Raw genomic sequence first — 55,333 nt, forward strand, 5'->3', positions numbered from 1 at the left:
GTCAAATCCCACCGCCTCCGCACAGGTCGTGCGTCACCAGGGGCGCCCCCGATCGAGGGGGCGCCCCTGGTGCGTCCTACGGACGGTGTCCCGTCATCCGGGCCGCCGAGGCGATCGTCGCGCGGGCCTCGTGTTCGGGGAGGCCGGTGTGGCGGGCGGCTTCGGCGAGGGGGGTGGCGAGGGTGGGGCCGAGGCCGTTCTCGTAGGCGCGGCAGGCGGCCCAGAAGAGGCGGGTGTTGCGCTGGCCCTCGTGCGCGGTCAGGACGAAGTGGACGAGGCCGCGGCCGTGGTCGCCGTGTCCGGCCGCGGGATCGCGGGAGGTGCCCGTCGGTGGCAGCAGCAGGCGCAGCAGGGCCGGCGGGCAGGCGGCCGGCGGCCGGCGGGCGGTGCCCGGCAGGGTGCCGTAGACGCCGTGGTCGGTGCGGGAGCCGGGGCCCACGAGGTAGCCGCCGGCGCCGCGGATGTCGATGCCGGGGGCGAGCCGGCTCGCGGAGTTCGGCACGGCGACGTCCGGGGGCCCGGTCAGCCACAGGTGGCGGCCGCCGCTCGGGGTGAGCACGACGACCGTCTCCGGGATCGTGAACAGATGGCGCAGGCCCAGCTCGCGCAGGGCGGCCGGGGCGTCCGTACCGGACTTGGTGTCCAGGTCGACGCCGATCAGGTGGTACGGCGGCAGCCCGCACGCGATGCCGTAGCCGGTGGCCCAGGGCGCGGCGGCGAACATCTCGCGGATGCGCGCCGGATCGGCCGAGGCGTCGTACACCCCGTGGCCGAGGCGGCCGCACTCGCCGTGGCAGGCGGGGCCGGGGTCGCCGTGATGGGGGGAACGCAGGGCCGGGAGCTTGGCGCGGGACAGGGGGAGGACGGCCAGGCCGCGTTCGGCGGCGGACAGGGCATGGGCGAGAGCCAGCGTCGTGGCCTGCCGGTCGATGGTGGCCATACCTCTATGTTCGTACGTGCGTTCGAAAAAGGAAAGGGGTTCATTCGCCGGTGACCACGCTCGCGTGCGAAGGGCGGCTCGTGGAGGGGTTCGCCGGAGATCGCCGGGCAGCTCTTCCCCCGTGACGATCGCCATGGCGGGCGCGCGCGCCGCCCCCCGATGCGCCCCGGTGGACGGCCCGAAGGGGTCTGCTCCGGGGGCGCTGATCGCCGGAGGGGCCTGCTCTGGGGACGCGGAACGCGGGACGCGGGACGTCGGCGCGGCGGTGCTTCGGTGCCGCCGCGCCGACGTGTGTCCGGCGGGGCTTTCCCCGGGCGCCGGGCGGACCTCCTCCTTGACAGCACCGCCATAACTGACGAGCGGTCAGAATTGCGCGGGGAGGCCGGAGATGGAGATGCGCACGGATGACACGCAGGCGCGGCTCAAGGCGTACGAGTCGTCGCCACCGACTGCGAGCAGGGGTACCTGCGCCCCCTGCGGCCGGGCGACACGATCACCTTCGACACGGTGATCGAATCGGTGTCCGGGCGGAAGACCACCAGGCTGGGCACCGGCTACTTCGTCACCACCCGCACCGACGTCCGCGGGGACGGCGACCTCGCGGGCACCCACCGCTTCCGCATCCTCAAGTACGCCCCCGCCCGCAGGCCGCCGAGGGCCAAGCGCCCCCGCCCCGTCGTCAACCGCGACAACGCCGGCTTCTGGCGGGGCGTCGCCGAGCACCGGCTGCTCGTCCAGCGCTGCACCGGCTGCGGCACCCTGCGCTTGCCCCTGAACACCCACGGGGGCCGGCTCGGGGAGGCGTACCTGCACGGCATGAACGGGATCGCCGAGGCGGTCCGCCGGCTGCGCGGCACCGCCGTGAACCAGGTCCCCGGGGCGGCCCGGACCCTGGTGACCGCCGGCACCGGGGTGCCGACATCCGGCCTGGTCCTGACGGCGGACCGGTGAGGTTCTCGGGGTCGGACCCGCAGACGGGTGTACCCCTGCTCCACCTTCAGGAGGTGGAGCCGTCCCCACCCCTACAACCTGAGGGGGACCCCGCTTCGGCACCTCCGGCCGATCCGGGGGTGCGGAGCCCGCTCATAGCGTGGAGCCATGACCACACCCGTCTGCACCAGCGCCTCGGCAGCGGCCCCTCCGTACCCCTCGTTCACGTCGTACGTGCGCGCTCGCCGGCCCCTCCTGCTGCGCACCGCGCGCTCGCTGACCGCGAACCCCAGCGACGCCGAGGACCTGCTGCAGACCGCGCTGGCCAAGACCTACGCCGCCTGGGAGCGGATCGAGAACCAGCGGGCGCTCGACGGCTATGTGCGCCGCGCGCTGCTGAACACGCGGACCTCCCAGTGGCGCAAGCGCCGGGTGGACGAGTTCGCCTGCGACGAGCTGCCCGAGCCGGAGCCGCTGCCCGACGACGACCCGGCCGAGCGGCAGGCGCTGCACGACGCGATGTGGCGGGCGATCATGAAGCTGCCCGCGCGGCAGCGGGCGATGGTCGTCCTCAGGTACTACGAGGACCTCAGCGAGGCCCAGACCGCGGAGGTGCTGGGGGTCTCGGTGGGCACGGTGAAGTCGGCGGTCTCCCGGGCGCTCGGCAAGCTTCGGGAGGATCCGGAGCTGGTACTGGTGCGATAGGCGGTGGTTTCGCCCGATATCTTCCGCACGCCAGTGACATTCCACCTAGTGACATACCACGCGGTATGTGCGCAGAATCAGCGCACCCCCCTACTACCGCGTAGGCACCGTCGCCGGGAGGACTCCGTGCTGAGCACCATGCAGGACGTACCGCTGCTGATCTCCAGGATCCTGACCCATGGGTCGACGGTCCACGGGGCCTCGCAGGTGATCACCTGGACCGGCGAGCCCGAGCCGCAGCGGCGCTCCTACGCCGAGGTCGGCAGCCGCTCGGCCCAGCTGGCCCACGCCCTGCGCGACGCCCTCGGGGTCACCGGCGACCAGCGCGTGGCCACCCTGATGTGGAACAACGCCGAACACGTCGAGGCGTACTTCGCGGTGCCCTCGATGGGCGCGGTACTGCACACCCTCAACCTGAGGCTGCCCGCCGAGCAGCTGGCGTGGGTCGTCAACCACGCCGCCGACCGCGTGATCATCGTCAACGGCTCCCTGATCCCGATGCTCGCCCCACTGCTGCCGCAGCTGAGCACCGTCGAGCACATCGTCGTCACCGGCCCCGGCGACCGCGCCCCGCTGGCCGGCGCCACCGCGCAGGTGCACGAGTACGAGGACCTGATCGCGGACCGGCCGACCAGCTACGACTGGCCCGAGCTGGACGAACGCCAGGCCGCCGCCATGTGCTACACCTCCGGCACCACCGGCGACCCCAAGGGCGTGGTGTACAGCCACCGTTCTATCTACCTGCACTCCATGCAGGTGCAGATGACCCAGTCGATGGGCCTGACCGACCGGGACACCTCGCTCGTCGTCGTCCCCCAGTTCCACGTCAACGCCTGGGGCCTGCCGCACGCCGTCTTCATGACCGGCGTCAACCTGCTGATGCCGGACCGCTTCCTGCAGCCCGCGCCGCTCGCCGAGATGATCGAGCAGGAGCGGCCGACCCACGCGGCGGCCGTGCCCACCATCTGGCAGGGTCTGCTCAAGGAACTGCTGGCCCGTCCTCGTGACGTCGCCTCCCTCACCCATGTCACCATCGGCGGCTCGGCCTGCCCGCCCGGCCTGATGCGGGCCTTCGACGAGCTGGGCATGCCGGTCGTGCACGCCTGGGGCATGACGGAGACCTCCCCGCTCGGCACCGTGGCCCGCCCGCCGGCCTCCGCCCTCGGCACCGACGAGGAGTTCGGCTACCGCCTCACCCAGGGCCGCTTCCCGGCCTCCGTCGAGGCCCGCCTCACCGGCCCCGACGGCGAACGCCTGCCCTGGGACGGCGAGTCGGCCGGCGAACTGGAGGTGCGCGGCGTCTGGATCGCGGGCGCCTACTACAACGGCCCCGACGCCGAACCGCTGCGCCCCGCCGACAAGTTCAGCGCGGACGGCTGGCTGAAGACCGGCGACGTCGGCGTCATCTCCCCCGACGGCTTCCTCACCCTCACCGACCGTGCCAAGGACGTCATCAAGTCCGGCGGCGAGTGGATCTCCTCCGTCGAGCTGGAGAACGCGCTGATGTCCCACCCGGCCGTCGCCGAGGCCGCGGTGGTCGCCGTACCGGACGAGAAGTGGGGCGAGCGCCCGCTGGCCACCGTCGTCCTCCGGGAGGGCGCGAACGCCGACTTCGAGACCCTGCGCGCCTTCCTCGCCGAGGAGGCCCACATCGCCCGCTGGCAGCTGCCCGAGCGCTGGACGATCGTGGAGTCGGTGCCGAAGACGAGCGTGGGCAAGTTCGACAAGAAGGTGCTGCGCAGGCAGTACGCGGACGGGGACCTGGACGTCACCCGGCTGTGAAGAAGGGGGGGCCGGGCGACTGCCCGGCCCCCCCTTTCCGTTCGCGTGCTAGTTGGTGCCGATCCGCGCCAGCAGATCCACGATCCGGGACTGCACCTCGGTGCTGGTGGACCGCTCCGCGAGGAAGAGCACCGTCTCGCCCGAGGCCAGCCGCGGCAGGTCGGCATGGTCCACGGCGGCCGTGTAGACGACCAGCGGGGTGCGGTTGAGCTGCCCGTTCGCGCGCAGCCAGTCCACGATCCCGGCCCGTCGGCGGTGCACCTGCATCAGGTCCATCACCACGAGGTTGGGCCGGAACCGGCCCGCCAGCGCCACCGCGTCGCTGTCGCTCGCGGCCCGCGCCACCTGCATCCCGCGCCGCTCCAGCGTGGCGGTCAGCGCCACCGCGATCTCCTCGTGCTCCTCGATCAGCAGCACCCGCGACGGATGCTGCTCGCTGTCGCGCGGCGCGAGCGCCTTCAGCAGCACCGCGGGGTCGGCGCCGTACGCCGCCTCGCGCGTCGCCTGCCCGAGCCCGGCCGTGACCAGCACCGGCACCTCGGCGGCCACGGCGGCCTGGCGCAGCGACTGCAGGGCGGTACGGGTGATCGGCCCGGTCAGCGGGTCCACGAACAGGGCGGCGGGGAAGGCCGCGATCTGCGCGTCGACCTCCTCGCGCGAGTGCACGATCACCGGCCGGTAACCGCGCTCGCTCAGCGCCGCCTGCGTGGTCACGTCCGGCGCGGGCCACACCAGCAGCCGGCGCGGATTGTCCAGCGGCTCCGGCGGCAGCTCGTCGTCCATCGGCTGCGGCCGCGGGGTGTCCGCCACCTCGACGGCCCCGCCGGGACCGTCCAGCGGCTCGGGCCCCTCGGCCGCGTTCGCGTCCGGCGCGCCGATGGCGTACGACCGTCCGCCGCCCTCGGTCCCCGGCGCGAGCCGCGACGCTCCGGGCAACGCCCCCTGCGCGGGCACCGCCTGGGACGACGGGTCCTGGCGCGCGGCCGGGTCGGGCGGCGTCCCCAGCTTCCGCCGCCGCCCGGAACCACCGGGCGTGTGCGGGGGCGGCGTGGCCTGCGTGACCTGCCGCGCGAACGGCACCCCCTGTCCGAGCGTACGGACGCTGATGGCCCGGCCCTCGGTGGAGTCGGGGTCGTACGCGCTCCCGGCCTCCGCGGGCAGCGGCAGCGGCTGCGCGGCACGCCGCTCGGCGGGCAGCGGGGTGCCGCCCGCGGGCGTCGGCTGGGGCACGGGGGTCCCGGCGGCCGGGGTGGTGGCCCGCGGCGGTACGGGGGTCCCGGCGGCCGGGGTCGACTGCGGTACGGGGGTGCCGGGCGCCGGGGTGGCCGTCGGCTGGGGCGCCGACGCGACGGGGGACGGCGGGACGGTCGCGGGCCCCTGGGCCGTCGCGCCGCTCCGCGCGGCACCGGCGCCGGTCTCGGCGGGCAGCGGCAGCGGTTGCGGCTGCGGCTGCGCGGCGGGGGTCCCGGCGGCCGGGGTGGCGTGGACCGGAGTGCCGTGGGCGGGGGTGCCGGGCCCGACCGCGGGCGGCCGCGGGGCCGGAGCGACGGGCTGCGCGACGTCGGGGCGGCCCGGAAGCGGCGGTACGGCCTGGGGCGCGTTCGGGGCGACGGGAGGGACGGGCGTCGCGGCGGCCGGCGGAGTGCCGGTGGCCACCGGAGCGGACGCCTGCACCGCGACCGCGGGCCCGGCCTGGAGGGCGATGCCCTGGCCGTTGGTCGCCTGTGCCTGCGCGGGGATGCCGCGACCGTTCGTCCCCCGCGTCTGCGCCGCGATGCCCTGGCCGTTGGTCGCCTGTGCCTGCGCGGGGATGCCCGGGGTGCCCGCGCCGGGCACCGGGGCCCCCGGGGTCGTACCGGCGGCCTCGGCCTGCGCGGGAGGTGCCACGGCGCGGCGGCGCCGGCCGGTCGGCGCGGTCGTGGGATGCGGCTGCGGCGGAGTGTGGTCCTCGGCCTGGCTCGGCGGTACGGCGTCGTGCCGCCCCTCCTCGCCCGGTACGCGTTCGGCGACCGGCGGCACCGGCTCGGTCCCGGCCCGCGGCGCCGGGGCCTCCGCCTGCGGGGCGCGGTCGGCCGCGGCGGGCGGCAGCGCGAAGACCGTACGCGCCCCCGACTCCTGCGCGGCGGCCCGCTCGGCGGCGGCGGCCAGCGCACGGCGGCGGCGCCCGGTGGGCCGACCCGGGTCCTCGGCGTCCTCGGCACCCGGCGCGTCCTCGCCCCCGGCCGCCGGAAGGGCGGCGGGCAGCGCGGCCTGCGGTGCCACGGGCACGCCCTGCGGCGCCGCGGGGACGCCCTGCGGCGGCACGGCACCCCCGAGCCCCGTACCGGCGGCGGCGGCGCCCGCGGCGTGCTCGGCCGCGGTCACCACGGCACCCTCGGCCACCCCGCCGGTGCCGGGGCGGGCGGGATCGATCTCGGCGGGCCGCCCGCGGCGCCGCCCGGTCCCACCGGACCCGCCCTGCGTGGCCTCGGCCGGAACCGCGGCCACCTCGTCGGCGGGTGCGGTCGCGTGCCTGCGCCGGCGCCCGGTGGGCGCGTGCGCGCCACCGGCCGGCGTACCCGAACCGGTCACATCGCTGTCGAGGAAGGCGTCCGTGGACCCGCGCCGGGCCCGCCGCCGGCCGCCACCGGACGTCTCCTCCGCCTCGGCGGGCACGGCGGGCTCCACCGGCGCCGACGACGCCGCGACGGCCCCCGCGCCGCCCCCGAGCGGCACTTCGGCCGACGCCGCGACGGCCCCCGCGCCGCCCCCGAGCGGTACTTCCAGGACGTACGCGCTGCCGCTCATGCCCGGCACGTCGTGCGTCTGGAGCACCCCGCCGTGGGCGCGCACGATCCCGCGCACGATCGGCTCGTGCACCGGGTCCCCGCCGGCGTACGGCCCGCGCACCTCGATGCGCGCGACCGAACCGCGCTGCGCCGCCGCGACGACCACGGTGTTGTCGAGGTAACCGCCCGTGGAGACGGGCGCGTTGCCGGTCGCGTCGACGCCGGCGACGTCCGCCACCAGATGCGCGAGCGCGGTGGCGAGCCGCTGCGGGTCGACCTCGGCCTCGATGGGCGGCGCGTGCACGGCGAACTGCACCCGTCCGGGCCCGATCAGTTCCACCGCGCCGTCCATGCCCGCGGCGACGACGGCGTCCAGCATCACCTTCGTACGGGTGATGTGCTCGCCGCCCGTGTCGATCCGCTGGTAGGCGAGGACGTTGTCGATGAGGGTGGTGATCCGGGAGTACCCGGCGGAGAGGTGGTGCAGCACCTGGTTGGCCTCGGGCCACAGCTGCCCGGCGTCGTCGGAGGCCAGGGCGCCCAGTTCGCGCCGCAGTTCGTCCAGGGGGCCGCGCAGCGAGCGCCCGAGCAGGGTGAGCAGCTGTTCGTGCCGCCCGGCCAGCGCCTCGTACCGGTCCTTCTCCCGCTCGCCGAGCGCGGCGTACCGCTCCTCGCCCGCCGCCAGCTCCTCCGCGTGCTTCTCGCGCAGCTCGGCCAGCTCGGTGTCGTACTTCTCGTGCAGCTCCTCGACCTCGGTGGCGTGCTGCTGGCGCAGCGCGGTGAGGTCGGAGGCGTGCTCCTCGGCGAGCTTCTCCAGGCGCTCGGCGTGCGCCTGCTCCAGCGTGGTCTTCTCGTCCACCAGGGAGTCGAAGGGCCGCCGGTCGGTGAAGGTCATCACGGCGCCGACGAGCTGGTCCCCGTCGCGCACCGGCGCCGTGGTCAGGTCGACCGGCACCGGATGGTCGCCCTTGGCCCACAGCACCTGCCCGCGCACCCGGTGCTTGCGCCCGGAGCGCAGGGTGTCGGCGAGCGGCGACTCGGCGTACGGGAAGGGGGAGCCGTCGGAGCGCGAGTGCAGGACGAGGTTGTGCAGCTCCTTGCCGCCCAGCTCGCCCGCGCGGTAGCCGAGGATCTGCGCGGCGGCCGGGTTGACGAGCACGATCCGCCCGTCGGTGTCGGTGCCGACGACGCCCTCGGACGCGGCCCGCAGGATCATCTCGGTCTGCCGCTGTGAGCGGGCCAGCTCGGCCTCGGTGTCGACGGTCCCGGACAGATCCCGGACGACGATCATCAGCAGCTCGTCGCCCGTGTAGCCGTGACCGTCGTACGCCTGCTGCCCGTTCTCCAGGTTCGCGCTGGTGACCTCGACCGGGAACTCGGCCCCGTCGGTGCGCCGGGCGACCATCCGCGCGGGCTTGGTCCGGCCCTGCGGGTCCCGCCGGCCGGGGCGCCGCATGGAGCCGGGGATGAGCCGCGAGTCGAACTCGGGCAGCAGATCGAGCAGCCCGCGCCCGACGAGCGCGGTGCCGGGGGCCTCGAAGGCCTCCAGCGCGATGGTGTTGGCGTTGACGACGGTTCCGTTGGCGTTGACCAGGACCAACGCGTCCGGCAGAGCGTCGAGTATGGCTGCGAGGCGAGCAGCGCCTCGGGATGGCCTGCTGCTCACGAGACGCTTCCTCCCTGTTACCGCACCTTGCCGACCGCTCGGGCCATCTTGCCAACCGGCCCGCGACGTGTCACGCGAGGGAGTCTATGCGCACGTGTTGCGCCGGGGGTGTCGGATGAGAGGGAGGTCCCACGAGGAAGTGACGCCGATGCGGTGACGACCGGACCTTTGCACCGGGCCTACCCGATCTTCGGCAGCAGCGGCACCATCCGGTCCCAGCGCGCGATCTCGCACCCGTCGTGGCGGTCGTACGAGGCGTCGACCGGCCGTCCCGCCCAGGTACCGGTGACCCGCGCGGTGGCCGGCCCGCCGGAGATCATGCTGCAGACACTCCCGGGCGGTACCGGCGCGAAGAGGTCCCGTCCCCACTGTGTCTGCGCGTCAAGCTTCCGGCAGGCCCCCTCCACATCCGGGTGACGCCCGCCGCCGGGATGACAGAACAGCTCGTACGTCCCGTCCCGCCCGGCCCCGGCGTGCCGTACGACGACGGTGAGGTGATCACTGCCGCGTTCGTACCCCTGCCCGAAGGCGGCGGGGGCGGCGATCAGGGGTGCGACGACGGCTACGGCGACGGCGGAGACGACACGACCGGTGCGGCGGGGGCGACTGGCGCGGCCCGGGAGAACAGAACCCATGCCCTCCTCAACGCCCGACTTCCGAGGACGTTGCGCCACGTTCCCCCGGAAAACGCCACCCCGCCGGAGAAGCCCTTTGCCCTGCGGCCCGACTGCCTAGTACCGTGGGGGGCGATTGGTGACGCCGCACTTGGCTGTGTCATCATCTGCACGCACCACTCGCGCGCTCGTGCGAGCGGTTGTGCTGGAGGCGTCGCCTAGTCCGGTCTATGGCGCCGCACTGCTAATGCGGTTTGGGCCTTAAAGCCCATCGAGGGTTCAAATCCCTCCGCCTCCGCCCCAACCGAAGCCCCGGTCCCCATGACCGGGGCTTCGTCGTTCCTTCCCCCGGCTCCGCCCCCACCCCCCTCCTTGGCGTTTCCGCAGGTCAGAAGGGGTGTGCCAATCGGATTTCACATGACGGCGGCAGTCATGTAATGTTCTTCCTGTCGCCGGGACGGGCCGAAAGGAACGGAAACGGAGACAAGAACAAAAGAACAAGCACTCGTAGCTTAACGGATAGAGCATCTGACTACGGATCAGAAGGTTGCAGGTTCGAATCCTGCCGAGTGCACAGAGACGAGAGGCCCCGGAGAGATCCGGGGCCTCTCGCGTTTCGGGGGTCGTATATCGCCGGCCCCGTCCGCGCGCCTCGATGGTCCGGATCAAGGGACCTCACCCGAATCACCGGACCTTGAGCGCCAGGGCTGAGGCGGGCGGCGCCGACCGAGGGGGGCGCACTCCACCAGGCGAGCCGGCAACGGGCGCGGACAACGGCCCGGCGGTAGGGGAGTTGCGGCGAGGGAGTCGCGAGCCGCCGGCCCCGGCCTACTGCCGCTCGGGTGGATTCGGATCCCACCCGGCCGCGAACGACCAGGTCAGGCCGGGCCCCGAAGTGAAGCGCAGCGAGCCGCTGGAGCGGTTCTCGGGCATGCCGATCTCGTTCAGCGCGGGCAGCACCTCGCCCTTTTCGCACAGCAGCCGGAAGGAGACGTCGGTCGGCTGCACCCGGACGGTGAGACGGCCCGCACCTTGGCAGTTGACGGCGACCGCCAGGGTCTCGCCCGCCTTGATCCCACCCGGAATCGGATAGACGACGTCGCCCTTGACCGCGGTGTCGCCGACCAGTGGCGTCATGCCGTCCGCGCCGATGGCCGGGGCCCTGTCCACGGAAGGGCCGCGAGGATCGGGGGTCGCACCGGCCGACGGCGGGGGCGACGGCGGCGCGGTGCCTCGGGCGGGGCGGGTCGCGGAGGCGCTGCCGTGCTGGCCGGGGCTGCAACCGGCCGCTGCCAGAGCGGCGGCGAACACGCACGTGACCAGGCGGACGGACCGCCGTGTGACTGCCATCAGACGCTCGGCTCCCGGATGTGCCGGCCGACGTGACGAGGGTGCGGTCGTCACCGTACCTTCCGGCTGCCTGCGGATGCGGAGGAGACCCCGACGACGCCGGCACCTGCCGCCGGGGGCGGGATGAGTAGCCGTACTCATGCGGCCGCCCTGCCCGCGTGGGCAGGGTGCCGGTATGGACCTGCCCGCCGCTCCGCCGGCCTTCGACGCGACCACCGGGTCGGGGCGCCGCCCCCGTGCCGACCCGGGCGCCGACATCGGGGCCGGGTGCGGTCTGCTGTTCCTGGAGTCGTCGGCCCTGGTGGTCGTCCTCGGGCTCTGGTGCCTGTCCGGGTTCGACCTCGACCCGGCCGGGGCCGTCACGGCCGATCCGTTGTGGAAGTACCTGGCCGCCGTCGGCGGTGTCGGGGTCCTCGCCGTCGTGGCGGCCGTGATCGCCGCGCGGGCCGGGGCCGTCGTGACGGTGGTCACGCAGACCGTCATGGCCGTTCTGACCTGCGTCGTCATCTTCGGCGGGGCGGCGGTGCAGTCGCACCAGGAGCAGCTGTGCCGTGACCTGCCGGCGGCGTCGGGCTGCGCGGGCGGCGACTGAAGGTGTGGATGTCCCCGGTCGTGCGGAGCGCGCCACGAGGCCGGATCAGGAGATCGCCCGTGCCGCCTCGGGTGCCCGTGCGAGCGCCGACAGACAGGCGCCGCCGGCGAGGAGGCAGCCGCCCGCGGCGCACGCCAGCAGGGTCGGGGCGTGCTGGGGGCGGAGGAAGAGGCCCACGGAGAAGCTCAGGAACAGGGCGGCGTTCAGGAGCCAGTTGAAGGCGGCCCAGGCGTCGGGCTGGCCCTCGGACGGGACGCCGGACCAGATGACGCGGGTGAGGAGGAGGTTGAAGACGCCGTTGCCGATGCCGCCCAGGGTGAAGGTGACGGCGGCGGACCAGAAGGGGAGGCCGAGGCTCGGCAGGCCGATCGCGAGGGCCACCAGGACGTTGGACACGGGAAGGAGCGCGCGGATGCCGGTGACACGCTTCGGGGTCGCCGCCGCCGCGATCATGGACGCCACGGCCCAGCAGGCCATCACCACGCCGAGCCCGTCCGCGTCGTAACCGGGTGTCCGGGCCAGCATGAAGGGGCCCGAGACGCCCTCCAGACTGGTGGTGAGCAGCATGACGGTCAGGCAGAGCAGCCCGAGCGCGCCGAACGCCCGGGGTGCCACCAGCCGGCGGAATCCGGCGGTGGCGCGACGACGCGTCGCCCCGCCGTCCTCCGGGGTCCGCGGCGACCAGGCCACGGCCAGCACCAGCAGGAACGTGAGAGCGTTCAGCGCGAAGGCCGACCCCGCGCCGGAGGCGGCCACCACCACCCCCGCCAGCACCATGCCCGCGGCACCGGCCCCCGCCTTCGACACGCTCCACCACCTGGCCAGTTCGGCCTGCCGTCCGCCGCTTTGCGCGTGCAGGAGCGACCGGGAGAACGGCATCGTCAGGGCTTCACAGGACGCGGCGACGAGGACGGCGGCCAGGACGACGGCCCGGTGGTCGGCCAGCACGGCCGCGGCCGCGAACGCCACCACCTGCCCGGTAAGGCCGGCCCGCCACGCCGTCCGCGACCGGATCCATCCCCGGGAACCGACGAGCGGCGTCAGCACCAGGACCGGGACGGTCTGCGCGGCCAGCACGGCGGCCAGGAACGTCGTCGATCCGGCCCGCACCGCGATCAGGGCGTACGCCACCTGCACCAGCCTGTCCCCGAACTCCGAGGCGGACAGGGCGAGAAGAAGCCTGACGAGCCCCCTGGGGCAGGCGTCGGAACGGCCTGGCAACGCCGGCTCCTCCCACACTCGCGGAGATGACAGGGGAGGTTATCCCGCGCCCCGCCGGCAGCGCCCGGGGATTTCCGGCCCCGAGAGGGCCGGGGTCAGCACTCCCTCGTGGCACCGTCGGGGTCGAGCTTCTCCAGGTACTCGTGGGCGAGGGCCGTCGAGCGTGTGAACCAGTCGGTGATGACGGCCAGTTGGTCCGGCGTGTGGTCGGTGAGCAGGGCCGCGAGGCGCCGGTGGTGGCCCGCGTACATCGCCTGGACGCGGTCGACCGCCCCGGGTACGGCGGCCACGCGCACCCGGCGGCGGTCCGTGGGGTCGGGACGGCGGGTGACGTACCCGGCGCGTTCGAGGCGGTTGAGGACGCCGGTCACCGCGCCGGTGGTGACATGGGCGCGGGCCGCGAGGTCGCCGGCCCGTGAGCAGGCCCTCGCCCGCTCGCCGGACGAGGGTGAAGCAGACCGGATCGGCGACGGTCAGACCCAGCCGCCGGCCAGCTCCTGCCGGCCGATCAGGTGGGCGGCGACGAGGTGGTCCATCGCCGCCGGGGCCTCGGCGGGGGTGGCCGACGGGTGGGGCGTGCCCTGTATCTGTTCAATTCCCCTTGGAACGTCAGACGTTCGAAGCGTGGATGCCTTGACCGGTGAGGGAATCTCGTCGGTCTCGTTCCTGGAGGCGGCCCCATGAGTCTGTACGACGAGGGCCACACGATCGCCGGCTGGACCGGCCTCGGGATCGCGGCGGTGGGCGGCTGCGCGGTCGGCCTCGGGATCTGCGCGGACTCGCTCCCGTTGATCGTCGGCGGCCTGGCCCTGGCCGCGGTGAGCGTCCCGGTGACCTGGGTCCTGCATCTGTCCGGCTGGGGCGAGCCGCCGGGTGTCCGGCCCAGGGAGCAGTGGCCCCTGCGCGTCCGTGACGCACAGGCCCGCGAGGGGCACGCCGCGTGCGTCGGCCGCCGGCCGGCGGGGCGGGAGCGGAGGGCGGCCGAGACGGCCGCGCCCGTCGCGCCGAAGGGCGCCGGAGTCCCCCCTTTGTCCCCGGCCGAGTGAACGTTGCCTCCATGCGCGTCAGCTGATGCGCGCGGTGGCGGCCCGCCCTGCTCCGGCGCCCGTGCGCGGGCCCGTGCCCGCCGTACCCCCGCACCGGCTCCCGGGGGCGTTGTCAGACCCACCCCCTACCCTCATGCGTGATGGCACAGACGTGGAGATGCTCCGGGCTTCGCTGGTCCGCCGACGGTCCCCTCCTGGAGTGGGACGGCGGGCGGGGCAGCGCGCTCACCTGGGGGAAGAGGATCTCCTTCGCGGTGCCGGAAGGGGACCGGCGGACGTGCGCGGGGGCACGGGGGCACGCCTGTCCGGGGCAGGTGGTGGTGGCCGGGCGGAGCACGGGGGCCCGGTGCGAGGAGTGCGCGCGGCTCGACCGGGCGCACTCCGTGGCCGCCGACACGATCGCCGACGACCCCCGGCCGTACCGGGTGTACCTCGCCTGGTTCGGGCCCGGCATGGTCAAGGTCGGGATCACGGCCGTGGAGCGGGGGACGGCGCGGCTGCTGGAGCAGGGGGCGGTCTGTTTCAGCTGGCTCGGGACCGGGCCCCTGATGGCGGCCCGGCGTACGGAGGAGATGCTGCGGGCCGCGCTGGGGGTGCCGGACCGGATTCCGTACGCCGTAAAACGGGCGCTGCGGGCGCGACTGCCGCGGACGGAGGGGGAGCGGGCGGCCGAGGTCAGGGAGCTGCACCGGCGGGCCGTCGCGCTCGCCCGGTGGCCGGAGTCCCTGCGGGCCGCCCCCTGCGAAGTCGTCGATCACGTACGGGTCTTCGGGCTCGGGGGAACACCGGCCGCCCGCGGTGAGGTGGCCGAGCTCGTCCCCGGCGGTGCCGTGAGCGGGGAACTGGTCGCGGCGGCCGGGCCCGATCTCCATCTGGCGGTCGGCGGGCGGGGGGTCGTCGTGCTCGACACCCGGCTGATGCGGGGATGGGGGCTCGTGCCCTCGCCGGGGGAAGGGGACCGACTCACCGTCCCCGTGAGGGAGTTCGTCCGGGAGCAGGAAGGGCTGTTCTGAGGAGCCACCCAGGCGTTGTCTGAGTGGTGGCTGTGTGTTTCTCAGGAAAAACCAAGACTGGTGAAACACTCTTCTCAGAGGGCCCCGACAGGGTGACCGCCATGACCACGACCTCGCCCCAGGGGCGCACCGAACTGCTGAGGCCGGACGGAAGCCCCGTCCGCGTGCTGGTGGTCGACGACGAGACGTCGATCACGGAACTGCTGAGCATGGCCCTTCGCTACGAGGGCTGGCAGATCAGAAGCGCGACGGACGGCCAGGGAGCCCTGCAGACGGCCCGCGAGTTCCGGCCCGACGCCGTCGTCCTCGACATGATGCTGCCGGACATGGACGGGCTCGCCGTGCTCGGCCGACTGCGCCGCGAACTGCCGGACGTGCCCGTGCTGTTCCTGACCGCCAAGGACGCGGTGGAGGACCGTATCGCCGGGCTCACCGCGGGCGGCGACGACTACGTCACCAAGCCGTTCAGCCTGGAGGAGGTCGTCGCCCGGCTGCGCGGGCTGATCCGCAGGTCCGGGGCGACCGACCGGCGCTCCGAGTCCGTGCTCGTCGTGGGCGACCTCACCCTGGACGAGGACAGCCACGAGGTCACCCGGGGCGGTGACTCCATCCACCTCACCGCCACGGAGTTCGAGCTGCTGCGCTTCCTCATGCGCAACCCGCGGCGCGTGCTCAGCAAGGCGCAGATCCTGGACCGTGTCTGGTCGTACGACTTCGGCGGGCAGGCCAACGTGGTCGAGCTGTACATCTCCTACCTGCGCCGGAAGATCGACGCCGGTCGCGACCCCATGATCCACACCCGGCGCGGCGCCGGATACCTGATCAAGCCCGCCGTGTGATGACCGGTCCCCTCCGGCCGTCCCGCTCCGCCCGCTCGCCCCGCACCCTGCGCACCCGCCTCGTCGTCGTCTCCGTCGTGCTCATCGCCGTCGTCTGCGCGGTGATCGGCACCGTGACCACCCTGGCCCTGCGCTCGCATCTGTACGACCAGCTCGACGGTCGGCTGGACGAGGTCGGCAAGCGTGCCTCCGGCGCCTTCGCCCCGCCGGGGCAGGACGAGAGGCCCGGCGCGCCCGGCGGCGCACAGGCACCCAGGGGCATCGAGCTGGACCAGTTCGTCGCCCTCGGTCCGCAGCCGCAGTACACGGTCGTGGCCGAGGTGCGCGACGGCACCGCCACCGAGGGCAAGGTGGGCCGCAGGTCGGGGTCCGCGCCGTACCTCAGCGCCCAGGACCTGGACCGGGCCCAGCTCGCCGCCCTCGGCACCGTGCCCGCCGACCACCGCGCGCACACCCTCGGCCTCCCCGGCCTCGGCAGCTACCGCGCCCAGTACGTCACCGGGCCCAACGGCTCCTTCTACGTGGGCATCCCGACCGAGGACACCGACGGCATCATCAACACCCTGATCCTCGTCGAGGTCTGTGTCACCGCCGCCGGACTGCTCGCCGCCTGCCTCGCCGGAACCGTCATCGTCGGCGTGGCCACCCGCCCGCTGCGCAGGGTCGCCGCCACCGCCACCCGCGTCTCCGAACTGCCGCTGCACACCGGCGAGGTGAACCTCAGCGAACGCGTCCCGGACGCCGAGTGCGATCCGCACACCGAGGTCGGGCAGGTCGGCGCCGCGCTGAACCGGATGCTCGACCACGTCCGCGGCGCACTGGAGGCCCGGCAGCAGAGCGAGACGCGGGTACGGCAGTTCGTCGCCGACGCCAGCCATGAACTGCGCACCCCTCTCTCCTCCATCCGCGGCTACGCCGAACTGACCCGGCGCGGCCACGAACAGGTCGGTCCCGACACCCGGCACGCCCTCGGGCGGATCGAGTCCGAGGCCGGACGGATGACCCTGCTGGTGGAGGACCTGCTGCTGCTCGCCCGCCTGGACGCCGGCCGGCCGCTGGAGTTCGCCCCGACCGATCTGGTCCCGCTCGTCGTGGACACCGTCAGCGACGCCCGCGCGGCCGGCCGCGACCACAACTGGCGGCTCGCCCTGCCCGACGAACCCGCCCCGGTCTCCGCGGACGCCGCCCGGCTCCAGCAGGTCCTGGTCAACCTGCTGGCCAACGCCCAGCGCCACACCCCGCCCGGTACGACCGTCACCGCGCGGGTGCGCCGGCAGGGGCCGTGGCTGTGCGTGGACGTCGAGGACGACGGGCCGGGAATCCCGGGCGAGTTGCTCCCGCACGTCTTCGAGCGGTTCGCCCGCGGGGACTCGGCCCGGTCGCGGGCCACCGGATCGACCGGGCTCGGGCTCGCCATCGTGCAGGCCGTCGCGACGGCGCACGACGGCGCGGTGAGCGTGGCGAGCGTCCCCGGACGGACCGTGTTCACCGTGCGCCTGCCCGCACTCGCCCCCGGCCCCGGCCCGGCCCCTCGACCGGCCACCGAGCCGTTCTCCGGCCCCGCCGGTTCCGCCGAGCCGGTCGGCCCCGCCGCCGAGCCCTTCTCCGGCCCGACCGGCCCGACCGGGCCCGCCGCGCCCGCCGCCGAGTCCCCCGCCGTCCCCGCCGCCCCGCACTCACAGCCCTCCCACAGCGCCACCACACCGACGCGACAGGGCGCCTGACCAGAGTCGGTTCCATGCGAACCGACTCTTCCCACGACTCGCCCCCGGGGGCGCTGCCGGCTCGGGAGCACCTGCCGGCCTCGGCCGCCGGTACGGCCGTCCTGGACGTGGTGATCCCCGTCTACAACGAGGAGCAGGATCTCCGGCCGTGCGTCCGCCGGCTGCACGAGCATCTGACGCGCACCTTCCCTTACTCCTTCCGCATCACGATCGCGGACAACGCCTCCACGGACACCACCCCGCTGGTCGCGGCCCGGCTGGCGGCCGAGCTGCCCGGGGTGGGCGTCGTACGCCTGGAGCAGAAGGGTCGCGGTCGTGCGCTGCGGACCGTGTGGTCCGCGTCCGAGGCGCCGGTCCTCGCCTATATGGACGTCGATCTGTCCACCGACCTCAACGCCCTCCTGCCGCTGGTCGCGCCGCTGATCTCCGGCCACTCGGATCTCGCGATCGGTTCCCGGCTGGCCCGCTCCTCCCGGGTCGTGCGCGGCCCCAAGCGCGAGCTGATCAGCCGGGCGTACAACCTGATCCTGCGCGGCTCGCTCAAGGCCCGCTTCTCGGACGCACAGTGCGGGTTCAAGGCCATACGGGGGGATGTGGCCCGGGTGCTGCTGCCGCTGGTGGAGGACACCGGCTGGTTCTTCGACACCGAGATGCTGGTGCTCGCCGAGCGGGCCGGGCTCAGGATCCACGAGGTGCCGGTCGACTGGGTGGACGACCCCGACTCCACCGTGCACATCGTGCGCACCGCGACCGACGACCTCAAGGGCGTGTGGCGGATCGGCCGGGCGCTCGCCACCGGTTCGCTGCCGCTGGACCGGCTCGCCCGGCCCTTCGGCGACGACCCGCGCGACCGCGAACTGGCAGGCGTCCCCGGGGGACTGGCCCGCCAGCTGGTCGGCTTCTGCGTGGTCGGCGTCCTGTCGACCCTCTTCTATCTGCTGCTCTACAGCGGCTTCCGGCAGTTCTGCGGGCCGCAGTTCGCCAACGGCCTCGCGCTGCTGGTCTCGGCCGTCGCCAACACGGCCGCCAACCGCCGGCTGACCTTCGGGGTGCGCGGCCGCGGCGGCGCGGTCCGCCATCAGGCGCAGGGCCTGGTGGTCTTCGCCATCGGACTCGCCCTGACCAGCGGTTCCCTGGCCGCCCTCGGCGCGGTCGGCGGCCACCCCGCGCACTCCACCGAGCTGGCGGTCCTCGTCACCGCCAACCTCGCCGCGACCGTACTGCGGTTCCTGCTCTTCCGCGCCTGGGTGTTCCCGGACCAGCGGGGACCGTACGGCACCGACACCCCGGAAGGGTCCCGATGAGCACCTCCTACGACCGCCCGCTCGACGCGAACGAGGGGCCGGGCGGCACGACCGGATGGGCACCGCCCCCGGCCGCCGCGACCCGGCCGTCCCTCCCGCACCGGCTGTGGCGCGGCCGCCCCGAGGACCCGCGCTGGGCGCGCCCCGCCTTCCTCGGGCTGCTGGCCGCCACCCTGCTGCTCTACCTCTACGACCTCAGCGCCTCCGGCTACGCCAACTCCTTCTACTCGGCGGCCGTCCAGGCGGGCAGCAAGTCCTGGAAGGCGCTCTTCTTCGGGTCGCTGGACGCGGGCAACGCCATCACCGTCGACAAGCCCCCGGCCGCGCTGTGGCCGATGGAGCTGTCGGTGCGGGTCTTCGGCCTGAACTCCTGGGCGATCCTGGCGCCCGAGGCGCTGATGGGCGTGGCGACGGTGGCCGTCGTGTACGCCGCCGTGCGCCGCCGGTCCAGCCCCGCCGCCGGTCTGATCGCGGGCGCGGTGCTCGCGCTCACCCCGGTCGCGGCGCTGATGTTCCGGTTCGACAACCCCGACGCGCTGCTCGCCCTGCTGATGTCCGTGGCCTGCTACCTCGTCGTACGGGCGCTGGAGGACGGCCGGACCAGGTGGCTGGTGTGGGCCGGGGCGGCGATCGGCCTCGCGTTCCTCGCCAAGACGCTCCAGGCGTTCCTGATCCTGCCGGCGCTCGCCGCGGTGTACGCGGTGTGCGCACCGGTGTCGCTGAAGAAGCGCCTCGGCCAACTGGCCGCCGCCACCCTCGCGTTGGTGGTGTCCGGCGGCTGGTGGGTCGCGATCGTCGAGCTGTGGCCGGCCTCGTCCCGCCCCTACATCGGCGGCTCGCAGCACAACAGCTTCCTGGAACTGACCTTCGGCTACAACGGGTTCGGGCGGCTCAGCGGCGACGAGACCGGCAGCGTCGGCGGGGGCGGGGGTCCCGGCGGAGGCCCCGGCGGCGGGATGTGGGGGGCGACCGGCTGGGACCGGATGTTCGGCACCGAGGTCGGCGGCCAGATCTCCTGGCTGCTGCCCACCGCGCTGATCCTGCTGGTCGCGGGTCTGCTGGCGACCCGGAGGCGCGGGCGTACGTCGGTCACCCGCTCCTCGTTCCTGGTCTGGGGCGGGTCCCTGCTGGTGACCATGGCGGTGTTCAGCTACATGGCCGGCATCTTCCACCAGTACTACACCGTGGCCCTCGCCCCCTACATGGCCGCCGTCATCGGCATGGGCGCCGGGCTGCTGTGGGAGCGGCGCCGGGAGGTGTGGGCGGCGCTCGCCCTCGCCGCGTCCGTGGTGGCCGCCGCGGCCTGGGGCTGTGTGCTGCTCGACCGCACGCCCACCTATCTGCCCTGGCTGAAGTGGCTGGTTCTGGTGGGCGGGCTGGTGGCGGCCCTCGGCCTGATCTTCGCCGGGCATGTCACGCGGTCCCTCGCCCTCGCCGCGGCGGCGCTGGCCCTCGTCGCCGCGCTGGCCGGGCCGACGGCCTACACCCTGAGCACGGTGGACTCCGCGCACGAGGGCTCCATCCCGACGGCCGGCCCGGCGGGTGCGGGCATGATGGGCTTCGGCGGCGGCCGGGGGCCGGGCGGCGGACCCGGCGGCGGGGGCATGCCGGGCCAGGGGAGTCGGCAGGGACAGCAGAACCAGCAGGGCGGACCGGGTCAGCAGGGCGGCGGACCGGGTCAGCAGGGCATGCCCGGTCAGCAGAACGTGCCCGGTCAGTGGAACGGCAACGGCTTCCCGGCCGCCGGCGGCGACTTCGGCGGCGGTTTCCCGGGCGGCGCCCCCACCGGCGAGGGCGGCCGCGGTGCCGGCGGCATGGGCGGTCTGCTGGACGGCGCGGACGTCGGCTCGGCCGCCAAGGCGCTGCTGATGAAGGACGCGTCCCGGTACACCTGGGTCGCCGCGTCCATCGGCTCGCAGAACGCGGCGAGCTACCAGCTCGCCACCGGAGACCCGGTGATGGCGATCGGCGGCTTCAACGGAACCGACCCGTCGCCGACGCTCGCGCAGTTCAAGCAGTACGTGGCGCAGGGCCGCGTCCACTACTTCATCGCCGGCGGCATGGGTGGCGGCATGGGTGGCGGCGAGGGCGGCGGAGGCGGCCGTGGCAGCGGCACCGGCTCGCAGATCAGCTCCTGGGTCCAGAGCACCTTCAAGAAGGTGACCGTGGGCTCGGCCACCTTCTACGACCTCACCCGGCGCGCGGACGGCTGAGGGAGAACGGCGGAGCGGGTCCGCGTCTAAGTGCCGGGGGATGTGGGTAACGGCACAGGGATGCGGGCCCGTGCTCCTCATACCGGCCGACCCCTGGCATCGTGGGCAGCGGCCTCGTGCGGCCGGAAACAGAGGAAGGTGCGCCGGTGGCGAAGACGGCGGGGCGGTCGGCGCGGGACAGTGTGTGGCTCCAGGAGGAGCCCCGGCGCGGTGGGCGCGGCGGCCAGCCCTCCGGCCTCGACCGGGAGCGGATCACCGCCGCGTCGGTACGACTCCTCGACGCCGAGGGCCTCGCGAAGTTCTCCATGCGCCGCCTCGCCGCCGAGCTGAACGTCACCGCGATGTCCCTGTACTGGTACGTCGACACCAAGGACGACCTGCTCGAACTCGCCCTGGACGCGGCCTACGGCGAACCGCGCCTGCCGGGCGAGGACGACGACACCGACTGGCGGGAGCGGCTGCGGGCACTGGCCGCCGAGTACCGGGCCCTGCTGGTGCGCCACCCCTGGCTGTCCCGGCTGGCCGGCCAGTACCTGAACATCGGCCCGCACTCGCTGGACTTCTCCCGCAGCGTGCAGCGCGCCCTCGCCCGCTCCGGGCTGCCCCCGCACCGGGTGAGGGGCGCGATCTCGGCCGTCTTCCAGTTCGTGTACGGATTCGGCACGATCGAGGCCCAGTTCATGTGCCGGATCGCGGACTCCGGGCTGACCGCGGACGACTACTACCAGCAGGCCGTGAACCTGGTCCGGGAGGACCCCCACACCGCCGACTTCGTCCAGGAGTCCAGGCAGATCATGGACGCCGGCGGCCGGGGGACCGTCGCCGAGCTGATGGACCGTGACTTCACCTTCGCCCTGGACCTGCTGATCGCGGGGATCGAGGCGATGGTCGAACGGGGCTGACCGGCCCGTCGGGCGCCCTGCCTCGGAGGCTTCTCACTCCTCGCCGACCAGCCGCGCCGGGAAACCGCCGGTCGCCACCGGCCCCCACCGCTCCGGCGTCACCCGGATGATCGACTTGCCCTGCTTGCGCATGGCCGCCCGGTACTCGTCCCAGTCGGGGTGCTCCCCCGCGATGTTGCGGTAGTACTCGACCAGCGGCTCCACCGAGTCGGGGCTGTCGACGACCTCGGCCGTGCCGTCGACCTGCACCCAGGGGCCGTTCCAGTCGTCGCTGAGCACGAGCATGCTCACCCGCGGATCCCGCTTGGCGTTGCGGGTCTTGGCCCGCTCCGGGTAGGTCGAGACCACGATCCGGCCCGAGTCGTCGACCCCGCAGGTCAACGGGGAGGCCTGCGGGGAGCCGTCGGCACGGCGGGTGATCAGCAGTGCGCGGTGGCGGGGGCGTACGAAGTCGAGCAGCTCGTCCAGGGAGACACGGGTGTTCGTCGCGATGTTCGGTGCCATGGCCGCAGCCTAGGGCGCGGACCCCCGATCCAGCCTGACCCTGCTGGGCACAGGCACGGCGCGCCGGGGGTTCGGGCGGGTCCGCGGGCACCGGGCGGAAGGTCACTTCACCGCAATGGAGCAGCTAGAGTTCTGATGTCCTGTGCTCGCAGTCGGGAATGTGCTGCGGAGCTCTCCTGCGCATGGCCGTACGGTCATGTCATCCGAGAGGTTCGTGGTGGCCGCGTCCGACTTTTCCACGCCTGACTTTTCCGCGTACGACTTCTCCGCGTACGACGTCTTCGAGGTGACCCGTTCCCGGGGCGGTCTCGACCTGGCCGAGGCCCTGACGGCGGCGGCCCGCGAGTTGCACGAGAGCGCCTCCCCCGGTGCCACGCTGGACACGGCGGTCCGGCTCGCGGTGCATCTGCTGCCCGGCGCCGAGCACGCCGGGGTCTGCGAGATCGAGCGCGGGGAGTCGCTGCGCACGGTGGCCTGGAGCGATGACCTCGTGCGCGAGGCCGGCACCCCCGACCTGCCGCACTGGGAACGGCTGTGGACCTCGCCGGTGGTGCGGGTCGTGGACAGCGGCGGGACGGACGGCGAACCCCGGGAGCTGCGCTCGGTGCTGTCGATGCGGCTGCGCGCCGACAAGCGCCGGCTGACCGTGCTGACCGCGTACTCCCGTGAGCCCGGCGCCTTCGACGAGACGGCCGCGCGGCTCGGCCGGCTGTTCACCGTGCAGGTGGGCCTCGCCCTGAACTCCGTGACCGTGCGCGAGCAGTTGACGGAGGCCATGCACACCCGGGACCTGATCGGACAGGCCACCGGCATCCTGATGGAGCGCCTGGACATCGGCGCCCAGGCCGCCTTCGAGAGCCTGGTGCGCGCCTCCCAGCGGGAGAACGTCAAGCTCCGCGATCTGGCCCGACGCGTCGTGGGCGCGACGGGCGACGAGCGCACGACATGACAGGAGCCCGCCGACCGGCGTCCGGTCGGCGGGCTCCTCCGTCGGGAGATCAGGCGGCCGGCAGGCTGTCGCCCTGCACCGCCTGGATGTCCAGCTGCACCTTCAGCGTGGTGCCGATGGCGGCGATGCCCGCCTGGAGCACCTGGTTGTAGTTCATCGCGAAGTCCTCGCGGTGCAGCTCCGCCGTGGCGCGGAAGGCGGCGCGGGTGCCGCCCCAGGGGTCGGCACCGGTGCCGAGGTAGGCGAGGTCGAGGTCGACCTGGCGCACCACACCGTGCAGGGACAGCTCGCCGTGCACGGTCCAGCGGTCCGGGCCCGCCTGGGTCAGCCCGGTGGAGCGGTAGGTGATCTCCGGGTGCTTCTCGATGTCGAGGAAGTCACCGGAGCGCAGGTGCGTGTCGCGCATGCCGTTGCCGGTGTCGATGGACCCGGCCTTGATCACCGCCTCCACCCGGGACATGGCGACGTCGTCCGGCGCGATCTCGATGGTGCCGCCGAACTCCGTGAACCGGCCGTGCACGCTGGAGATCCCCAGGTGCTGGGCGACCGCCGCGACCGAGGAATGCGCCGGGTCGATCGTCCAGGGGCCGGGCGGCGGCAGCTCGGTGCCGCCCTGCCGGGCGAGGGTCACGGTGCCGACCTCGACCCGGCCGCTCGCGGTGACGATCGCGCTGGACGCGGCCGGCGCGTACCCGACGGCCGTCACGATCACGGTGTACGCCCCCGGCGCCAGCTCGGTGGCATCCCGTACGGCTCCCTCGGCGTCCGCCTCCGCCCGCAGCACCTGCGTACCGGTCATGTCGGTCACCGTGACGACCGCGTGCGACACGGCCCAACCGTCCCGCGTACGGATCTTCGCGGTCAGTCCCATCCCGTTTTCTCCCTGCAAGGCCTTGCGAATCGGTCGTAGAGAACCGGCCCGTGGCGGGGCAGCTCCGCTCGGAGCGTGCCCCGCCACGGGCCGGGTGGAACTACTCGCCGGGGTGGGCGAGTTCGATGTCGTGGCCGTCGGTACCGGTGCCGGTGACGGTCAGCGCGGTCGCCACCGGCGGGTAGCCGGTCGCGATGACGGTGTACTCACCGCTGTCCAGGTCCGTGAAGACGTACGCGCCGTCCTCGCCGGTGGTGGCGCTGCCGACCACGTTGCCCGCCTGGTCGACCAGGGTCACCCGGGCGTCGGCCAGCGGGCCGTGCGGGGCCCTGACGACGCCCTGGAGACGGGCGCCGGCGTCCAGGTCGACGTCGACGCGGGTGATGCCGGCGGCGGCGACCTCGACGGGCAGCGCGCGCGGCCGGTAGCCGCTCGCGTTGACGGCGACGGTCACCGGACCGGGCACCAGGTCGGTGAAGGCGAAGTCGCCCTGCTCCCCGGTGGCGGCGGTGGCCAGCAGGTCACCGCGCACATCGGTGACGATCACCATGGCGTCCTTGACCGGCAGCGCGCTCCCGGTCGCCCGCACCACACCGGTCAGCCCGCTGGTGCCGCTGAGCAGGATGTCGTACGACAGCGGTTCCTCGCCCACCACGACGGTGGAGGCCTGCGGCTGGTAGCCGTCGGCGGAGGCGATCAGGACGTAGCTGCCGGTGCCGGGGGCGGCCAGCGTGTAGGAGCCGTCGGCCTGGGCGACGGAGCGGCCCAGCTGGCGGCCGGCCAGCGAGATCAGGGTGACCGCGGCCTGCGGGACCGGGGCGCTCTCGGCGCCGCGGACGAAGCCGTGCACCGGGGTGCCCTCCCCGCCCGAGCCGGACTCGGCGACGGTCGCGACGGCCGTCATCGGCGCCGCGGTGGCGGCCGCGGCGACCAGGGCCTCGGCGGCACCGGCCGCCGGAGCGGGCGCGGTCAGGCTGGGCACCTTCTCCTGGACGGGCTCACCCGGCACGTTCTGCATGGCGTCCTCCAGCGTGGTCTCGACGGGCGCGGCGGCCTCGGCCGTCGTCCCGGTCTTCTCCTGCGCGGCCTGGGCCAGCGCGCCGGTCGTCCGCAGCGGGACCTCCTTGATGAACATCACGACGACGAAGGCGACCAGGGCGCAGGGTGCCGCGTAGAGGAAGACGTCGGCGATGCCGTGGCCGTAGGCGCTTTCCAGCCAATGACGGATCGGCAGGGGCAGCCGGTTCATGTCGGGCAGCTCGCCACCGCTCACGGCCTTGGCCGCGGCCATCCGCTCCTTCGGGCTGAGCTCGCCGATGCTGTTCCTGGCGTAGTGGCTGATCCGGTCGGACATGACCGAGCCGAGCACGCCGACGCCGACCGCACCGCCGAGGGAGCGGAAGAAGCTCACCGTGGAGGAGGCGGCGCCCAGGTCCTTCGGGGCGACCTGGTTCTGCGTGGACAGCACCAGGTTCTGCATCATCATGCCGACGCCGACACCGACGAGCGCCATGTAGACGGACAGCTGCCAGTACGGGGTGTCGTAGCGCATCAGGCCGAGCAGAGCCAGGCCCGCCGTGAGGAACAGACCGCCGGCGACCAGCCAGTTCTTCCAGCGCCCGGTGTTGGAGATGATCCGCCCGGAGACCATGGAGGAGAGGAACAGACCGCCGATCATCGGGATGGTCATCACGCCGGACATGGTCGGGGACTTGTCCCGCGCCAGCTGGAAGTACTGCGAGAAGAAGACGGTGCCCGAGTACATGCCGACACCGACGAACAGCGAGGCCAGCGAGGCCAGCGAGATCGTGCGGTTGCGGAACAGGCGCAGCGGGATGATCGGCTCGGAGGCCCTGCTCTCGGTGAGGACGAACAGCAGCGTGAGCACGATGGTGCCGCCCACCATCACGTACGTCTGCCAGGACAGCCAGTCGTACTTGTCGTTGGCGAAGGTCACCCAGATGAGCAGCAGCGAGGCGGCCGCGGTGATGAGGAAGGCGCCGAGCCAGTCGACCTTGACCTCGCGCCTGACGACCGGCAGGTGCAGGGTCTTCTGGAGGACGACCAGCGCGATCAGCGCGAAGGGGATGCCGACGAACAGGCAGTAGCGCCAGCCGAGCCAGCTGGTGTCGGTGATGACACCGCCGAGCAGCGGACCGCCGACGGTGGCCACGGCGAAGGTGGCGCCGGTGTAGCCGGAGTACCGGCCGCGCTCGCGCGGAGAGATCATCGCGGCCAGGATGACCTGCACCAGGGCGGACAGGCCGCCGGCGCCGAGACCCTGCACCACACGGGCGGTGATCAGCATCGCCGGGTTCTGCGCGAGACCGGCGATGACCGAACCGGCCACATAGATGACCAGGGATATCTGGACGAGCGCCTTCTTGCTCACCAGGTCGGCGAGCTTGCCCCACAGCGGCACGGAGGCGGTCATCGCCAGCAGGGCCGCGGTGACGACCCAGGTGTAGGCGGACTGGCCGCCGCCGAGGTCCTTGATGATCGTCGGAAGTGCGTTGGTGACGATCGTCGACGACAGGATGGCGGCGAACAGGCCCAGCAGCAGGCCGGACAGCGCCTCCATGATCTGCCGGTGCGACATCGGGGCGTCGCCCGCCGAGGAGCCTCCCCCGTGCTTGGCGTGAGCCCGCACACCGGCTGGTGTGGTCGTTGCCATGGGCTTCCTTTTCTTACGTGCTTGCGGGTGTACGGGTGGTCTCTTCGATCACGGGAGCGGGTGGCCGGGCCGTGGCGGACCGGCAGTCGCCGAAGGAGGAGCGCAGGCGGGTCATCAGATGGATGAGCTGGTCGACCTCGTCGTCGGTCCAGTCGCCGAGGCGCTCGGCGAGCCGCTGTGAGGTCCGCTGCGACAGCTCGTCGAGTTCCTTCAGGCCCTGGGGCGTCAGGCGCAGGATGCGCGAGCGCTTGTCCGCCGGGTCCGGGTGCCGCTCGATCCAGCCGCGGGCCGCGACGTGCGCCACATGCCGGCTGGTCACCGACAGATCGACGGCGAGCAGCTCGGCGAGCTTGCTCATGCGCATGTCGCCATGGCGGCCGAGCAGGGTCAGCACGGCGGCCGAGCCGCCCGGACAGTCGGGCGGCAGCATCCGCACGAGGTCCCGTTTCACGGCGCCGACGGCGCTGAGCTGACGCGCAAGCTCATCAAACCGCGCATGCTCGGCCATCACACCTCCCGTATTCGTTGCTTAGGGCAACCATAGGCCGCGTTGGTTGCTACAGGCAAATAAATAGGCGGGCGCCCGTGTAAAACCTTGGCAAAGGCAAGCGTTGCGGATGTGAATATGCAGGTGGGCGTGCGGCGACTGTCCCCGTCTGTCCCGGTGGCCCCCCACTTGGGCGCCCCGGCCCGTCTTCGCTAAGGTCTCGGGCCATGGCTAACACCCAGGGCCCCCAGGGCAATTACGACCCTGCCGGCAGCACCCAGATGTTCCGCGCATTCGTCGACGAGGCCCCCCAGGGCCGCCAGCAGCAGCAGCCCGCCGCCTCCGCCGGCTCCGGCCCCCGTGTCGGCGTGATCATCGGCGTCATCGTGGCCCTCGTGGTCGTGGCCGGCGTCGCCTGGCTCGCTCTGAAGTAACCCGCGCACCCGGAGGAGGACCCTCTTCTCCGGCTTCACTTCCACCGGACGGCCACGTCCCGCGTCTCGATGTGCGTGCCCAGCGGCATGCGCCAGGCGTCGAGGCACACCGTCCAGGTGTGGTCCGCGCGCCCCGGGGCCGATCGGCGCCGGCAGTGCCTCGGACGTCCGCACGGTCGACCAGTCGATGCCGAGCGCCCCGGTGACGTGCGTCCCGAACGTCACCGAACCCGAACGCGCGGCCTTGCCACCGTAGTTGCGGAACCCCACGGTCACCTCCGGCACCAGCGCCGGAGGGGCGGGGTGGGTGTCGTACGACCGGCACCCGCGCCCGTGCCCGTGCGCGCGCCGGTGCCCGTGCCGGCCGGGGAGGGCGACCCGGGTGCGCCCCGTCCGGGGCCGTCGGCACGCGTGGCGCCCGGTCCTGGACCCGTGCCGCCCGGCGGGGAGCCGGCGGCGGCCGTGGGAGTCGTACCCCTGTCCCGCGGACCGTCCAGCGGGACCAGCGTCACCGAACTCGCGGGGCTCGCGTCGACCGGGCCTGTACGGCCCGCGCCGCCCACCGCCACATAGCCGCCCCGCCGCCCGGACCGGCACACGCGCCCAGTGCCGCGCCCGGACACACGACGGCCGCCGAGGCTCCCGTGAGGGCGCGCCGGCGGCCGGGTGACCATGTCGTCGTACGAAGCGTCCCGTGACGAAGCATCCGGCCATGCCGGATGACGCCCCGTCAGATGGGAAATCAGTCCGAGATCAGGCCCTCGCGCAGCTGGGCCAGGGTCCGGGTGAGCAGCCGGGAGACGTGCATCTGCGAGATGCCGACCTCCTCGCCGATCTGCGACTGGGTCATGTTGGCGAAGAACCGCAGCATGATGATCCGCCGCTCCCGGGGCGGGAGTTTGGCCAGCAGCGGCTTGAGGGACTCGCGGTACTCCACGCCTTCGAGCGCGGTGTCCTCGTAGCCGAGCCGGTCGGCCAGGGAGCCCTCGCCGCCGTCGTCCTCCGGGGCCGGGGAGTCCAGCGAGGAGGCGGTGTACGCGTTGCCGACCGCGAGGCCGTCGACCACGTCCTCCTCGGAGACGCCCAGCACGGCGGCCAGTTCGGTCACCGTCGGGGAGCGGTCCAGCTTCTGCGACAGCTCGTCGCTGGCCTTGGTGAGGGCCAGGCGCAGCTCCTGGAGGCGGCGCGGGACGCGCACCGACCAGGAGGTGTCGCGGAAGAAGCGCTTGATCTCACCGACCACCGTCGGCATCGCGAACGTGGGGAACTCCACGCCCCGTTCGCAGTCGAAGCGGTCGATCGCCTTGATCAGGCCGATGGTGCCGACCTGGACGATGTCCTCCATCGGCTCGTTGCGCGAGCGGAAGCGCGCCGCCGCGTAGCGGACCAGCGGCAGGTTCAGCTCGATCAGGGTGTCCCGGACGTAGGCGCGCTCGGGGCTGTTCTCGTCCAGCGCGGCGAGCCGCAGGAACAGGGAGCGGGACAGGGTGCGGGTGTCGATGGCCTCGCCCGTGGCGGGGGCGGCCGGGGCAGGCACGGCGTCGAGGGGCGTGACGCCCTCGATGCCGTCGAGGACGTCGAGTGCGTCGAGCTCCTTGGGCGCCGCCTCGCTCTTCGCGGGCGTCAGCACCTTCGAGCTGCCCTGTTCTGCGGACATGCCACCCCCTTCGGGTCGCGGGACGGTCGCGGCCGCGCCGTCGGTCGTGCAACGCAGCCTTCACCTGAATACCGGTGCCAGGGCCCCGGCAAACGCATCTTCCGCAGAATGTCACATGTCGGCAACACGCTGTAGTGACATGTCGACACGAGAGATCCGAATCACCGCTGGAGAAAAGGGGTCTGACGGGCCTTCGGGTCGCGGCCGTCGGCAACAGCCCTGGTGAGCGAATCGCTCGCGGCAGTGAGCGCTCGATCGGGTTTGCGAGGCAGAGCTGTTCGGGTGTGTGCTTCGGTGCGCCCACTGTGCGACCGCCGACGTGACCGGTATGCGCCCCGGGCTCTGTTATACGTCGGCGAATATGCGGCGGCGTCGTTCCGGGCCGTTATGCGTCGATACGGTTGGCCGAGCGCAGCCTCTGGAAGCTGCGCGCGAGCAGCCGCGAGACATGCATCTGGGAGACGCCGAGTTCCGCGCTGATCTGTGACTGGGTGAGATTGCTGTAGTAGCGCAGCAGCAGGATCCGCTGTTCGCGCTCGGGGAGTTGGACGAGGAGGTGGCGGACCAGGTCGCGGTGTTCCACGCCGTCCAGGGCCGGGTCCTCGTAGCCGATGCGGTCCAGCAGTCCGGGCAGCCCGTCGCCCTCCTGCGCGGCCTCCAGGGAGGTGGCGTGGTACGAGCGGCCCGCCTCGATGCAGCTGAGCACCTCCTCCTCGCTGATGCGCAGCCGCTCGGCGATCTCGGCGGTGGAGGGGGAGCGGCCGTGCAGCGTGGTCAGGTCCTCGGTGGCGCTGTTGACCTGCACCCACAGCTCGTGCAGCCGGCGCGGCACGTGCACGGTGCGGACGTTGTCCCGGAAGTACCGCTTGATCTCGCCGACCACGGTCGGCATGGCGAAGGTCGGGAACTGCACGCCCCGGTCCGGGTCGAAGCGGTCGATGGCGTTGATCAGGCCGATGGTGCCGACCTGGATCACGTCCTCCATGGGCTCGTTGCGGGAGCGGAAGCGGGCGGCGGCGTAGCGCACGAGCGGGAGGTTCGCCTCGATCAGCGCTCCCCGCACCCGGTTGTGCTCCGGGGTGCCGGGGGTGAGCTGCTTCAGCTCGGCGAAGAGCACCTGGGTCAGGGCCCGGGTGTCTGCGCCGCGGCGTTTCCCTGGGGGCACAGAGGCGGGGACGGGGGCCTCCTCCTGGGGCGGCGCAGTACTGGCCGGCACGGTCAACGCCACCTCTTCGGTCAATCATCCGTCAAAAGCGGTCATAGCATCACAAGACATGTGCACTGTGTGCAAGCACCTGGTAACGCCGTGTTGTTTTCAAACACTGACGAGTTGGGGCGTGAAACGCGTGAAAGCCCCCCGCCTGCGGGGCGGGGGGCTTTCACGGAGCCGGGGGAGCGCGGGGCCTAGAACTCGTAGTCCGCGATCACCCACGTGGCGAACTCGCGCCACAGGGCGACGCCCGCCTGATGGGCCGGGTGGTCCAGGTAGCGCCGGAGGGCGTCGGTGTCCTCGACCGCCGAGTTGATCGCGAAGTCGTAGGCGATCGGCCGGTCGGTGATGTTCCAGGCGCACTCCCAGAAGCGCAGCTCCTCGATCTGGCCGGGAAGCGCCCGGAAGGCCTCCGCGCCCGCCACGACTCGCGGATCGTCGCGCTCGACGCCCTCGTTGAGCTTGAACAGGACCAGGTGGCGGATCATGCGGAGTACCTCAGTTCTTTCCTCCGTTGGCGGCCCAGGTCATGAAGTCCCCGATGGCCTTGGCCGCGTCCGATATGCCCTCGAAGCCTATCTGGACGTAGCCGGCCGCCTTGGCCGGGTCCGTGATGATCACGTACAGCACGAAGACCACGAGCGCGTACAGAACGATCTTCTTGGCGTTCACCGCCACCGCGGCCCTCCCGTGTGTCCATGACCCATTGGGCCCCTGCTGCCGGCGGCGAGTGTAACGTTCACACCTTTATCGGGGACCAACGGCCCACCGGGCAAAGTCTTTTGGCGGCGGTGCCCGCATGCTCCGCGGACGCGGCCCTCGCATGCGAAAAGGGCCCCGTCGCAAGACGGGGCCCTTTTCGGAAGCGGTAGCGGAGGGATTTGAACCCTCGGTGACTTGCGCCACACTCGCTTTCGAGGCGAGCTCCTTCGGCCGCTCGGACACGCTACCGAGGGAGACCTTACAGCACGGTGGGGCGTGGTTCGAAATCGGTATTCAGCGATCGCGGAAAAACTCGGTGAGGAGCCCGGCGCACTCCGTGGCGAGGACGCCCCCGACGACCTCCGGACGGTGGTTGAGCCGCCGGTCGCGCATCACGTCCCACAGCGAGCCGGCCGCGCCCGCCTTCTCGTCCCGGGCGCCGTAGACCACCCGGTCCACCCGGGACTGCACCAGCGCGCCCGCGCACATGGTGCAGGGCTCCAGGGTGACGACGAGGGTGCAGCCGGTCAGCCGCCATTCGCCGAGGCGCGCGGCGGCCCGCCGGATCGCGAGGACCTCGGCGTGGGCCGTGGGATCGCCGGTGGCCTCGCGCTCGTTGTGCCCGGTGGCGAGAACCGTCGTACCGTCCGGGGACAGCACGACGGCGCCGACGGGGACGTCCCCGCCCCGGACGGCCCGTTCGGCCTCGTCCAGGGCGAGTCGCATCGCGTCCCGCCAGGGGTCGCGCACCGGGTCCGGTGCCGGACGTGTGCGGTCCACCGGGTGTCCCGCGGTCAGCGGACGGTCTCCAGCACCTCCGAGGCGCCCAGGGCCTCGGCGATGGAACCGAGCGCGTCCTCGGCGTCCAGGGAGCGCAGCTCCTTCTCGCTGATGCCGAGGTCGTCGAGGATCTCGCTGTCGCCGACCGGGCTGTGCGGCACCGCGTCACCGGAGCCGCCCTCCTCGTCCCCGTCGTCGTCGGCCCCGGACTCGCCGTCCTCCGTGCCGTCGAGGTCGAGTTCGTCCAGGTCGGGACCGTCGGCGGCGCCGGGCTCCCGGCCCAGCAGCTCATCGGTGAGCAGCAGCTCACCGTAGGCGCTGCGGGCGGCGGCGGCCGCGTCCGAGACGTAGATCCGGGGGTCGTCCTCCCCGTCCACGCGGACGACGCCGAACCAGGCGTCCTCCTGCTCGATCAGGACGAGCACCGTGTCCTCCTCGGGAGAGGCCTCACGGGCGAGGTCGGCCAGATCCGACAGGGTCTCCACGTCGTCGAGCTCTGTGTCGCTCGCTTCCCACCCGTCTTCGGTGCGCGCGAGCAGTGCGGCGAAGTACACCGTGACTCTCCCACTGGTCATAGGCGTGCCGGTTGGGGGTCCCCCCGGCGGAGGTTCTTGGGCGGAGAGAGCTGGGCTCCGAGCCCCACCCACTCGGAATCGTGGCAGAAACAAGGCGTTCAGGGGACGTCTTCGGCTCCCTGTGTCTGGCGGTTTCGAGCGTGTTTCGTCACAGAGTCACCAGCGCTCTCGTTGCTGCCACCTGCGGATCGTACGCGGCTTTGCGAGACGCTCACGCACGCCCACCTCGGAAATGTCGGCGCGGCCGGCGATCTTCCTCACCTTCTTCTTGCCCCCGGGTCCCAGCTCATGGCGTCCGCCGCTACCAGCGGAAGGTCCGCATCCGCATCGCGTGGCGCAGCCGGGCCGCCTTGGCGCGTCGCGGCTGGACCCGGGCGCGCAGGGCACGGGCCTCGGCCAGCTCCCGCAGGAACCGGGCCCTGCGGCGGCGCCGCTCGGCCTCGGTCTCGGGGGCGGGGGTGCCGGGCCCGGGAACGGCGGATTCGCCGCTGGGAGTGTCGGCACCCGTCTTCGGGGTGTCGGGGCCGCCGGGCCCGGCCGTCCCGGTGCCACGCGCCGCCGGTTCGGCCATGCCGGTCCCGGGACCCGGCGTTCCGGTCCCGTTCGCGTCGTCGGGGGTCTCAGGCAGGTCAGACACGTCACACCACCCCAGTCCGTCCCTCTCACTTTCCCCCGTACGGGCGGTTTGACGCCAGTGCCGACCGGTCCGGGGCGCGGGTACCGTTATGGGCATGCGTCTCCATGTCGTCGACCACCCCCTGGTCGCTCACAAGCTCACCACGCTGCGCGACCAGCGCACCGACTCCGCGACCTTCCGCCGGCTCGCCGACGAACTGGTCACCCTGCTCGCCTACGAGGCCACGCGGGACGTGCGCACCGAGGTCGTCGACATCGACACGCCGGTCGCCCGCACCACCGGCGTGAAGCTCGCCCGCCCGCGCCCGCTCGTCGTGCCGATCCTGCGCGCCGGTCTCGGCATGCTCGACGGCATGGTCCGGCTGCTGCCGACCGCCGAGGTGGGCTTCCTGGGCATGCTCCGCAACGAGGAGACGCTCCAGCCCTCCGCGTACGCCACCCGGATGCCGGAAGACCTCTCGGGCCGCCAGGTCTACGTCCTCGACCCGATGCTGGCCACGGGCGGCACCCTGGTCGCCTCCATCCGCGAGCTGATCAAGCGCGGCGCGGACGACGTCACGGCCGTGGTCCTGCTGGCCGCCCCCGAGGGCGTCGAGCTGATGGAACGCGAACTGGCGGGCACCCCGGTCACGGTGGTCACGGCCGCGGTGGACGACCACCTGAACGAGCACGGCTACATCGTCCCGGGCCTCGGCGACGCGGGCGACCGGCTGTACGGCGCGGCGGAGTAACCGAGCCTTTGCACGCCGGGACGAGGCGCCCCGCGAGAGCGCGGCGCCGTCCCGGCACGTGGCTCTGCCGCGCGGGCGCGAACACCCTCCACCGCCCCCGGTGACGGGGTTTCAGCACCCCTTCTTCGCGGAGCCGACGGCGGTCGTGGGCGCAGGCGCGGTCAAGGCGGTCAACGCCCTGTCCGCGTCCGCCGCCTTCACGAGCCCCTTGAACCCGTCCCCGAGGATGAGGTCGAGCGTGGCACCCTTGCGCCCGTCCGGGCGCTGCTCCGCCCCCGTGACCTGCGCGCCGAGCACCGACAAAGACGTGCCGACCGCGGACGCCGGCCCGAGGACCACCCCCGCGCCCTTCACCTTCTTGTCGTAGTCCTTGCCGGCGTTGCCCACGTCACCGATCTTGAACCCGCGCTTCTTCAACTGGTCCGCGGTGTCCTTGGCGAGCCCCGTGCGCGCGGTGGCGTTGTAGACGTTCACGGTGATCCGGCCGGGCGCGGGCAGCGCCTTCGTCCGGTGCGCGTCCGCGGCCTGCGTCCTGGCGGCCTCGGCGCGGCACGCCTTCGCCGCGTCGGCGGTCGACTCGCCCCCGCCGAAGACGTCGATGAGCTGGAGCGTGCCCCAGCCGAGCAGGCCGAGCGTGCACACGGACGCCAGTACGGCCGCGACCAGCCGGCCTCGCCGCCGGGGCCGGCGCATCCGGGGGTACGTCGTCCCCGTGATCCGGTATTTGCCGCCCATGCCGGGGGGAGTCAGCATGCTCATGAACGCAGCGTAGTGCGCCGGAGCGGTGATGCCTATCAGATGATCAGTCGAGGGCGCTCAGTGGAACCCGAAAGGGTCAATGGGTGGGCGCCACAGGGCCGATGGGACACTCGGCCGGCCCCCGCCGTCCAGCCCGCGCGGGCGCGCCGCCGCCGACCGCCCCGCCGTCAGTCGAGCTCAAGCACCCGCGCGTGCAGCACCTGGCGCTGCTGGAGCGCCGCCCGCACCGCGCGGTGCAGGCCGTCCTCCAGGTAGAGATCGCCCTGCCACTTCACGACGTGTGCGAAGAGGTCGCCGTAGAACGTCGAGTCCTCCGCCAACAGGGTCTCCAGGTCCAGCTGCTGCTTGGTGGTCACGAGCTGATCGAGGCGGACCGGGCGCGGCGCGACGTCCGCCCACTGCCGGGTGCTTTCCCGGCCGTGATCGGGGTACGGCCGGCCGTTTCCGATGCGCTTGAAGATCACACGGAAAGCCTACCGGCCCAGACGTTCCGGGCGCAGCCATGGCGCCGGAGTGCGACGCTGGAAAAGGCTCCGCAAACAAGGACAAATGCCTGCCTATCGGCAGCAGGCGCCGGGACGAAGGAACAGGGGGACCGGATGAGCGACAGCGACGCGGCCCCCGAGGCGCCCGCCGGGCTCCCCGACCCGGCCCGGAAGATCGCCGCCGGGTACGCCTTCTCGGGCCCCGCCCTCGACCTCGGCGCCCTCCTGTGGGACGGCGGCTGCCACCCGGACGCCCCGGTGCGCGTCCCCGTCTCGGTGCTCAACCGGCACGGCCTGGTCGCGGGCGCGACCGGCACCGGCAAGACCAAGACCCTCCAGCTGATCGCCGAACAGCTGTCGGCGCAGGGGGTGCCGGTGTTCCTCGCGGACATCAAGGGCGACCTGTCGGGCATCGCGCGCCCCGGCCAGGACGGCGACCGGGTACGGCAGCGGTCCCGCGAGGTCGGCCGGCGGTGGACGCCGGCGGGATTCCCCGCGGAGTTCTACGCGCTCGGCGGCCTCGGCCACGGCATCCCGGTGCGCGCCACGGTGACGAGTTTCGGCCCGGTGCTGCTGTCCAAGGTGCTCGGGCTCAACCGGACCCAGGAGCAGTCGCTCGGCCTGGTCTTCCACTACGCCGACACCAAGGGCCTGGAACTGGTCGACCTCAAGGACCTCCGGGCGGTCGTCGCCTTCCTCACCCCCGACGAGGGCAGACCCGAGCTGAAGGGGATCGGCGGCCTCTCCGCGGCCACCGCCGGGGTGATCCTGCGCTCGCTCACCGCCTTCGAGGCGCAGGGCATGGCGGACTTCTTCGGGGAACCGGAGTTCGACACGGCCGCCTTCCTGCGCACGGCGCACGACGACCGGGGCATCGTCTCGGTCCTCGAACTCCCCGCCGTACAGGACAGACCGCAGCTGTTCTCGACGTTCCTGATGTGGCTGCTGGCCGACCTCTTCCACGACCTGCCGGAGATCGGCGACGCGGACAAGCCCAGGCTGGTGTTCTTCTTCGACGAGGCGCATCTGCTGTTCGACGGCGCGTCCAAGGCGTTCCTGGACTCGATCACGCAGACCGTGCGGCTGATCCGCTCCAAGGGTGTCGGCGTCTTCTTCGTCACCCAGACCCCGAAGGACGTGCCCGCCGACGTCCTCGGCCAGCTCGGCAACCGCGTCCAGCACGCGCTGAGGGCCTTCACCCCGGACGACCAGAAGGCGCTGCGGGCGACCGTGCGGACCTTCCCGAGGTCGTCGTACGACCTGGAGGAGCTGCTGACCGGGCTCGGCACCGGCGAGGCGGTGGTCACCGTGCTCGGCGAGAACGGCGCCCCGACCCGGCTGTGCGCCCCGGAATCCCTGATGGGCCCGCTGGATCCGGCCGAACTGGACGACGCGGTACGGAACTCGCCGCTCCACGACCGTTATGCACAGGCTGTGGACCGCGAGTCGGCGTACGAGAGGCTGAGTGCCGCGCCGGTGGAGCGGCAGGCGCCCGAAGCGCCGCGGGAGCGCCCGGCGAGGGAGGAGCCCTCGCTGGTCGAACAGGTCGTCGGCAGCGGGATGTTCAAGTCCCTGGCCCGCTCGGTCGGCACCCAGCTGGGCCGGGAGATCACGCGTTCGCTGTTCGGGACGGCCCGCCGCGGGCGGTGATCCGGTTCAGACGGTCTGCGGCACCTGCCGCGCCCGGTGCCGGATGCGGAACGCGGTGATGATCTCGGTGATGCCCACCACGACCAGCCAGATGCCGCCGACGAGGGCCAGCACGGCGACCGAGTGGAAGGGCGAGTCGATCAGCACGATCCCGGCGACGAAGGTCAGGACGCCGAGCAGGATCTGCCAGCCGCGCGCGGGCATCCGGGGATCGGAGATCGCGGCCATGGTCTGGGTGACCCCGCGGATCAGCCAGCCGATGCCGATCCACAGCGCGAGCAGCAGGATCGACTGCATGGGCCCGCGGAAGCAGAGCAGACCGAGCAGGATCGACAGCGTGCCGCTGGTGAACGCCAGCACCCGCAGCGAGGTCGCCTGGTGCGTACCGAACGCGGCGATCAGCTGGAAGACACCGCTGACCAGGAGGTAGATGCCGAAGAGGACGCCGGCCACGGCCAGCGAGGGGCCCGGCCACACCAGGACCAGGATGCCGAGGACCAGCGAGGCGATCCCGGTGACCAGGACCACCTGCCAGGCGGCGCGGGCCAGCGCGTGCAGCGGCCCCTCGAAGGGCGGTTCGGGCTCGTGGCGCTCCCGGCGCCCCTGCGGTTCGTGCGGCGCGCCGGGCGGGTGTCCGCCGTGGACGCGCTGGTCGTCGTACTCACGGCCCCACTCCGGGCCCTGATGCGATGCCTCGGTCATGGTCCATGCTCGGAACGGTTCCGCGCGGTCCGCCACTCGGGTGGGCCACCAGGCGTACGCCCCCGCTCACTTCCGGGCCGCCTTCGCCGCCTTGGCCGCGGCCTTCATCTCCTGCTTGTGGGCGCGCACCCTGGTGAGCGAGTCCGGTCCCGTGATGTCGGCGACGGACCGGTAGGACCCCGGTTCGCCGTAGGCGCCGGCGGCCTCGCGCCAGCCCGTCGGCGCGACCCCGAGCTGCTTGCCCAGCAGCGCGAGGAAGATCTGCGCCTTCTGCCGGCCGAACCCGGGCAGGTCCTCCAGCCGCTTCAGCAACTCGGCCCCGCTCCCGACGCCCCTCCAGACGGCTTCGGCGTCCCCGTCGTAGTGCTCGACCAGGTACTGGCACAGCTGCTGGATCCGCTTCGCCATGGAGCCCGGATAGCGGTGCACGGCCGGCTTCTCGGAGAGGAGCGCGGCGAAGGCCTCCGGGTCCTGCGCGGCGATCTCGTGGGCGTCCAGGTCCTCGGCGCCGAGCCGGTCGGCGATGGTGCGGGGTCCCTTGAACGCCCACTCCATCGGGACCTGCTGGTCCAGCAGCATCCCGGTCAGCGCGGCGAGGGGCGAGCGCCCGAGCAGCGCGTCGGCCGCCGGGTCCTGGGCGAGGTGCAGGGTGACGTCCATGGGCCGATGATCCCGCGTCGCGTACGATTCCTCCATCAGAAGGAGATTTAGGTAAGGCTACCCTAAGATTTTGACCCGGACGTCCGCAACACCAAGGCCATCGCCCGCTTCGTCCGCGAGGGCTTCGTGCCCGGCGAGGCGGTGGTGCTCCCCGAGGTGGACCTCCCCGACGTCCGCCTTCCCGAGAAGCACGCCCGACTCGCCTTCCTGGACGTAGCTTTCGGAGGATGACGACTCCGCACGAGCTGATCGCCCACTACGGACTCGAACCGATCCCCCGCGAGGGCGGCCTGTTCCGGCGCACCTGGGCGGGGCCCGAGCGGGCGGACGGCCGCCCCGAGGGCTCCGCCATCGTGGCGCTGCTCACGGCGGACGACTACTCCGCCCTGCACCGCCTGCCCTACGCCGAGATCTGGCACTTCTACCTCGGCGACCCGCTGCACCTCCTGCTCCTCGCCCCCGACGGCACCACCCGCACCGCCGTCCTCGGCCCCGGCCTGCGCGCCGGGCAGCGGCTCCAGCTGACCGTCCCGGCCCGCACCTGGATGGGCGCGCGGGTGGCCCCGGGCGGCGCGTGGACGTTCTTCGGCTGCACGACGGCCCCCGGGTTCACCTACGAGGACTACGAACACGGGGACCCGGCGGACCTCACGGCGCGTTACCCCGCCGAGGCCGCCCGGATCAGGGAACTGTGCCGCCCATGAGCCTCCTCGACGGACAGACCGCCCTGGTGACCGGAGCGGGCGGCGGCATCGGCCGCGCCATCGCCCTGCGTTTCGCCGAGGAGGGCGCGGCGGTCGCCCTCCACTGCCGCACGGCGGTGGAGGAGGCGGGCGAGGTCGCCGACCGCATCCGGGGGTCGGGCGGCGAGGCGGTCGTCCTGCGCGCGGACCTGACGGACGAGGACGCCTGCCACCGCCTGGTCCACGAGACCCTCAAGTGGTCCGGCGGCCGGCTCACGGCGCTGGTCAACAACGCGGCCGTCCAGCCGGTCCAGCCCCTGCCCGGCATGACGGCCGCGGAGTGGCGTGCGGTGGTCGACACCGACCTGACCAGCGTCTTCGCGTGCACCCAGGCCGCCGCGGCCCATCTGCGGGCCCACGGTGGCGGCACCGTGACCCACATCGCCTCCATCGAGGCCGACCGGCCCGCCCCCGGTCACGCCCACTACGGCGCGGCCAAGGCGGGGGTCGTCATGCACGCCCGCGCGGCCGCCCTGGAGTACGGCCCCGACGGCATCCGCGTCAACACGGTCTCCCCGGGCCTGATCGACCGCGAGGGGCTCGCGCGGGCCTGGCCGGACGGCGTCCACCGCTGGCTCACCGCCGCGCCCACCGGCCGCCTGGGCCGCCCCGAGGACGTGGCCGACGCCTGCGTCTTCCTGGCCTCACCCCTCGCCTCCTGGATCACCGGCCACGACCTGGTGGTGGACGGCGGTGTCTCGGCGCGGCCCACCTGGTGAGCCGGGCGCCACCGGTCCGCCGCCCGCGACGGCTGTGCGTCAGGGTGTCGTCGGGCGCGGGTCGTCCGCCGGTCTGTCGTGTGCTGTGCCGGCGGACTCGGTGTGTGAGAGTGCGGCGAGGAGCCGCAGTTTCTCGTCGCTGTCGCTGTCCTTGTCGGGGTAGTAGACGACGAGGATGACGTCGTCGACGGGGAGTTTGTCGCGATGGAGGCGTAGTTCACCGACGAGGGGGTGGTGGACCGTGGTCGTGCCTCCGTCGAGACTGCGGACGTCGTGGCGGGCCCACAGGGTGCGGAACCGCTGACTGGACAGTGCGAGTTCTCCGACGAGCTCGACGAACCGGGGGTTGTCGGTGTCGTCCCCGATGGTGGCGCGAAGGGTGGCGACGAAATCGGCGGTGGCCTTCGTCCAGTCCTGGTGGAAGGCTCGTTCCTCGGGATCGAGGAGGAGGGAACGCAGCCGGTTCTGGCCGGGCCGCAGGCGGGGGGAGAGCGCGACGGCCATGGGGTTGGAGGCCAGGACGTCGAACGCGCGCCCTTCGACGAACGCGGGGATCTGAAGGTGCGCGAGCAGCTCGTGCACCCGCGCCGGTACGTGCTCGGGTCGCTTGCGGCGCGGCGCCCTGGGGCGGGCCGCCGCGAGGCCGAGCAGATAGGTCCGTTCGATGTCGTCGAGCCGCAGGACGCGCGCGAGTGATTCGAGGACCTGCGGTGAGGGGTTCTTGTCACGGCCCCGTTCCAGACGCAGGTAGTAGTCGGGACTGATTCCGGCGAGCAGGGCGACTTCCTCACGGCGCAGGCCGGGCACGCGGCGGTTGCCACCGGCCGGGAGTCCTGCCTGCGCCGGGGAGACCAGCTCACGCCGGGCCCGTAGGTAGCTGCCGAGCCGGTTGCCGGATTCCTCGTCCTTCATGTCGACACCGTAGTGCGGTGCGCGTGTCTCAGCGGGGGCCCTGGCAGGACCAGGGAAGACGGGGGCCCTGCCACGCCCGGCGGATGCCGTCGAGACTGCGACAGCACTGTTTGGAAGAGACAGAGAGCAATCACTGTCTGCGCCGCGGGTCTGCACGCCGACGGCGCCCTGGACTGAAGGGAAGACCCCCGTGGATCTCTCCAACCGCACCGTTCTCATCGTCGGCGGAACCTCGGGTATCGGGCGCGAGCTGGCCCGGCGGTTCGCCGCGGCAGGCAGCACCGTGGCCGTGGGTGGCCGCAGCCCGGACGCACTCTCGGAACTCGCCGAAGAAGGCTTCGGCACGATCGGCATCGACGTCACCGACAGTGCCTCCGTCGCGGCTGCCCGCGACGCCGCGCTCGCCCGGTACCCCGAGCTGGACACCGTGGTGACGATGTCGGGCGTCATGCTCCTGGAGGACCTGCGCGACGCCGCGCACTTCCGGGCGGCAGAAACGACGATCGACACCAACCTGCTCGGCACCATCCGGGTCATCGACGCCTTCACCCCGCACCTGGTCCAGCGGGGTGCCGGCACCTTCGTCACCGTCACCTCGGGCATCGCCTTCCTGCCCTTCCCGCCCATGCCCAGCTACGCCGCCTCCAAGGCCGCGGTGCACGCCTACTCCGAGGCGCTGCGCGCGCAACTCGACGGCACCGGTGTCGACGTCGTCGAGCTCGTCCCCCCGGCCGTCGCCACGGCAGGCCAGGAAAAGGTGAACCCGCACGCGCTGCCGCTCGACGACTTCGCCACCGAGGTCATGCACCTGCTCTCGCAGGACCCCACCCCCCACGAGATCCTCGTGAAGGGCGTCCTCATGCACCGCTGGGCCGAGCGCGACGGCACCTACGACGACCTCGTCGCACAGCGCTCCAAGGCCCTGGCCATGCTCCCCGGCCGCCAAGGCTGACGCCTCCCCCCGATCTCCTCGTCCCGGGCGTCGACGAAGGAGGCGGTCACGGCCGTGCCGGCGAGTCCTGGAACGGCATGACCACGTCCTCCTGCGCCTGGGCCGCGCCCGACAGCGGCGGATCTCGTAGGACACGGTGCTGCTCCAAACAGCCTGCAGGCATGGTCAGTCGGTCACGGTGAGGACGACCTTGCCGCGGGTGCGGCCGGCCTGGACGCGGGCGTGGGCCGTGCCGACCTGTTCCAGCGGGAAGGTCTCCTCCACCTCGACGGCGACCTCACCGCTGTCGATCAGGCCCGCGATCGTGGTCAGCGCGGGACCGTCCGGCTCGACCAGGTACGCAGTGAGGCGCACACCGGCCGCCTCGGCCGCCCGGGCCAGGTCCGGGGAGACACCGGACGGTACGGCGACCAGCAGGCCGCCCGGGCGCAGGACCTTCAGCGAGCGGGTGCTGGTCCGGTCGTGCGCGTCGCCCACCAGGTCGATGACGACGTCGATGTCCTCGACGACGTCCTCGAAGCGGGTGGTGGTGTAGTCGATGGTCTCGTCGGCCCCGAGTTCCTTGAGCCAGGGATGGCGTGCGGCGCTGGCGGTGGCGATCACGTGGGCGCCCAGGTGCCGGGCGAACTGGACCGCGAAGTGGCCCACTCCACCGGCGGCGGCCGTGATCGCACCCGGTTCCGCAGGACACCGACCGTTCCACCTCGGCGACCCGGCAGTGGGCGCTGGACCGGCTGGCCGAGCCGATCACGCTGGAGGACATGGCCCGGCACGCGCACATGAGCGTGCGCACCTTCACCCGGCGGTTCCGCAGCGAGGTGGGCAGCAGCCCACTGAAGTGGCTGGCGCAGCGGCGGCTGGCCCACGCACGCCTGCTGCTGGAGTCCACCGACCTGACCGTCGCACGGATCGCCACCGCCTGCGGCTTCGGCGACCCCGTCGCCCTGCGCAAGCACTTCCACACGTACCTGGGCCTGTCACCACTGGCCTACCGGCGCGCCCACAGCGCACCGGAGCCGACGACGGCACGGTGACCGCCCGGCCGACGGCGGCTGCCGGCCGAGGCCCGGGCCGGCAGGCTGTACGGCGCCGGCACAACGAACGACGAAGGGCCCGACCGCATCACGGTCGGGCCCTTCTTCTGCCTCGCGGCAGGTGCGGAGGATACGAGAGGGGTGCGGGCGGGGGGTCGGTCAGGTCGGGGAAGCGCCGAGGAATCTCAGGACGGCGAGAACGCGCCGGTGGTCGGCGTCGGCTGCGGGCAGGTCGAGTCACTTCGTCGCGCCCGGCCGCGGGACCACCCCCACCGCCCGGTCATGGTGCGCCTGCGGACACGACCGGTTCGCCAGCGGGCAACGACGCGTCCTCGCGCTGATCGCCGATCACACCGCACACCGCACACCGCACACCAAGATCGCCGATGTCCTCTGGGGACCCCCGGGACAACGTCGAAGGGCCCCCTGTTTCCAGGGGGCCCTTCGACATCGTGCCCGGTGAGGCACTGGCGGAGGATACGAGATTCGAACTCGTGAGGGGTTGCCCCCAACACGCTTTCCAAGCGTGCGCCCTAGGCCTCTAGGCGAATCCTCCGGTCGGAACATTACATGACCGAGGAGGGTGCTCGCGAACTCGTTCCCGCAGGCCCGGATCGGGTACTCTCTGCGTAGCCCCTCACGCGGCGCTATCTGACTGAACTCCCCCAGGGCCGGAAGGCAGCAAGGGTAGGTCGGCTCTGGCGGGTGCGTGGGGGGCGTCTGCGTTGCCGGAGGCCGCGGCGGGGCCGGTTGTCGGTGTGCGCCTATAACCTCGTAAGCGTGTCGTCTCTCGCGCTGTACCGCCGCTACCGTCCCGAGACCTTCGCCGAGGTCATCGGGCAGGAGCATGTCACCGACCCGCTGCAGCAGGCGCTGCGGAACAACCGGGTCAATCACGCGTACCTGTTCAGCGGGCCGCGTGGCTGCGGGAAGACGACCAGCGCGCGCATCCTCGCCCGCTGCCTCAACTGTGAGCAAGGTCCCACCCCGACCCCGTGCGGCGAGTGCCAGTCCTGCCGCGACCTCGCGCGGGGCGGGCCGGGTTCGATCGACGTCATCGAGATCGACGCGGCGTCCCACGGTGGCGTGGACGACGCCCGTGAACTGCGCGAGAAGGCCTTCTTCGGCCCCGCGGGCAGCCGGTACAAGATCTACATCATCGACGAGGCCCACATGGTCACGTCGGCGGGCTTCAACGCCCTGCTGAAGGTCGTCGAGGAACCGCCCGAGCACCTCAAGTTCATCTTCGCCACGACCGAGCCCGAGAAGGTCATCGGCACCATCCGTTCGCGGACCCACCACTACCCCTTCCGGCTCGTGCCGCCCGGCACCCTGCGGGACTACCTCGCCGAGGTGTGCCAGAAGGAGGACATCCCGGTCGAGGACGGCGTGCTCCCGCTCGTCGTGCGCGCGGGCGCCGGTTCCGTCCGTGACTCCATGTCCGTGATGGACCAACTCCTCGCGGGCGCGGGCGCGGACGGTGTGACGTACGCCATGGCCACCGCCCTCCTCGGCTACACCGACGGCTCCCTCCTCGACTCCGTCGTCGAGGCCTTCGCCACCGGTGACGGCGCCGCCGCCTTCGAGGTCGTCGACCGCGTCATCGAGGGCGGCAACGACCCCCGCCGCTTCGTCGCCGACCTGCTCGAACGGCTCCGCGACCTGGTGATCCTCGCCGCCGTCCCCGACGCCGTCGACAAGGGGCTCATCGACGCCCCCGCCGACGTCCTGGAGCGCATGCAGGCCCAGGCCTCGACCTTCGGCGCCGCCGAGCTGAGCCGCGCCGCCGACCTCGTCAACGAGGGCCTCACCGAGATGCGCGGCGCCACCTCGCCCCGCCTCCAGCTCGAACTCATCTGCGCCCGCGTCCTGCTCCCCGCCGCCTACGGCGACGAGCGCTCCGTGATGGCCCGCCTCGACCGCATCGAGCGCGGCGTCAACTTCGGCGCGGGCGCCGGCGCCCCCGCCATGGGGTACGTCCCGGGACCGGAGGCCCACGGCGGCGCCCCGGCCGCGATGATGCCGCCCGGCGGCGGTCCCGCGGCGGCACGGGCGGCCGTACGGGTGCCGGGCGGGGCGAGCGGCGGCGGTCCCGGTGGTGCCCCGGGTGCCGGTCCGGGTGTCGGCGGTGCTCCGGGTGCCGGTGGTGCGGCTCCGGCCGCGCCCGCGCCTGCGGTCGCCCCTGCGCCTGCTCCCGCGCCTGCGGTCGCCCCTGCTCCCGCGCCTGCCGTTCCGGTGGAGCCGCCCGCCGCCGCTCCCGCCGAGCCTCCGGCTCCCGCGGCCCCCACCGCCCCCGGCGCCTGGCCCACCGCCGCCCCCGCCGGAAGCGGACGGCGCCCCGGTGGCTGGCCCACGGCCGCCGCGCCGGGCGGCCCGCAGGGCCAGGCCCCCTCGGCCGGCGCCCAGCCGACGGCCCAGCCCGCCCCCGCGGCCGCGCCCTCGGCCCCCCAGCCCGCCGCGACCGCCCCCGCCGGCGGGCTCGACCCCCGCATGCTCTGGCCGAACATCCTGGAGGCGGTCAAGAACCGCCGGCGCTTCACCTGGATCCTGCTCAGCCAGAACGCCCAGGTCACCGGCTTCGACGGCACCACCCTCCAGCTCGGCTTCGTGAACGCCGGAGCCCGTGACAACTTCGCGAGCAGCGGCAGCGAGGACGTGCTGCGGGCCGCGCTGGCCGAGCAGTTCAACGTGCAGTGGAAGATCGAGGCGCTGGTCGACCCGTCCGGCGGCGGCTCCGCGCCCCCCGCCCAGGGCGGCGGTTCCCCCGGCTTCGGCGGGGGCGGTGGCCACGGCGGCGCGGGTGCCCCGGGCGGCGGTCACGGCAACGTCGGCGCGTCCGGCGGCGGTGGCTACGGCGCACCCGCCGCCCGCCCCGGCGCGCCCTCCCGGCCCGCCCCGCAGATGCCCGCCCCGGGCGGCTCGGCGCCGTCGGCACCCCCGGTGTCCGCCGCGCCCCGGCCCACCGCGGCCCCCGAGCCGCCCCCCGTCTCCATCGAGGACGACATCCCCGAGGACGACGACCCCGACCTGGACGAGTCGGCCCTGTCCGGCCACGACCTGATCGTGCGGGAACTGGGCGCCACGGTGGTCGAGGAGTTCATCAACGAGTGAGGCCCGCGCGGCGCGCGGCAAGGGGGCCCGCTGAGGCTGCCCACTGAGGCCCCCCGTGGCTCCTGAGGCCGACGGCGCCGACGGCTCCCCGGGCACGCGCGGGACCCCTCGTACCGAGCCCGGACCTCACCGGAAGCCCGGCCCTTGGAGGAACATACGACTTCCCCGGGCCCCGGCCTTCGGCAACCTTGCCATTAGGCTGGCCCCCGTGAACGTCCTCGTCATCGGCAGCGGCGCCCGCGAACACGCCCTGTGCCGCTCCCTGTCCCTCGATCCCGACGTCACCGCGCTGCACTGCGCCCCCGGCAACGCCGGCATCGCCGAGGTCGCCGAGCTGCACCAGGTCGACGCGCTCGACGGTGCCGCGGTGACCGCGCTGGCGAACCGGCTCGGCGCCGAACTGGTCGTCGTCGGCCCGGAGGCCCCGCTGGTCGCCGGTGTGGCCGACGCCGTGCGCGCGGCGGGCATCGCGGTGTTCGGCCCGTCCGGCGAGGCCGCCCGGCTGGAGGGGTCCAAGGCCTTCGCCAAGGACGTCATGGCCTCGGCCGGGGTGCCGACCGCCCGGTCGTACGTCTGCACCACCGCCGAGGAGACCGCCAGGGCCCTCGACGCCTTCGGTGCCCCCTACGTCGTCAAGGACGACGGACTCGCCGCCGGCAAGGGCGTCGTCGTCACCTCCGACCTGGACGCCGCCAAGGCGCACGCGGCCGCCTGCGAGCGCGTGGTGATCGAGGAGTTCCTCGACGGTCCCGAGGTGTCCCTGTTCGCGGTCACCGACGGCGAGACCGTCGTACCGCTCCAGCCCGCACAGGACTTCAAGCGCGCCCTGGACGGCGACGAGGGCCCCAACACCGGTGGCATGGGCGCCTATTCGCCGCTGCCGTGGGCCGACCCGAAGCTGGTCGACGAGGTGCTGCGCACGGTGCTGCAGCCGACGGTGGACGAACTGCGGCGGCGCGGCACGCCGTTCTCCGGGCTGCTCTACGCCGGTCTGGCGATCACCAGCCGCGGGGTCCGGGTCATCGAGTTCAACGCCCGCTTCGGCGACCCCGAGACCCAGGTCGTGCTGGCCCGCCTGAAGACCCCGCTGGCCGGGCTGCTGATGGCCGCCGCCACCGGCAACCTCGCGGACCTGCCGCCGCTGCGCTGGAGCGAGGACGCGGCCGTCACCGTCGTCATCGCCTCCCACAACTACCCCGGCACCCCGCGCACCGGCGACCCGATCACCGGTCTGGACGAGGTCGCAGCCGAGGACGCCCCGCACGCCTACGTCCTGCACGCGGGCACCCGGCAGGACGGCGACGCGGTCGTCAGCGCGGGTGGGCGGGTCCTGTCCGTCACCGCGACCGGCAAGGACCTGACCGAGGCGCGCGAGCGGGCGTACCGGGCGGTGGACCGGATCGGGCTCGACGGCTCGCAGCACCGCACGGACATCGCGGCGAAGGCGGCGGCCGAGGCGCTCTGAGCCCCGCCGAGCCCCCCCGCACGCCTCCCAGCTCCCGTTTCAACCCCTCAGGCCCCGGATCCGGAATCCGGGGCCTGATCTTTGCTGTCTGTCACCCAGCTCTGACCAAAGCCATTCCATCGAGTGAGCAATCGCCCATCCGGCTGACGTGGGCCGGGGCCGCAACTAGGGTGCCGCGCAAGCGTTCCGGCACCTGGCCCACCGGCATTGCGCACTTGGCCCACCGGCATTGCGTTGTCAGTGACGGATGCCACAGTGGGGGAGTGAGCAGCACCAGGACAGCACGGCATCGGCAGGGGAGGGGGTGAGGTCGGCACGTGACCGGAATCGGTGTGGAAGCGGGCGCGCAGGCCGCGCGCTCCCGGGCCCTCGCGGTGTTGCGGGTCCGGGGCCGGGCCCTGGGCGTGGCCGTGCTGCCCGCAGCCGCCGAGGTGATCCTGCTGGCCGGCGGGGCCACCGGGCATCTGGTCGGTCCCGGTTGGGACGCCGCCCGCTGGGCCGTGGGTGTCCTCGCGGTCCTCGTCCTGCTGGCCACCGCCGGCATCGCCCTGGTCGTCTCCCGGGCCCGCCCCGCCATGAGCCCCACGGTGCCGGTCGCGGAGGAGTCCGCCCCGGACCTGTACCGGATGGTGCGCGACCTCGCCGACCGGCTGGACGTCCCGGCGCCCTCCGCCATAGCCCTCACCCCGGACTGCGACAGCTGGCTGGAGGACCGTGCCCACGCGGCCCACGGCCCGCCCGCCCGGCAGGCGGTCGGCGAGGCGGACGTACCGGGGGAGGGGCGCCGCTCCCCCCGCCGGGTCCCGGTCGCGCCGGTCCTCGTCATCGGCTCCCCTTTCCTGTGGTGGATGCGGGTCGGCGAGCTGCGCGCCGTCATCGCCCCGGTCGTCGCGGGTACGGGCCCCTCGGCGCACCCCGACATAGCCGCCGCCCGCCGTTTCGTGCGCGGCCTCGACGCCACGGTGGCCATAGCCGCCACGCCGAGGCGGGGCCCGCTGGCCCGCGGGGCGTGCGCGGTCCTCGGCCGGGTCGCCCGGCTGCTGCTGGGCGCCTGCGGTGAGCACGCCACGCAGATGGAGCGCGGGGTCGCCGCGGCGGCCGCCGAGCGCGCGCAGACGGTGGACTACGGCCTGCGGATCGTCGCCCAGGAACAGGTCGGCCTCGCCTACGCGGGCTGGGACCGGCTGCTGACCCGCGTGGCACTGCCCGCCTGGCGCATGGGCCGCTGGCCCTCCCGCCTGGACGCGGGCGTGGTGGCGGCGCTCACCGAGCTGTCCCGGCGCGACCGGCTCGCGGAGGGCTTCGCCTCCCGCCTCGGGGAGCGGCCCGCCTGCGATCTGCTGGAGGAGCCCGGCACCGTGGACGAGGCCACCTCGCTGCTCGCCGCGCGCCTCTTCCACGGCGGCCCCACCGGGGCCGGGTCCGACTGGGCGCCGGTGGACTGGCAGTCGTACCCGGAGGAGGTCGTGGACCGCACCTGGCGCGCCGACGCGGCCCGGCTGCACCGCGTCCTGGACTCCCTCGGCACCCGCCCCGCCCGGCACACGGCCGCACCCACCCTGGCCCGCGTCCTGGACCACCTCGCCGAGCCCGCGGGACCCGCGCCTGCCCCGGCGCACGCGGCCCCGGACACCGGCCCGGTCCTCGCGCAGGACGACGAGGACGACGAGGACGACCCCGGCACCGAGCGCAGCACGCTCCTCGCCGCCGGCCTCAGCGCCGAGGTGGCCCGGGAGGAGAACGCCGTGCCCCACGGCGCCACCGCGGCCGGCCAGAGCCCGCCCAGCACCCTCCGGGACGGCGGTGCCCTGCCTCTCGTCCCTCTCCAGCCCCCGCGCACCGCCCGCGAACTCCTGACCGACCACGTCACGGCGATGGTGTGCTGCGCGGCCGTCGACACCGCGGGCGCGGCCCCCGCCCTGGACTGGCTGGACGGCCCGTCCCTGCTGCTGCACGGCGAGCGCGCGGCCGACCTGACCCCCAGGGTGCTGAGCCTGATCGAGGAGGGGGACCCCGGTCCGCTCCGCGACTGGCTGGCCGCCGCGGGCATACGCCCCGAGAAGCCGATACGCCTCGTCTAGAAGGCGATCACGGAGAAGGCGATCACGCCTCGTTCAACGGGAGCCCCAGCTTCCACTTCAGGTCAATTCGCAACGAATAGTGACCGATCCCGTGCTTTATGTGATGTGCTGGAACCACCACGCACCTGGCAAAGGCATGCGACATACGACAGCACGGCCGAGCACCGCGAGCACCACCCACCATGAGGACACGGGGGCTCGGGGAGGGGAGCGACCATGGCCTCGGACCACATCCGCCGCTGGGAGTCCGGAGCACTCGCGCACGCCGTCACGGATCCCTTCGGCCTGGGCCCGGTGCCCTGGCTGCGCGGCAGCGAGACCTACTTCGACGACACCGGCCATGTCGTGCCCTGGTACGTCGACGCCGTCCCCCAGCAGCACACCCGGGGAGACGCGCGCATCCCCGCGCCGCGCACCTCCCCCGGCGGCCCCCGCTCGGCCGACGACGTGCACCGCCAGATCAAGGGCTTCACCGCCACCGGCGCGGTCGCGCCCGGCGAGGCGATCGACTTCCACATCACGGTCGACCCGCCGCAGGAGTTCTCCGTCGACATCTACCGGATCGGCCACTACGCGGGCGACGGCGCCGCCAAGATCACCACCAGCCCCCGCCTGTCCGGGATCGTGCAGCCCCCGCCGCTGGCCGCCGACCGCACGGTCTCCTGCCATCACTGGTGGCTGTCCTGGCGCCTCCAGGTGCCTTCCCACTGGAGCATCGGCGCCTACGTGGCCGTGCTGACCACCGCCGACGGCTACCGCTCCCACGTGCCGTTCACGGTCCGCGACGACCGCCCGGCCGATCTGCTCCTGCTGCTGCCCGACGTGACGTGGCAGGCGTACAACCTGTACCCGGAGGACGGGCACACCGGCGCCAGCCTCTACCACGCCTGGGACGACCGGGGCGCGCTGCTCGGCGAGGCCGACGCGGCCACGACGGTCTCCTTCGACCGGCCGTACGCGGGCGCGGGCCTGCCGCTGCACGTCGGGCACGCCTACGACGTCATCCGCTGGGCCGAGCGCTACGGCTACGACCTCGCCTACGCCGATGCCCGCGATCTGCACGCCGGCCGGGTGGACCCCACCCGCTACCGGGGCCTGATCTTCCCCGGCCACGACGAGTACTGGACGCTGCCCATGCGCCGCGCGGCCGAGCGGGCCCGCGACCACGGCACCTCGCTGGTCTTCCTCTCCGCCAACTCCATGTACTGGCAGGTCGAGTTGGGGCCCTCGCCGTCCGGGACGCCGGACCGGCTGCTGACCTGCCGCAAACGCAAGGGGCCGGGCAAGCCGGTGCTGTGGCGGGAGATCGACCGGCCCGAACAGGAGCTGATCGGCATCCAGTACGCGGGCCGGGTGCCCGAACCGCACCCGCTGATCGTGCGCAACGCGGGCCACTGGCTGTGGGAGGCCACCGGCGCGCACGAGGGCGACGAGATCCCGGGCCTGGTCGCGGGCGAGGCCGACCGGTACTTCCCGCGCACCCCGCTGCCCGCCCACGACGAGCGCATCCTGCTCGCCCACTCCCCGTACCGCGACACGACCGGCGCCCCGCGCCACCAGGAGACCTCGCTGTACCGCGCCCCGTCCGGCGCCTGGGTGTTCGCCTCCGGCACCTTCGCCTGGTCCCCGGCCCTCGACCGCCCCGGCCATGTGGACGCCCGCATCCAGCGCGCCACGGCCAACCTCCTGGACCGCATCTGCAAACGCGACTGAGCCGGAAGCGGGGCCGATCGACCCCTGGCCGAAACCGATCACTCCGCATAAGGGAGAATCGAGGCACTTGGACAGAACCACGGGGAGGAACCGTGTCCGGATTCGTAGAAAAGCCCGAGCCGATCGAGGTTCCGGGCCTGGTGCACCTGCACACCGGAAAGGTGCGCGACCTGTACCGGAACGAGGCGGGCGACCTCGTGATGGTCGCCAGCGACCGTATGTCCGCCTATGACTGGGTGCTGCGCTCGGAAATCCCCGACAAGGGCCGCATCCTCACCCAGCTTTCCCTGTGGTGGTTCGATCAGTTGCGCGACCTGTCACCCCATCACGTGATTTCCGACGAGGTGCCCAAGGGCGCCCCCGCCGACTGGGCCGGCCGGACCCTGATCTGCAAATCGCTGAAGATGGTCCCGGTCGAGTGCGTGGCCCGCGGCTATCTCACCGGCTCGGGCCTGGCGGAGTACGTCGAGTCCCGGACCGTGTGCGGCCTCGCCCTCCCCGAGGGCCTCGTCGACGGCTCCGAGTTGCCCGCCCCGATCTTCACCCCGGCCACCAAGGCCGAGGTCGGCGAGCACGACGAGAACGTCTCCTACGAGGAGGTCGCCCGCCAGGTCGGCGCCGAGACCGCCGCCCAGCTGCGCCAGGCCACGCTCGCCGTCTACGCCCGCGCCCGGGACATCGCGCGCGACCGGGGCATCATCCTGGCCGACACCAAGTTCGAGTTCGGTTTCGACGGCGACACCCTCGTCCTCGCGGACGAGGTCCTCACCCCGGACTCCTCGCGCTTCTGGCCGGCCGACCAGTGGCAGCCGGGCCGTGCCCAGCCGTCGTACGACAAGCAGTTCGTGCGCGACTGGCTGACCTCCGCCGAATCCGGCTGGGACCGGCGCAGCGAGCAGCCCCCGCCCCCGCTGCCCCAGCAGGTCATCGACGCCACCCGCGCCAAGTACGTGGAGGCCTACGAGCGCCTGACCGGCACCAGCTGGTCCTGACCGCACGAAGAAGACCCCGGTCCAGTGGACCGGGGTCTTTTCTCGGAGCGGACGACGAGGCTCGAACTCGCGACCTCAACCTTGGCAAGGTTGCGCTCTACCAACTGAGCTACGTCCGCAGTGCGCCTTGGCGCAGGAGCAACTATACCCAACCTCGCACGTGCGCGGGACACACTTCCGCGGGCCGCTCCCCGGGCCGGGGAAGCGCGGCGGTCCCCACGGCCGGCGTCCCGCCACCCCCGCGAGGCCGGGGCAAGCCTTCCCGGACGCCAACTCCCGCCGACCGCAGGGGTTTCCGGTGTGCCGGCCGACGTGTTCCCGACGCGCCGCCGGGCGCCGACGGACCTGGATGCCCGCCCGCGCCTCCCCGCGAGGACCGGCCGCGGGCGGCCGACGGTGTGGCCGCCTTCACACCGCGCGCGCTTCACGCCCGGCCCGCGGCTTCGCCGCGCGGCATGAATACCGGAGCAGTGGCATGAATACCGGAGCACTTGACGAGAGCACGAAAAAACCCCGATCACGAAGATCGGGGTTTTCCCTTGGAGCGGACGACGAGGCTCGAACTCGCGACCTCAACCTTGGCAAGGTTGCGCTCTACCAACTGAGCTACGTCCGCACTGCTCCCGACCGGCTCCCACCGATCGGTGCGAGCACCAGCCTACCTGATCCACAGGAGTGGTCGGGACGACCGGTGCCAGAGCGGGTGACAGGAATCGCACACTGCGCCTTCCCCCTGGAAGGGGGATGTTCTACTACTGAACTACACCCGCGTGATCCTCGGGGTTTCGGCCTTTCGGCCTCGCCCCTCGGCGTGTCCCAGACATTAGCTGATCAACAGGGGGGTAGCGCAAGTCGGTTCCCCCGGCAGCCGTCCACGCGCCCCCGGACGGACCAGCGCACGGTCTCCAGGGCCCGTCGGCGAGCCCTGGAGCCTTGCCCGTCCGGGGCGGGGCCGGACGCCTCACTGCGCGGCGCTGAACGCCTCGTAGACCTTCTTGGGGATGCGGCCCCGCGCGGGCACGTCCATCTTGTTGGCCTGGGCCCAGGCGCGCACGGCCGCCGGGTCGGGGGCCACCTCGGTCTGCTTGTACGCCTTGCCGGAGCGCGACCGCTTGCGGCCGGCCTCGACGTAGGGCGCGAGCGCCTTGCGCAGTTTCTTGGCGTTGGTTTCGTTCAGGTCGATCTCGTACGACTTGCCGTCGAGTCCGAAGGCGATCGTTTCCGCCGCTTCCGAGCCGTCGATGTCGTCAAAGAGAGTGACCACGACCTTTTGCGCCACGAATATCGGTCCCTTCGTGCGGCACGTCGATACAGCTCACCGCGTTGACGTGCCGAGTATCGGCTATTGCCAATTCATTTGTACAGTGCCCGGCAATGCAAAGTGAAGCCCGACTAAATCCGTCCGCGTGTCCGAACGCAATAGGGGTTGCGGGCGGCCTGTCGAACTTTCCCAGAACTTTTCACGACGGTAGGGCTCCGACACCCGATCGTGATGCGCCTCACGTAGATTCCTCCAACTCTACTCGCGTAGAAATTTTGTGCGGGTAGTCTGAAGGAACCTGCTCAGCACCACACACCGGGAGTGCCAGTGGCACGCGTCGTAGTCGACGTCATGCTCAAGCCGGAGATCCTCGACCCCCAGGGCCAGGCGGTCCAGCGTGCGCTGCCGCGCCTGGGTTTCGAAGGGATCTCGGACGTCCGCCAGGGAAAGCGTTTCGAACTGGAAGTTGACGGGCCGGTCGACGAGGCCGCCCTCGCCCGCATCCATGATCTCGCGGAATCCTTCCTTGCCAACACCGTGATCGAGGACTTCACCGTCAAGGTGGAAGAGGGCGCGGAAGTCGAGGAGGCGGCCAAGTGACCGCTCGTATTGGCGTCGTCACTTTCCCCGGAAGCCTGGACGACCGGGACACCCAGCGCGCGATCCGCCTCGCGGGTGCCGAACCGGTCGCCCTCTGGCACAAGGACAAGGACCTCAAGCAGGTCGACGCCGTGGTCCTGCCCGGCGGTTTCTCCTACGGCGACTATCTGCGCGCCGGCGCCATCTCCCGCTTCTCGCCGGTCATGGACACGGTCATCGAGCAGGCGAAGGCCGGTCTCCCGGTCCTCGGCATCTGCAACGGCTTCCAGGTCCTCACCGAGGCCCACCTCCTCCCGGGCGCGATGCTCGGCAACGACCACCTCCACTTCATCTGCCGCGACCAGAAGCTGCGGGTGGAGAACGCGGAGACGGCCTGGACCGGCGACTACCGCCGGGGCCAGGAGATCCACATCCCGCTGAAGAACATGGACGGCCGGTACGTCGCCGACCCGTACACGCTCGACAAGCTGGAGGCGGAGGGCCGCGTGGTCTTCCGCTACGTCGACTTCAACCCGAACGGCTCGCTCAACGACATCGCCGGGGTCACCAACGAGGCCGGCAACGTGGTCGGTCTGATGCCGCACCCCGAGCACGCCGTCGAGCCGCTGATCGGTTCGGGCCGTACCGACGGCCTCCCCTTCTTCACCTCGATCCTCAAGAAGCTGGTCAACGCATGAGCCGGACGCCTCTGGACACGGTCGAGCACGCGGCCGCGACCCCCGACGTCGAGCTGCCCTGGGCCGAACTCGGCCTGAAGAAGGACGAGTACGAGCGGGTGGTGCAGATCCTCGGCCGCCGCCCGACCGGCGCGGAACTCGCCATGTACTCGGTCATGTGGTCCGAGCACTGCTCGTACAAGTCCTCCAAGGTCCACCTGCGCCAGTTCGGCGAGAAGGCGCCCGAGTCGGACGCGCTGCTCGTCGGCATCGGCGAGAACGCGGGCGTGGTGGACGTCGGCCAGGGTTACGCCGTCACCTTCAAGGTCGAGTCGCACAACCACCCCTCGTACGTGGAGCCCTACCAGGGCGCGGCCACGGGCGTCGGCGGCATCGTCCGCGACATCATCGCGATGGGCGCCCGCCCGGTCGCCGTGGTCGACCCGCTGCGCTTCGGCGCCGCCGACCACCCCGACACCAAGCGCGTCCTGCCGGGCGTGGTCGCGGGCATCGGCGGCTACGGCAACTGCCTGGGCCTGCCCAACATCGGCGGCGAGGTCGTCTTCGACGCCTGCTACCAGGGCAATCCGCTGGTCAACGCCGGTGCCATCGGTGTGATGCGGCACGAGGACATCCATCTCGCCAAGGCCTCCGGCGCGGGCAACCAGGTCATCCTGTACGGCGCCCGGACCGGCGGCGACGGCATCGGCGGCGCGTCGATCCTGGCGTCCGAGACCTTCGACGACGCGAAGCCCTCGAAGCGCCCCGCCGTCCAGGTCGGCGACCCCTTCCAGGAGAAGCTCCTCATCGAGTGCACCCTGGAGGCGTTCCGGGAGAAGCTGGTCGTCGGCATCCAGGACCTGGGCGCGGCCGGCCTCTCCTGCGCGACCAGCGAGCTGGCCTCCAACGGTTCCGGCGGCATGCGCGTGACCCTGGACGACGTACCGCTGCGCGACTCGACTCTGTCTCCCGAGGAGATCCTCATGAGCGAGTCGCAGGAGCGGATGTGCGCGGTCGTG

General features: G+C 72.9%; 50 protein-coding genes, 8 tRNA genes, 1 other RNA gene and 3 pseudogenes (2 of these 62 only partly in view). 32 read left to right on the forward strand and 30 right to left on the reverse strand.

The window, feature by feature from the left end; genetic code table 11:
- Positions 1–20, forward strand: a tRNA-Ser gene (locus ACWDD7_RS02055); it begins 167 nt to the left of the window's first position.
- A gap of 56 nt (positions 21–76) precedes the next feature.
- On the opposite strand, the gene ACWDD7_RS02060 is transcribed toward ACWDD7_RS02055, so the two are convergent.
- Positions 77–940 (reverse strand): bifunctional DNA primase/polymerase, encoded by an 864-nt coding sequence (locus ACWDD7_RS02060; RefSeq protein WP_450455732.1) that lies wholly within the window; start codon positions 938–940, stop codon positions 77–79.
- Positions 941–1,375: 435 nt separating this feature from the next.
- Here ACWDD7_RS02060 and ACWDD7_RS02065 point away from each other — a divergent pair.
- The 3 genes and pseudogenes from ACWDD7_RS02065 to ACWDD7_RS02075 all read left to right on the forward strand — a co-directional run.
- Positions 1,376–1,891, forward strand: a pseudogene (locus ACWDD7_RS02065) (thiolase C-terminal domain-containing protein); the annotation flags it as partial.
- 147 nt (positions 1,892–2,038) lie between these two features.
- A complete protein-coding gene (locus ACWDD7_RS02070; protein WP_450455734.1) occupies positions 2,039–2,575 on the forward strand; it encodes a SigE family RNA polymerase sigma factor in 537 nt (178 codons plus the stop codon).
- Between the two features lie 126 nt (positions 2,576–2,701).
- Positions 2,702–4,357 carry a long-chain fatty acid--CoA ligase gene (locus ACWDD7_RS02075; RefSeq protein ID WP_351875768.1) on the forward strand — a complete coding sequence of 552 codons (1,656 nt, stop codon included), beginning with the start codon at positions 2,702–2,704 and terminating at the stop codon, positions 4,355–4,357.
- Between the two features lie 48 nt (positions 4,358–4,405).
- On the opposite strand, the gene ACWDD7_RS02080 is transcribed toward ACWDD7_RS02075, so the two are convergent.
- Both ACWDD7_RS02080 and ACWDD7_RS02085 read right to left on the reverse strand, forming a co-directional pair.
- The gene (locus tag ACWDD7_RS02080) at positions 4,406–8,791 is read right to left on the reverse strand and encodes a PAS domain-containing protein (protein ID WP_450455736.1); all 4,386 of its coding nucleotides are present in this window, start codon (positions 8,789–8,791) and stop codon (positions 4,406–4,408) included.
- Positions 8,792–8,970: 179 nt separating this feature from the next.
- The gene (locus ACWDD7_RS02085) at positions 8,971–9,426 is read right to left on the reverse strand and encodes an SSI family serine proteinase inhibitor (protein ID WP_450455738.1); all 456 of its coding nucleotides are present in this window, start codon (positions 9,424–9,426) and stop codon (positions 8,971–8,973) included.
- Positions 9,427–9,612: 186 nt separating this feature from the next.
- Here ACWDD7_RS02085 and ACWDD7_RS02090 point away from each other — a divergent pair.
- Both ACWDD7_RS02090 and ACWDD7_RS02095 read left to right on the forward strand, forming a co-directional pair.
- Positions 9,613–9,703 (forward strand) — tRNA-Ser (locus tag ACWDD7_RS02090).
- A 203-nt stretch (positions 9,704–9,906) separates the two neighbouring features.
- A tRNA-Arg gene (locus tag ACWDD7_RS02095) sits at positions 9,907–9,979 on the forward strand.
- Between the two features lie 254 nt (positions 9,980–10,233).
- Here the strand turns inward: ACWDD7_RS02095 and ACWDD7_RS02100 are convergent.
- Positions 10,234–10,755 carry a hypothetical protein gene (locus ACWDD7_RS02100; RefSeq protein WP_450455740.1) on the reverse strand — a complete coding sequence of 174 codons (522 nt, stop codon included), beginning with the start codon at positions 10,753–10,755 and terminating at the stop codon, positions 10,234–10,236.
- A 175-nt stretch (positions 10,756–10,930) separates the two neighbouring features.
- On the opposite strand from ACWDD7_RS02100, the gene ACWDD7_RS02105 reads away from it, so the two are divergent.
- Positions 10,931–11,347: a DUF6234 family protein gene (locus tag ACWDD7_RS02105; RefSeq protein ID WP_450455742.1), complete on the forward strand. Its 417-nt coding sequence runs from the start codon at positions 10,931–10,933 to the stop codon at positions 11,345–11,347.
- 45 nt (positions 11,348–11,392) lie between these two features.
- On the opposite strand, the gene ACWDD7_RS02110 is transcribed toward ACWDD7_RS02105, so the two are convergent.
- Together ACWDD7_RS02110 and ACWDD7_RS02115 are read right to left on the reverse strand one after the other, a co-directional pair.
- A complete protein-coding gene (locus ACWDD7_RS02110; RefSeq protein ID WP_450455743.1) occupies positions 11,393–12,568 on the reverse strand; it encodes a hypothetical protein in 1,176 nt (391 codons plus the stop codon).
- A gap of 95 nt (positions 12,569–12,663) precedes the next feature.
- Positions 12,664–13,032: a MarR family transcriptional regulator gene (locus ACWDD7_RS02115; protein ID WP_450455844.1), complete on the reverse strand. Its 369-nt coding sequence runs from the start codon at positions 13,030–13,032 to the stop codon at positions 12,664–12,666.
- A 216-nt stretch (positions 13,033–13,248) separates the two neighbouring features.
- On the opposite strand from ACWDD7_RS02115, the gene ACWDD7_RS02120 reads away from it, so the two are divergent.
- The 7 genes from ACWDD7_RS02120 to ACWDD7_RS02150 all read left to right on the forward strand — a co-directional run bounded on the left by ACWDD7_RS02120 (position 13,249) and on the right by ACWDD7_RS02150 (position 21,609).
- On the forward strand, positions 13,249–13,614 hold the full coding sequence (locus ACWDD7_RS02120; RefSeq protein WP_450455744.1) for an HGxxPAAW family protein: 366 nt from the start codon (positions 13,249–13,251) through the stop codon (positions 13,612–13,614).
- A 140-nt stretch (positions 13,615–13,754) separates the two neighbouring features.
- A complete protein-coding gene (locus tag ACWDD7_RS02125) occupies positions 13,755–14,627 on the forward strand; it encodes a DUF2797 domain-containing protein (protein WP_450455746.1) in 873 nt (290 codons plus the stop codon).
- Between the two features lie 101 nt (positions 14,628–14,728).
- A complete protein-coding gene (locus tag ACWDD7_RS02130) occupies positions 14,729–15,466 on the forward strand; it encodes a response regulator transcription factor (RefSeq protein ID WP_392212146.1) in 738 nt (245 codons plus the stop codon).
- Complete coding sequence (locus ACWDD7_RS02135; RefSeq protein ID WP_450455748.1) at positions 15,466–17,190, forward strand: HAMP domain-containing sensor histidine kinase; 1,725 nt, start codon at positions 15,466–15,468, stop codon at positions 17,188–17,190. The genes ACWDD7_RS02130 and ACWDD7_RS02135 overlap by 1 nt, the downstream gene beginning before the upstream one ends.
- 14 nt (positions 17,191–17,204) lie before the next feature.
- Positions 17,205–18,494 carry a glycosyltransferase gene (locus ACWDD7_RS02140; protein WP_450455750.1) on the forward strand — a complete coding sequence of 430 codons (1,290 nt, stop codon included), beginning with the start codon at positions 17,205–17,207 and terminating at the stop codon, positions 18,492–18,494.
- Positions 18,491–20,707 carry a glycosyltransferase family 39 protein gene (locus ACWDD7_RS02145; protein ID WP_450455752.1) on the forward strand — a complete coding sequence of 739 codons (2,217 nt, stop codon included), beginning with the start codon at positions 18,491–18,493 and terminating at the stop codon, positions 20,705–20,707. Before ACWDD7_RS02140 ends, ACWDD7_RS02145 begins: the two co-directional genes overlap by 4 nt.
- A gap of 146 nt (positions 20,708–20,853) precedes the next feature.
- On the forward strand, positions 20,854–21,609 hold the full coding sequence (locus ACWDD7_RS02150) for a TetR/AcrR family transcriptional regulator (protein ID WP_351875804.1): 756 nt from the start codon (positions 20,854–20,856) through the stop codon (positions 21,607–21,609).
- A 33-nt stretch (positions 21,610–21,642) separates the two neighbouring features.
- Here the strand turns inward: ACWDD7_RS02150 and ACWDD7_RS02155 are convergent, their stop codons facing one another.
- The gene (locus ACWDD7_RS02155) at positions 21,643–22,113 is read right to left on the reverse strand and encodes a PPOX class F420-dependent oxidoreductase (RefSeq protein WP_351875806.1); all 471 of its coding nucleotides are present in this window, start codon (positions 22,111–22,113) and stop codon (positions 21,643–21,645) included.
- Between the two features lie 196 nt (positions 22,114–22,309).
- Between ACWDD7_RS02155 and ACWDD7_RS02160 the strand changes: the two genes are divergently transcribed.
- On the forward strand, positions 22,310–23,062 hold the full coding sequence (locus ACWDD7_RS02160) for a GAF and ANTAR domain-containing protein (protein WP_450455755.1): 753 nt from the start codon (positions 22,310–22,312) through the stop codon (positions 23,060–23,062).
- Between the two features lie 49 nt (positions 23,063–23,111).
- Here the strand turns inward: ACWDD7_RS02160 and ACWDD7_RS02165 are convergent, their stop codons facing one another.
- The 3 genes from ACWDD7_RS02165 to ACWDD7_RS02175 all read right to left on the reverse strand — a co-directional run bounded on the left by ACWDD7_RS02165 (position 23,112) and on the right by ACWDD7_RS02175 (position 27,115).
- On the reverse strand, positions 23,112–23,933 hold the full coding sequence (locus ACWDD7_RS02165; RefSeq protein WP_351875809.1) for a YceI family protein: 822 nt from the start codon (positions 23,931–23,933) through the stop codon (positions 23,112–23,114).
- A gap of 100 nt (positions 23,934–24,033) precedes the next feature.
- Positions 24,034–26,607, reverse strand: a complete 2,574-nt coding sequence (locus ACWDD7_RS02170; protein ID WP_450455757.1) for an MFS transporter — start codon at positions 26,605–26,607, stop codon at positions 24,034–24,036.
- Between the two features lie 13 nt (positions 26,608–26,620).
- Positions 26,621–27,115, reverse strand: a complete 495-nt coding sequence (locus tag ACWDD7_RS02175) for a MarR family winged helix-turn-helix transcriptional regulator (RefSeq protein ID WP_351875815.1) — start codon at positions 27,113–27,115, stop codon at positions 26,621–26,623.
- 206 nt (positions 27,116–27,321) lie between these two features.
- Here ACWDD7_RS02175 and ACWDD7_RS02180 point away from each other — a divergent pair, with 206 nt between their 5' ends.
- Positions 27,322–27,528, forward strand: coding sequence for a hypothetical protein (locus ACWDD7_RS02180; protein WP_351875818.1), 207 nt, complete (start codon positions 27,322–27,324; stop codon positions 27,526–27,528).
- Between the two features lie 742 nt (positions 27,529–28,270).
- Here the strand turns inward: ACWDD7_RS02180 and ACWDD7_RS02185 are convergent.
- From ACWDD7_RS02185 to ACWDD7_RS02220, 8 genes are all read right to left on the reverse strand, one after another.
- Positions 28,271–29,185 carry an RNA polymerase sigma factor SigF gene (locus ACWDD7_RS02185; RefSeq protein ID WP_351875820.1) on the reverse strand — a complete coding sequence of 305 codons (915 nt, stop codon included), beginning with the start codon at positions 29,183–29,185 and terminating at the stop codon, positions 28,271–28,273.
- A 385-nt stretch (positions 29,186–29,570) separates the two neighbouring features.
- Entirely contained in the window at positions 29,571–30,425 is an 855-nt protein-coding gene (locus tag ACWDD7_RS02190; RefSeq protein WP_285556418.1) for an RNA polymerase sigma factor SigF, read from the reverse strand.
- 164 nt (positions 30,426–30,589) lie between these two features.
- A complete protein-coding gene (locus ACWDD7_RS02195) occupies positions 30,590–30,883 on the reverse strand; it encodes a Dabb family protein (RefSeq protein WP_351880213.1) in 294 nt (97 codons plus the stop codon).
- A 10-nt stretch (positions 30,884–30,893) separates the two neighbouring features.
- Positions 30,894–31,073: a hypothetical protein gene (locus tag ACWDD7_RS02200; protein ID WP_285556414.1), complete on the reverse strand. Its 180-nt coding sequence runs from the start codon at positions 31,071–31,073 to the stop codon at positions 30,894–30,896.
- Positions 31,074–31,261: 188 nt separating this feature from the next.
- Positions 31,262–31,346, reverse strand: a tRNA-Ser gene (locus tag ACWDD7_RS02205).
- 45 nt (positions 31,347–31,391) lie between these two features.
- A complete protein-coding gene (gene tadA / locus ACWDD7_RS02210; RefSeq protein ID WP_351878563.1) occupies positions 31,392–31,823 on the reverse strand; it encodes a tRNA adenosine(34) deaminase TadA in 432 nt (143 codons plus the stop codon).
- A 68-nt stretch (positions 31,824–31,891) separates the two neighbouring features.
- Complete coding sequence (locus tag ACWDD7_RS02215) at positions 31,892–32,431, reverse strand: tRNA adenosine deaminase-associated protein (protein ID WP_285557069.1); 540 nt, start codon at positions 32,429–32,431, stop codon at positions 31,892–31,894.
- A gap of 322 nt (positions 32,432–32,753) precedes the next feature.
- Positions 32,754–33,023 (reverse strand): hypothetical protein, encoded by a 270-nt coding sequence (locus tag ACWDD7_RS02220; RefSeq protein WP_450455845.1) that lies wholly within the window; start codon positions 33,021–33,023, stop codon positions 32,754–32,756.
- A 160-nt stretch (positions 33,024–33,183) separates the two neighbouring features.
- On the opposite strand from ACWDD7_RS02220, the gene upp reads away from it, so the two are divergent.
- Entirely contained in the window at positions 33,184–33,819 is a 636-nt protein-coding gene (upp, locus tag ACWDD7_RS02225; RefSeq protein WP_285556412.1) for a uracil phosphoribosyltransferase, read from the forward strand.
- Between the two features lie 111 nt (positions 33,820–33,930).
- Here upp and ACWDD7_RS02230 read toward each other — a convergent pair whose 3' ends face one another.
- Complete coding sequence (locus ACWDD7_RS02230) at positions 33,931–34,578, reverse strand: LytR C-terminal domain-containing protein (protein ID WP_351878533.1); 648 nt, start codon at positions 34,576–34,578, stop codon at positions 33,931–33,933.
- Between the two features lie 167 nt (positions 34,579–34,745).
- Entirely contained in the window at positions 34,746–35,042 is a 297-nt protein-coding gene (locus ACWDD7_RS02235) for a type II toxin-antitoxin system VapB family antitoxin (RefSeq protein WP_004943146.1), read from the reverse strand.
- A gap of 135 nt (positions 35,043–35,177) precedes the next feature.
- Between ACWDD7_RS02235 and ACWDD7_RS02240 the strand changes: the two genes are divergently transcribed.
- Positions 35,178–36,713: a helicase HerA-like domain-containing protein gene (locus ACWDD7_RS02240; RefSeq protein WP_450455760.1), complete on the forward strand. Its 1,536-nt coding sequence runs from the start codon at positions 35,178–35,180 to the stop codon at positions 36,711–36,713.
- Between the two features lie 6 nt (positions 36,714–36,719).
- On the opposite strand, the gene ACWDD7_RS02245 is transcribed toward ACWDD7_RS02240, so the two are convergent.
- Together ACWDD7_RS02245 and ACWDD7_RS02250 are read right to left on the reverse strand one after the other, a co-directional pair.
- Positions 36,720–37,415 (reverse strand): HdeD family acid-resistance protein, encoded by a 696-nt coding sequence (locus ACWDD7_RS02245; RefSeq protein ID WP_450455762.1) that lies wholly within the window; start codon positions 37,413–37,415, stop codon positions 36,720–36,722.
- Positions 37,416–37,481: 66 nt separating this feature from the next.
- On the reverse strand, positions 37,482–38,075 hold the full coding sequence (locus ACWDD7_RS02250; RefSeq protein WP_351878542.1) for an HhH-GPD-type base excision DNA repair protein: 594 nt from the start codon (positions 38,073–38,075) through the stop codon (positions 37,482–37,484).
- Between the two features lie 72 nt (positions 38,076–38,147).
- Between ACWDD7_RS02250 and ACWDD7_RS02255 the strand changes: the two are divergent.
- From ACWDD7_RS02255 to ACWDD7_RS02265, 3 genes and pseudogenes are all read left to right on the forward strand, one after another.
- Positions 38,148–38,306: pseudogene (locus ACWDD7_RS02255) on the forward strand (GNAT family N-acetyltransferase); the annotation flags it as partial.
- The gene (locus ACWDD7_RS02260; RefSeq protein WP_351878545.1) at positions 38,303–38,779 is read left to right on the forward strand and encodes a cupin domain-containing protein; all 477 of its coding nucleotides are present in this window, start codon (positions 38,303–38,305) and stop codon (positions 38,777–38,779) included. The pseudogene ACWDD7_RS02255 and the gene ACWDD7_RS02260, both read left to right, overlap by 4 nt.
- The gene (locus tag ACWDD7_RS02265; protein ID WP_450455764.1) at positions 38,776–39,537 is read left to right on the forward strand and encodes an SDR family NAD(P)-dependent oxidoreductase; all 762 of its coding nucleotides are present in this window, start codon (positions 38,776–38,778) and stop codon (positions 39,535–39,537) included. Before ACWDD7_RS02260 ends, ACWDD7_RS02265 begins: the two co-directional genes overlap by 4 nt.
- A gap of 39 nt (positions 39,538–39,576) precedes the next feature.
- Here ACWDD7_RS02265 and ACWDD7_RS02270 read toward each other — a convergent pair whose 3' ends face one another.
- The gene (locus ACWDD7_RS02270; RefSeq protein WP_450455766.1) at positions 39,577–40,449 is read right to left on the reverse strand and encodes a helix-turn-helix transcriptional regulator; all 873 of its coding nucleotides are present in this window, start codon (positions 40,447–40,449) and stop codon (positions 39,577–39,579) included.
- 190 nt (positions 40,450–40,639) lie between these two features.
- Between ACWDD7_RS02270 and ACWDD7_RS02275 the strand changes: the two genes are divergently transcribed.
- Entirely contained in the window at positions 40,640–41,401 is a 762-nt protein-coding gene (locus tag ACWDD7_RS02275; RefSeq protein ID WP_450455767.1) for an SDR family oxidoreductase, read from the forward strand.
- Between the two features lie 165 nt (positions 41,402–41,566).
- Here ACWDD7_RS02275 and ACWDD7_RS02280 read toward each other — a convergent pair whose 3' ends face one another.
- Positions 41,567–42,049 (reverse strand): zinc-binding dehydrogenase, encoded by a 483-nt coding sequence (locus ACWDD7_RS02280; protein ID WP_450455769.1) that lies wholly within the window; start codon positions 42,047–42,049, stop codon positions 41,567–41,569.
- An 86-nt stretch (positions 42,050–42,135) separates the two neighbouring features.
- Between ACWDD7_RS02280 and ACWDD7_RS02285 the strand changes: the two genes are divergently transcribed.
- Positions 42,136–42,435 carry a helix-turn-helix domain-containing protein gene (locus ACWDD7_RS02285; protein WP_450455847.1) on the forward strand — a complete coding sequence of 100 codons (300 nt, stop codon included), beginning with the start codon at positions 42,136–42,138 and terminating at the stop codon, positions 42,433–42,435.
- 159 nt (positions 42,436–42,594) lie between these two features.
- Here the strand turns inward: ACWDD7_RS02285 and ACWDD7_RS02290 are convergent.
- Positions 42,595–42,672: pseudogene (locus ACWDD7_RS02290) on the reverse strand (DNA-binding response regulator); the annotation flags it as partial.
- 231 nt (positions 42,673–42,903) lie between these two features.
- A tRNA-Ser gene (locus tag ACWDD7_RS02295) sits at positions 42,904–42,991 on the reverse strand.
- A 73-nt stretch (positions 42,992–43,064) separates the two neighbouring features.
- Here ACWDD7_RS02295 and ffs point away from each other — a divergent pair.
- From ffs to ACWDD7_RS02325, 6 genes are all read left to right on the forward strand, one after another.
- Positions 43,065–43,159, forward strand: an RNA gene (gene ffs / locus ACWDD7_RS02300) — signal recognition particle sRNA small type.
- A gap of 56 nt (positions 43,160–43,215) precedes the next feature.
- Entirely contained in the window at positions 43,216–45,546 is a 2,331-nt protein-coding gene (locus tag ACWDD7_RS02305) for a DNA polymerase III subunit gamma and tau (protein ID WP_450455771.1), read from the forward strand.
- 208 nt (positions 45,547–45,754) lie between these two features.
- Positions 45,755–47,011: a phosphoribosylamine--glycine ligase gene (gene purD, locus ACWDD7_RS02310; protein WP_450455772.1), complete on the forward strand. Its 1,257-nt coding sequence runs from the start codon at positions 45,755–45,757 to the stop codon at positions 47,009–47,011.
- A gap of 317 nt (positions 47,012–47,328) precedes the next feature.
- A complete protein-coding gene (locus ACWDD7_RS02315; RefSeq protein WP_450455773.1) occupies positions 47,329–49,092 on the forward strand; it encodes a hypothetical protein in 1,764 nt (587 codons plus the stop codon).
- 216 nt (positions 49,093–49,308) lie between these two features.
- Positions 49,309–50,805: a N,N-dimethylformamidase beta subunit family domain-containing protein gene (locus tag ACWDD7_RS02320; RefSeq protein WP_450455775.1), complete on the forward strand. Its 1,497-nt coding sequence runs from the start codon at positions 49,309–49,311 to the stop codon at positions 50,803–50,805.
- Between the two features lie 92 nt (positions 50,806–50,897).
- Complete coding sequence (locus tag ACWDD7_RS02325) at positions 50,898–51,797, forward strand: phosphoribosylaminoimidazolesuccinocarboxamide synthase (RefSeq protein ID WP_351879493.1); 900 nt, start codon at positions 50,898–50,900, stop codon at positions 51,795–51,797.
- Between the two features lie 46 nt (positions 51,798–51,843).
- Here the strand turns inward: ACWDD7_RS02325 and ACWDD7_RS02330 are convergent.
- The 4 genes from ACWDD7_RS02330 to ACWDD7_RS02345 all read right to left on the reverse strand — a co-directional run bounded on the left by ACWDD7_RS02330 (position 51,844) and on the right by ACWDD7_RS02345 (position 53,076).
- A tRNA-Gly gene (locus tag ACWDD7_RS02330) sits at positions 51,844–51,916 on the reverse strand.
- Between the two features lie 421 nt (positions 51,917–52,337).
- Positions 52,338–52,413, reverse strand: a tRNA-Gly gene (locus ACWDD7_RS02335).
- An 82-nt stretch (positions 52,414–52,495) separates the two neighbouring features.
- Positions 52,496–52,567: transfer RNA gene (locus tag ACWDD7_RS02340), tRNA-Gly, on the reverse strand.
- A gap of 191 nt (positions 52,568–52,758) precedes the next feature.
- Positions 52,759–53,076: a histone-like nucleoid-structuring protein Lsr2 gene (locus ACWDD7_RS02345; RefSeq protein WP_031164632.1), complete on the reverse strand. Its 318-nt coding sequence runs from the start codon at positions 53,074–53,076 to the stop codon at positions 52,759–52,761.
- Between the two features lie 309 nt (positions 53,077–53,385).
- Between ACWDD7_RS02345 and purS the strand changes: the two genes are divergently transcribed.
- The 3 genes in view from purS to purL are tightly spaced (each overlapping or abutting the next) and all read left to right on the forward strand, a layout consistent with a single transcriptional unit that may run on beyond the window.
- The gene (gene purS / locus ACWDD7_RS02350; protein ID WP_285556377.1) at positions 53,386–53,658 is read left to right on the forward strand and encodes a phosphoribosylformylglycinamidine synthase subunit PurS; all 273 of its coding nucleotides are present in this window, start codon (positions 53,386–53,388) and stop codon (positions 53,656–53,658) included.
- Positions 53,655–54,335, forward strand: a complete 681-nt coding sequence (purQ, locus tag ACWDD7_RS02355) for a phosphoribosylformylglycinamidine synthase subunit PurQ (protein ID WP_046423029.1) — start codon at positions 53,655–53,657, stop codon at positions 54,333–54,335. Before purS ends, purQ begins: the two co-directional genes overlap by 4 nt.
- Positions 54,332–55,333 carry the start of a phosphoribosylformylglycinamidine synthase subunit PurL gene (purL, locus tag ACWDD7_RS02360; protein WP_450455778.1) on the forward strand. Its footprint extends 1,257 nt past the window's final position, so the window shows 1,002 of its 2,259 coding nt (coding positions 1–1,002); it begins with the start codon at positions 54,332–54,334; its stop codon lies beyond the right edge, outside the window. The genes purQ and purL overlap by 4 nt, the downstream gene beginning before the upstream one ends.

Source organism: Streptomyces sp. NPDC001056 (assembly GCF_053598955.1).

Excerpts from the sequence above, each read along its gene's own strand:
- ACWDD7_RS02245 (WP_450455762.1), bottom strand. The coding sequence starts at position 37,415 with ATGACCGAGGCATCGCATCAGGGCCCGGAGTGGGGCCGTGAGTACGAC.
- ACWDD7_RS02250 (WP_351878542.1), bottom strand. The coding sequence starts at position 38,075 with ATGGACGTCACCCTGCACCTCGCCCAGGACCCGGCGGCCGACGCGCTG.
- ACWDD7_RS02195 (WP_351880213.1), bottom strand. The coding sequence starts at position 30,883 with ATGATCCGCCACCTGGTCCTGTTCAAGCTCAACGAGGGCGTCGAGCGC.
- ACWDD7_RS02265 (WP_450455764.1), top strand. The coding sequence starts at position 38,776 with ATGAGCCTCCTCGACGGACAGACCGCCCTGGTGACCGGAGCGGGCGGC.
- ACWDD7_RS02120 (WP_450455744.1), top strand. The coding sequence starts at position 13,249 with ATGAGTCTGTACGACGAGGGCCACACGATCGCCGGCTGGACCGGCCTC.
- ACWDD7_RS02160 (WP_450455755.1), top strand. The coding sequence starts at position 22,310 with ATGTCATCCGAGAGGTTCGTGGTGGCCGCGTCCGACTTTTCCACGCCT.
- ACWDD7_RS02155 (WP_351875806.1), bottom strand. The coding sequence starts at position 22,113 with ATGGCACCGAACATCGCGACGAACACCCGTGTCTCCCTGGACGAGCTG.
- ACWDD7_RS02170 (WP_450455757.1), bottom strand. The coding sequence starts at position 26,607 with ATGGCAACGACCACACCAGCCGGTGTGCGGGCTCACGCCAAGCACGGG.
- ACWDD7_RS02185 (WP_351875820.1), bottom strand. The coding sequence starts at position 29,185 with ATGTCCGCAGAACAGGGCAGCTCGAAGGTGCTGACGCCCGCGAAGAGC.
- ACWDD7_RS02105 (WP_450455742.1), top strand. The coding sequence starts at position 10,931 with ATGGACCTGCCCGCCGCTCCGCCGGCCTTCGACGCGACCACCGGGTCG.
- ACWDD7_RS02145 (WP_450455752.1), top strand. The coding sequence starts at position 18,491 with ATGAGCACCTCCTACGACCGCCCGCTCGACGCGAACGAGGGGCCGGGC.
- upp (WP_285556412.1), top strand. The coding sequence starts at position 33,184 with ATGCGTCTCCATGTCGTCGACCACCCCCTGGTCGCTCACAAGCTCACC.
- ACWDD7_RS02085 (WP_450455738.1), bottom strand. The coding sequence starts at position 9,426 with ATGGGTTCTGTTCTCCCGGGCCGCGCCAGTCGCCCCCGCCGCACCGGT.
- ACWDD7_RS02175 (WP_351875815.1), bottom strand. The coding sequence starts at position 27,115 with ATGGCCGAGCATGCGCGGTTTGATGAGCTTGCGCGTCAGCTCAGCGCC.
- ACWDD7_RS02270 (WP_450455766.1), bottom strand. The coding sequence starts at position 40,449 with ATGAAGGACGAGGAATCCGGCAACCGGCTCGGCAGCTACCTACGGGCC.
- ACWDD7_RS02070 (WP_450455734.1), top strand. The coding sequence starts at position 2,039 with ATGACCACACCCGTCTGCACCAGCGCCTCGGCAGCGGCCCCTCCGTAC.
- tadA (WP_351878563.1), bottom strand. The coding sequence starts at position 31,823 with ATGCGACTCGCCCTGGACGAGGCCGAACGGGCCGTCCGGGGCGGGGAC.
- ACWDD7_RS02100 (WP_450455740.1), bottom strand. The coding sequence starts at position 10,755 with ATGGCAGTCACACGGCGGTCCGTCCGCCTGGTCACGTGCGTGTTCGCC.
- ACWDD7_RS02220 (WP_450455845.1), bottom strand. The coding sequence starts at position 33,023 with ATGGCCGAACCGGCGGCGCGTGGCACCGGGACGGCCGGGCCCGGCGGC.
- ACWDD7_RS02240 (WP_450455760.1), top strand. The coding sequence starts at position 35,178 with ATGAGCGACAGCGACGCGGCCCCCGAGGCGCCCGCCGGGCTCCCCGAC.
- ACWDD7_RS02130 (WP_392212146.1), top strand. The coding sequence starts at position 14,729 with ATGACCACGACCTCGCCCCAGGGGCGCACCGAACTGCTGAGGCCGGAC.
- ACWDD7_RS02230 (WP_351878533.1), bottom strand. The coding sequence starts at position 34,578 with ATGAGCATGCTGACTCCCCCCGGCATGGGCGGCAAATACCGGATCACG.
- ACWDD7_RS02060 (WP_450455732.1), bottom strand. The coding sequence starts at position 940 with ATGGCCACCATCGACCGGCAGGCCACGACGCTGGCTCTCGCCCATGCC.
- ACWDD7_RS02140 (WP_450455750.1), top strand. The coding sequence starts at position 17,205 with ATGCGAACCGACTCTTCCCACGACTCGCCCCCGGGGGCGCTGCCGGCT.
- ACWDD7_RS02320 (WP_450455775.1), top strand. The coding sequence starts at position 49,309 with ATGGCCTCGGACCACATCCGCCGCTGGGAGTCCGGAGCACTCGCGCAC.
- ACWDD7_RS02135 (WP_450455748.1), top strand. The coding sequence starts at position 15,466 with ATGACCGGTCCCCTCCGGCCGTCCCGCTCCGCCCGCTCGCCCCGCACC.
- ACWDD7_RS02165 (WP_351875809.1), bottom strand. The coding sequence starts at position 23,933 with ATGGGACTGACCGCGAAGATCCGTACGCGGGACGGTTGGGCCGTGTCG.
- ACWDD7_RS02125 (WP_450455746.1), top strand. The coding sequence starts at position 13,755 with ATGGCACAGACGTGGAGATGCTCCGGGCTTCGCTGGTCCGCCGACGGT.
- ACWDD7_RS02180 (WP_351875818.1), top strand. The coding sequence starts at position 27,322 with ATGGCTAACACCCAGGGCCCCCAGGGCAATTACGACCCTGCCGGCAGC.
- ACWDD7_RS02260 (WP_351878545.1), top strand. The coding sequence starts at position 38,303 with ATGACGACTCCGCACGAGCTGATCGCCCACTACGGACTCGAACCGATC.